The organism is Azospirillum oleiclasticum, from assembly GCF_013423485.1.
Taxonomy (GTDB): domain Bacteria; phylum Pseudomonadota; class Alphaproteobacteria; order Azospirillales; family Azospirillaceae; genus Azospirillum; species Azospirillum oleiclasticum.
The window spans coordinates 56,982-113,597 of sequence record NZ_JABFFR010000035.1 but is presented as its reverse complement, the minus strand read 5'-3'; the positions used below and the strand labels follow the sequence as shown (position 1 = coordinate 113,597).

Genomic DNA, 56,616 nt, shown 5'->3' with positions numbered 1-56,616 from the left:
CGGCAGCTTCCTGGCCTTCTTCGAACGGCCCATCGCGCTGACCCTGTTCGCGCTGACCGCGGCCATCTTCCTGTGGCCGCTGGTGCAGAGGCTGCGCGGCAAGGGCCGAGGCAAGGCGGCGGAGCGCGTCCCCGACGCCTGACGCCCGTCACGCAAGGCCGCGCAGCCGCGATGCGATGGTCTGCGCGGCCATCAGGATGCGGGGACCGAGCTCCTGCTCCAGCCGTGCGCGGGTGAGGATGGAGGCCAGCCCGCCGATGCTGAACACGTAGATGTCCTGGGTCACCGGATCGCGCAGGCCGGTGGCGATGGCGTTGTGCTCCGGCCGCCATTCGCCGATGGAGGCGGCGTAGCCGCACTGCGCCGCCCGCGCCAACGCCGCATCGACCGCGGTGCGCTGGGCCGGCCACGCCGTGCCATGGCGGGCGGCCAACGCGTCGAACACGGCCTTGCGCTCGTCGGCGCTGGCGGCCATCAGCCAGGCGCGGCCGGGGGCGGTCAGGTGGATCGGCACGCGCGATCCCATCTGCAGGTTCAGCATGATCGCCTGCGGCCGCCGCACCAGCTCCACGAACATCATGTCGAGCCCGTCGCGCACGCTGAGCGCGGAAGCGAACTCCCCGGACGACGCCAGCTCGTCCAGGAAGGGGCGCGCGATCTCCGCGATGCCGGAGCGGCCGAGCGTGGCGTAGCCGAGCGTCAGCACCTCGCTCGACAGCGCGTATTTGCCCACCTCCGGCACGAAACGCAGATAACCCAGCTCGGTCAGGGTCTGGGCGAGGCGCGAGGCGGTCGCCTTGGGCAGGCCGGCGCGGCGCGCGATCTCCTGCGTGCCCAACACCCGGTCCTCCGCCCGGAAGGAGCGCAGGATCGACAGGCCGCGGGCCAGCGCGTTGACGAAAGGCCGCCCGTCCGAGAAGGCCAGCGGCTCCTCCGTCCCCTGCCGGGGGCGACCGCGTTTGCGCCCTTCGGGTGCTGGCCTGTCGTTGCCGTGCTCGTCCATCGTCGGGCGATCTCCCGGTTGCATCCATCACCTCTGTCTTCACCACGGACGGCGCCCGCAGTCAAATGTCGTGAAACAACAGTTCCATCGTACGGGATTATGTTTCATAATACGCTTATTCCAATGGGAGGAGGATGGAGCGGTGAAGACCAACGAAGCGGTGCTGCGGACGCTCATCGACGGCGGGATCCGGCGCGGATTCACGCTGCCGGGGCTGGGGATCACATGGTCCCTGCGCGCGTTCCACGAGCGCCGCGACGAGTTCGACGTGGTGCTGGCGCGCTCGGAGCAGAGCGCCTCGGTGATGGCGCAGGTGGCGGGCAAGCTGACGGGCCGTCCCGGCCTGTTCATGGGCCAGGGGCCCTTCGCATCGACCACAGGCGCCTTCGGCATCCTGGAGGCGTATTTCTCAGGCACCCCGATGGTCGTGCTGACGGACACCTCCTGCTACGACGGGTTCGGGCAGCATGGCGTCTATCAGACCATGACCGGCGACTATGGCGCCGGCGACGTGTTCGCGGTCATGAAGACCATGACCAAGTTCGCCACCTACGCCACGGCGCCGGAGGAGGCGGTGTACGGAATGCAGCTCGCGCTGAAGCACGCCGTGACGCCGCGCCCCGGCCCGGCCGCCGTGGTGATGAAGTCCAACATCATCCAGAAGGAGTTGCCGGAGACGCCGCGCGCCCGCCTCTACCCCACCGCCGGCTATCTGGAGACGACGCCGTCCCGCCCGGATTCGGTGGCCGTCGCGCGGTTGGCCGGGCTGATCGGCGACGCGACGTGCCCGGTGATCATCGCAGGCAACGGCGTCTACATGTCCCGCGCCGGGAAGGCACTCCAGGCCTTCGCCCAGGCCAACGGCATCGCCGTGGCCTCCAGCTACCACGGCAAGGGCACCATCGACGAGACCAGCGATGTCGCCGTCGGGATGATGGGCACCTGGGGATCGCGCACCGCCAACCGCATGGTGAAGGCGGCCGACCTCGTGGTCGTGCTGGGCTGCAGCCTCGGCGCCGAATACACCCGCTTCCGCGACGCGGAGATGATCCGGCCCGGCGACCAGACGATCGTGCAGGTCGATCTCGACCCGCGCAACGCCGGCTGGGTGGTGCCGGTCGACCTCGCCATCACCGGCGACGTGGCCGACGTGCTGGAGATGCTGGCCGCCACCACCATTCCCAACGACCGCCGCGCCGACCGGCTGAAGGCCATCGCCGCCATCCGGGAGGAGAACGGCTACGGCGTGATCCCGACCTTCGCGACCCGGCCGGGCACCGTGCATTACGCCGACATCATCCGCGCCCTGGAAGGCTTCCTGACGCCCGACGACCTGCTGACGCTGGACGCCGGCACCAACCGCATCTGGGCCACCACGTCCCTGCGGCTGCGCACGCCGGGGCAGCTCGTGGCGCCCGGCGGCATCGGCGGCATGGGCTGGAGCACGCCGGCCGCGACCGGCACCAAGATCACCTGCCCGGAGCGGCGGGTGACCGGGGTGATCGGCGACGGCGGCTTCGCCATGACCATGGACGCGGTCGCCACGGCGGCGGAGCGCGGGCTGGACGTGGTCTATCTGGTCGCCAACAACGCCGGGCTGGGCATGGTGCGCGACAACCTGGGCAACCAGCGCATCGCGGTCGATTTCATGGACCACGACTTCGCCAAGGTGGCGGAGGGGCTGGGCGGGCGCGGCCTGACCATCACCCACGCCGACCAGCTCCGCGATGCGCTGGAGGAGGCGCACCGCCTGGGCGGCCCCGTGGTCATCGACGCCAAGGTCGATCCGGCCGCCAGCCACCGCGACTGCTCCGACTACTGACCTTGCGGGAACGCCGGCCGGGGACGCGCCCCGGCCGGCACCGTCACAGCAGCACGCGGGCGCCGTCCCACAACAGCTTCACGCCCAGCGCCACCAGCAGCGCGTAGATGACCGTGTAGAAGCTCTTCCCGTCGATGCGGCGGACCAGGTAAACGCCGGCGCGGGTGGACAGGACGGCCAGCGGCATCAGCACCGCGGCGGTCAGCATCGCCTCGCTGCCGAATTGCCCGAGGGCCGCGTAGGCCGGGACCTTGATCCAGTTGACGGCCGTGAAGAACACCACGCCGGTGCCGATGAAGACGTCGCGAGGCAGCCGCTGCGGCATGACATAGACCTGGAAGGGCGGCCCGCCGGCGTGCGCGATCATGCTGGTGAAGCCCGACACGATGCCCCAGAACCAGCCCGCCGCCGTGCCGCCGCGCTCGGTCGTGGCCGGAGTCGGCCCCCGCTCCACCACCAGCCGGCGCAGCCCGAAGACGATCGAGATCACGCCGATGATCACCTCCACCACCGTGGCCGAAACCCGGGCCGCCAGCAGATAGCCGACGACGATGCCGACCGTCGCGGAAGGGATGAGGATGGCGAGGTTGCGGCGGTCCCAGCTGCGGCGGTAGGACCACACGGCGACCGCGTCCTGGATGATCAGGATCGGCAGCATGATCGCCGCCGCCTGGACCGGATCGACGGCCATCGCCAGCAGCGGCATCGCCAGCATGCCGATCCCGGACAGTCCGCCCTTGGCGAGCCCGACCAGGATGACCGCGGGAATGGCGGCCAGGTAGAACACGGGATCGGTGATCATCGGGTGTCGCGGGTCCACGGGGCGGGCGGTGCCGGAGAGGACACCAGCCGCCCCGCCCGCGCAAGTGGGCGCTGCGACGCCCAGCCATGCCCGGCGGGAAGACCGCCGGCGCTACCGCCAGACCGGAACGACGACCGGCTTTCCCACGCCGCCGCGGTCGAGGAAGCGGCGCAGCAGCGGTGCCATCTCCACCAGCCCGTGCACCGACGGGGCGTCCGGCGTCAGGCGCCCATCCGCCAGCATCGCGCCCAGCCGGTCGAGCAGGGCACCGTTGCCGGCGGGATCGGACAGCAGGAAGCCGGCCCAATCGACACCGACGACGCTCGCCCGCTTCAGCAGCGGCAGGTTCAGCGGCAACCGCGGGATCTCGCCCGAGGCGAAGCCGACGACGAGGTGACGGCCGCCGGGGTTGAGGCTGCGGAAGGCCGGCTCCGTCACCGCCCCGCCCACCGTGTCGAGCACCACGTCGATCCCGCCGCCGAGCGCGTCGCGCAGCGCCGCCCGCCAGTCGGGTGCGGTGTAGTCGATCACCATGTCGGCACCGCGCCGCCGGCAGCGGTCGCGCTTTTCGGGCGTGGACGCCGCCGCCGCGACGCGCGCACCCAGCGCCTTCGCCACGTCGATGGCGGCGGACCCGACCGCCCCGGCCGCGCCCAGCACCAGCACCGTCTCCCCCGCCCGCACACGGCCCAGCACCTCCAGGGCGTAAAGGCTGGTGGCGTAGGCCGACAGCAACCCGCCCGCCGCGGCCGGCTCCATGTCCGGCGGAACGACGAGGCAGTGGTCGGCCTTCGCCACCGCCCGTTCCGCCAGCGCGCCGCCGAAGGCGAGGGCGGCGACGCGGGTGCCCAGAAGCGCCGGGTCACCCCCCTCCCCCACCGCCACGACCCGGCCGGCGTGCTCGCGGCCGGGGATGAAGGGGAGCGGCGGCCTCTCCTGGTAACGTCCGGCCAGCAGCAGGGCGTCGAAGAAGCCCAGCCCCACCGCCTCGACCTGGATCAGCACCTCGCCGGGGCCGGGGGCGGGCTCGGCGACCTCCCTTACCGCCAGATCGGGCGGATCGCCGAAGGCGTGGCAGAGCAGCGCCTTCATTCCAGCCGGCCGATGATGTTGACGCTGGCGACGTTGGATACCGGCGCCCCGCCGAGATTGTGCGTCAGCCCCAGCCGCAGGCCGGGGAGCTGGCGCTTGCCGGCGCGGCCCTGGAGCTGGAGATACAGCTCGTAGAGCATGCGGATGCCCGACGCGCCGATGGGGTGGCCGAAGCATTTGAGCCCGCCGTCGATCTGGCAGGGCACGGCGCCGTCATGGTCGTAGCGCCCGTCCAGCACATCGCGGATCGCCCGCCCCTCCGTGGAGAAGCCCAGATCCTCCATGGTCACCAGCTCCGTGATGGAGAAGCAGTCGTGCACCTCGATGGCGCCGACCTCCGCCGCCGGATCCCGCACCCCGGCCTCCCGGAAGGCGCGTGCCGCGGCGATGCGCGTGTTGGCGACGGTGGTGCCGTCCCACGTGTCGTGCGACATCTCGGCTCCGTCGCTGGCGGCGATCTGCATGGCCTTGATGGTGACGACCATGGATTTGCCCAGCGATGCCGCGATCTCCGGCGTGGTCACGATGGCGCAGGCGGCACCGTCGCTGACGCCGCAGCAGTCGAAGACGCCCAGCGGCTCGGCCACCAGCGGGGCGGCCAGCACCTGCTCCTCGGTGACGGCGCGGCGCAGGTGCGCCTTCTCGTTCAGCGCGCCGTTGCGGTGGCTCTTGACGGAGACGTGGGCCATCGCCCGCTTCAGGTCGCGGGGATCGGCCCGGTGCTTGGCGGCGTAGGCGCTTGCGAGCTGCGCGAACAGCCCCGGCGCCGACATGCTGGGCATCCACAGATCGTTGAAGGATCCGCGGGTGCGCACGGGAAGGCCGCCATAGCCGGTGTCCTTCAGCTTCTCCACCCCCATGGCGAGCGCGATGTCGCAGGCCCCGGCGGCGACGGCGTAGGCGGCACCCCGCACCGCCTCCGACCCCGAGGCGCAGAGGTTCTCCACCCGCGTCACCGGGATGTTGGGAAGGCGCAGCGCCGTCGCCAGCGGGATCGCCGACTTGCCGACCCCGATCTCCTCGTAGGAGGTGCCGAGCCACGCGGCACCGATGTCGGTCTTGGAGACGCCGGCGTCGGCCAGCGCCTCGGTGAACGCCTCGACCATCAGGTCCTCGGCGCTGTCGCCCCAGCGTTCGCCGAAGCGGCTGCACCCCATGCCGATGATCGCGACCTTGTCCTTGATGCCCGTCGCCATGGCTCATTCCCCCCGTGTGGCCGGAACGGCCTTCCAGAAATAGCGGCGGAAGCCGCGGATGCGGTCCTGGTCCTTGATGCGGAAGACCAGCCGGGCCTCGGCCCCGACGGCGAGCGGCACGCGCTCCCACTCCGTGAACTCCGCCAGTAGGCGCCCGCCGCCCTCGAACTCCACCATGCCGTATTCAACGGGCGGGTCGGGGTGATAGGCCAGCGCGTCGCGGGTGAAGGACACCACCCGCGCCGGCCGGTCGGCCAGCCGGTAGGGCTCCATCCGGTCGATGGCGCCGCAGTCGCGGTTGACGCAGACCCGCTCGGGCGGGAACTGCACGGTGCCGCAGGCGGTGCAGCGCCCGGCGTGAAGGCCGGTCACCGCCGCGTGGCTGCGGTAGGCGACGGAGTGCGCGGTCTTCAGGTCGGCTTCCGCACGGATGCCGGTCTCCAGCTCCACATTCCCCTCGAAGGCGAGGAAGCGCAGATAGTTGTCATCCTCCCACCCGCCGGCCAGCGCCTCGGAGATGGTGGCCGCAGGCCGGCGGTCGCGGATGGCGTCGGTCACCTCGAACAGAAGCGCGTCGAAGCCCTGGCCGAAGCCCGTCACAAGGATGCGCTCGCCGGGCTCGGCGTCCTCCAGGCAGCGGGCCAGCAGCAGCAGCGGGTGCGCGGCACCGGCGTGGCCGCAGCCGTCGGCCAGCGTGTCGACCACGCGGTCGGGCGCCAGCCCGCAGGCTTTGGCAATGCGTTGGGCGTCACCGGCGGAAGCCGCCGGCACGATGACCCGCGCCACCTCGGCCGCGGCCACGCCGGCGCTTTCCAGCAGGACGCGGACGACGGGCGGCGCCTGCCGCACCACGCCCTCGTCGCGCGCCCAGCGCTCCTCCCAGCGGTAATCATGGTCGGAGCCGGCGGCGCGGTAGTGGTCGACGAGGTCTTCGCTCTCGCTCCGCCAAGCCAGCAGCCGGGCGATGACGCCCTCGCGGCCCAGCGTCACCGCGGCGGCGGCGTGGCCGAAGGCCAGCTCGTCGGCGCTCGCCGGCTTGGCACGGCGGGTGTCGGCGGCGGCGACCACCGCGGTGGCACCGGCGGGAAGGCCGCCATCCAGCAGCCCGGCGAGCAGCGCGCCCGTGCCGGCGCGCAGCGAGCCGGCAAGGTCCAGCGTGCGCACCGGCCCCGGCACGCCGCAGGCCTCCGCCACCAGCGTGGCGTTCTGGCGGTCGGCGAAGGGAAGCGTGGTGGAGGCGAGCCAGAGGGCTGAGACGCGCGCCGGATCGGCGCCCCCCAGCGCACCACGCACGGCGGCAACCGCCATGGTCACGCTGTCCTCGTCCCAGCCGGCCTGGGCGCGCCGGCCGCGGGCGCCGCCCGACAGGGCCGGGTTGAACCACGCGTGCGCCCCGGCGATGGTCTTGCGGGCGATGCGGCGGCGCGGGATCCAGGCGCCGCAGCCGGTGATGCCAACCGGCGGCGGGGTGGTGTCGGAAGCCATGGTGCCGTCGCTCCTCACACCGGGTCCCAGCCGAACACGTCGCTGGAGCGGTCCAGCGGGTAGAACATCGCCCGCATCGCCGGGATGGCGTGGCTGGCGATGTGGTGCGGGGTCCAGCCGCCCTCGCGCTGCATGCCGCGCAGCGGGCGCGACTGCCCCATCAGGAAGATCTCGTGGTTGCGGGACGCGAAGATCTGCCCGGTCACCTCGGCGGTGGCGTCGGACAGCAGGCTGACGGTGAGCGGGGCGATCTTGTCGGGCGACATCTGCTTCATGCGCTCCACCCGCTCCCGCTCGGCCGGGGTGTCGCCGGGGATGGTGGCGACCAGCCGCGTCCAGGCGAAGGGGCAGATGCAGTTGGAGCGGACGTTGAAGCGCTGCATGTCGAGCGCGATCGACTTGGACAGCGCGGTGACGCCCAGCTTGGCCGCCGAGTAATGCGCCTGCCCGAAGTTGCCGATGAGGGCGGAGGCCGAGGTCATGTGCACGAAGGCGCCGCCGTTCTGTCCCCGGAAATGCGGGGCCGCCGCGCGCGACACGTTGAAGGGGCCGGTCAGGTTGACCGCGACGACCGCGTCCCAGTCCTCCGGCGCCAGCTTGTGGAAGATGGCGTCGCGCAGGATGCCGGCGTTGTTGACCACCCCGTCGATGCGCCCGAAGCAATCCAGCGCCTGCTGCACCATGCGCTCCGCCCCGGCGTAGCTGGCGACCGAGTCCGCGTTGGCGACCGCCTCGCCGCCGGATGCCCGGATCTCGGCCGCCACCTCCTCGCCGGGCGTGGTGTCCTGCCCCTCGCCGGTGCCGCTGGCGCCGACGTCGTTGACCACCACCTTGGCGCCATGGGCCGCGGCCAGCAGCGCGATGCCGCGGCCGATGCCGCGCCCTGCCCCGGTGACGAGGACGACCTTGCCGTCGAGCACGCGGTCGGGGTTGTAGGATTCCGTCATGGCGCTTCCCTCACTGGCGGCGCAACGGCGAGGCGCCGTCGCGGATCATGTGCTTGGCGATGATGAGCTGCTGGATCTGCGAGGTGCCCTCGTAGATCCGCAGCACGCGGACGTCGCGGTAGAGCTGTTCGATGGGGTAGTCGCGCATGTAGCCGGCCCCGCCGAAGACCTGCAGCGCCCGGTCGGCGACGTGGCCCACCATCTCGGTCGCGAAGAGCTTGCAGCAGGACGCCTCCTTGCCGCAGGGCAGGCCGGCGTCGAGGCGACGCGCCGCCTCGATCACCATGCTGCGGGCGGCGAAGGCCTCCGCCTCGCTGTCGGCCAGCATGGCCTGGACGAGCTGGTGCTCGGCGATGGGCTTGCCGAAGGTGCGGCGCTGGGTGGCGTAGGCCAATGCCTCGTCGATCAGCCGCTGCGCCATGCCGACCGCCGACGCGGCGATGCCGATGCGGCCGCGCTCCAGCGCCGACATGGCGATCCTGAAGCCCTCCCCCTCCTCGCCCAGCCGGGCATCGGCGGGGATGCGGCAGCCGTCGAGGATCACGTCGGCGGTGTGCGAGCCGGCCAGCCCCAGCTTGCGGTCGGTGGGCCCGACCGACAGGCCGGGCGTGCCGCGCTCGACCAGGAAGGCGGACAGGCCGCGGTGGTCGGTGCTGGCCGGGTCGGTGCGGGCGATCACCGTGAAGACGCCCGCGTGCGGGGCGTTGGTGATGTAGCGCTTGGTACCGTCCAGCACATAGGAGTCGCCATCCCGTCGCGCCCGTGTGCGGATGGAGGCGGCGTCGGAGCCGAAATCCGGCTCGGTCAGGCAGAAGGCGGCGATGCGCTCGCCGCTGGCGAGAGCCGGCAGGTGCCGGCGCCTGTGCTCCTCGCTGCCAAATTTCAGGATGCCGAAGGAGCCGACCCCGTTGTTGATGCCCAGCACCGAGCGGAAGGACAGGCTGGCCCGGCAGAGGACGAACAGAAGCTCGACCTCCTCCTCCATGGTCAGGCCGAGGCCGCCCCACTCCTCCGGCAGCGCCATGCCGAACAGGCCGAGCCGGGCCATGGCGTCGATCAGGTGGCGGGGGACCGCGCCCTCCTCGGCGACGGTCGGCTCCGCGGGGATCAGCTCCTCCGCCACGAAGCGGGACAGCTCGTCGAGGATCTGGCGGCGGGTGTCCTGGTCAAGCATCGGCGCTGCTCCCGGTGTCGGCGGCCACCGGCTTGGCGGTGCGCACCTGGCCGTTGTTGAGGACGATCACGTCCCGCTCCACGGCGCGGGTGCGGAAGCGGATGTCGTCCACCCCCTCGATCCACATCTCCGTGCGCAGCGTCTCGCCGGGATAGACCGGGGCGGTGAAGCGCGCGCGGATGGCGCGGATGGCGTCGGGGTCGTAGCCGCAGCAGGCGGCGAGCACCGCGTGGCCGGCAACGCCGAAGGTGCAAAGCCCGTGCAGGATCGGCCGCTCGAAGCCGGCGCCCTTGGCGATCGCCGGTTCGGCGTGCAGGGGGTTGTAGTCACCCGACAGCCGGTAGATCAGCGCCGCCTGCGGCAGGGTGGGCAGGTCGTGGACGCGATCGGGCGCGCGGCCGGGCACCGCCGCCGGCACCGGCACAGGCCCGGACGGCCCGCCGAAGCCGCCGTCGCCGCGGCAGAAGGAGGTCATGGACACCGTGCAGAGGAGATTGCCGTCGGCATCCTCCACCCGGCGCTCCTGGAACAGCAGGGCGCCCTTGGACGCGCCCTTGTCCACCACGTTGGTGACGCGGGTGCGCCCCACCAGCACCCCCTCCACGGGCAACGGCCGGTGGATCTCCACCGCCTGCTCGGCGTGCAGCAGCCGCACCCAGTCCAGCCCCAGCGCCGGGTCGCGCTGCCAGAAGCCGGGATAGGCCAGCACCGCCGCCATGGTCGGCAGGGGCCGCAGATCCTTCTCGTAGACGAAGCGCAACTGCCGCTCGTCGGTGGGGTCGGCGCCCAGCCCGACACCCAGCGCGTAGAGGATGCAGTCCTTGGGGGTGAGCGTCTGCCGCCCCTCGGGGACGGGCCAGCTCATCAGGCGATCGAGGTCGATGGCCATGGGGTCTCTTCGTGTCCTCCCGGCGTCTCCCGCCCACCGGCCATTCACGTATAAAATCCGTGCTTGGACCAATGAAACGGTCTAACATACTGATTTATCATATGTTCATTGAACCACTTGACGACAAACATACTACCGAGTACGTTGAATGCAAGCGGAATTCGAATGTGTTCGGGAGGAGCGACGCGTGGAGACGACCCGCAGGGGACCGGGCCGCAAGGCCGTGCCGACGGTTTGGGAGCCGGCGCTGGACGCCGAGGCACGGCGCTGGCAGACGGTCGCGCAGCGGCTGACCGAAGAGTTCTTCGCCCCGAACGCCGCGGCGGTGGACGCCGCCCAGCGCTACCCGACCGAGAATGTCGAGCGGCTGGCCGCCGCCGGCATCGACCGGCTGTTCCTGCCGAAACCCTTTGGCGAGGGGGCCTCGCTGACCGCGCTGTCGGCGGTGATCGAGGCGATCGCCACCGGCTGCTCCTCGACCTCCGGAATCGTGGCCACGCTCCAGCTCGGCGCCAACCCGGTGATCTTCGCCGGGACGGAGCGGCAGAAGACCGACTACCTCACCCACGGCGACGGCCGGCTGAAGAGCGTGTCCTTCGCGCTCAGCGAGCGCGACGCGGGCTCGGACCCGGCTAGCATGACCACGTCGGCGGTGCGCGAGGGGAACGGCTGGCGCGTGCGCGGGGAGAAATGCTGGATCGGCGGCGGCGGGGTGGCCGACACCTATGTGGTCTTCGCCCAGACGGTGCCGGGCAGCGGCCATCGCGGCATCGCCGCCTTCCTCGTGCACGCCACCCAGCCCGGCGTGACCGCGGTGGGGTTCGAGGACAAGATGGGCATGCGCGGCACCGTCAACGCCCGGCTCGCCTTCGACACGCTGGTCGCCGAGGACGCGGTGCTGGCCGCACCGGGGGCTGCCTTCGCCCTCGCCATCGCGGCGCTGAAGGTCGGGCGCATCTCGGTGGCCGCGCAGTCCTGCGGCATCGCGCTGGCCGCCTACCGCGCGGCGGCGCGCCACGCCACCACGCGCAGCGCCTTCGGCCGACCGATCATCGATCATCAGGGCGTCGGCTTCCAGCTCGCCGACCTCGCGTCCCGGCTCTCGGCGGGCCGCATGATGACCTACGCCGCCGCCGCCGCCTTCGACGCGGGCGAGGACGTGACGGTCATCGGCGCCCAGGCCAAGCTGTTCTGCAGCGAGATGGCGCACGAGGCGGTCGACATCGGCGTGCAGGTCTTCGGCGGCGCCGGCTTCGTCAAGCCGAACGTCGTGGAGCGGCTCTACCGCGACCAGCGGGCGACGGAAATCTACGAGGGCACGTCGGAGATCCAGCGCCTCGTCATCGCCCGGGCCATCAAGGCGGAGCACGCGCCCGACGCCGACGCTGATAGGATGCCGGCCGACCGCCCAACCGGAATGATGGCCGCCCAATGACCACCGCCACCGACGCCGCCACGGACACCGCCGCCATCCTCGACGGCGACCGCGCCCGCACCGAGATCCTCGACGCCGCGGCCAAGGCCTTCATGCGCAAGGGCTACGCCGCGGCCAGCATCGACGACGTGGCGGAGGTGCTGGGCTGCACCAAGGGGCGCATCTACCACCACTACCGCAGCAAGGCCGACCTGTTCTTCGACGTGCACAAGCGCGGCATGGCGATGGACCTCGCCGCGGTGCGCGGCTGTGCGAAGGAGGGGCAGGCCCCGCTCGACCGGCTGTTCGACATGGCGGTCGCCCATCTGCTGGTGATCATGAACGAGCTGGCCTACCAGCGCGTCGCCGTGCAGGGGCTGGAGATGCACCTCGCTGGCCAGACGACGCCGGAGCAGCGCAGCACGCTGCGCGAGATCCTGGCTCTGCGCGACGAGTACGAGGGGCTGTTCGCCGCCGAGATCGCGCGCGCGGTCGAGGCCGGCGCCATCCCGGCGCAGGAGGTCGGGCTGGTGGTGAAGCCGTTCCTGGGGGCGCTGAACTGGACGACCATCTGGTACCGCCAGCGGCGCAACCAGTCCCAGGCGGAGCGGCGCCGCATCGCCGAACAGATCGCGCGCTTCGCGCTGCGTGGGTTGGGAACGACGCCATGACGACCACAAACCTGCCGGTGTGGGACTCCTGCGAGACCTGGTCGCGCGACCGCATCACCGCGCACCAGACCGACCGGCTGGCCACCCAGCTCCAACGGCTCGGCCGCGACAGCGCCTTCTACCGCAAGCGCTTCGAGGAGGTTGGGTTCGACCCGCGCGGTTTCCGCAGCCCGGAGGATCTGCGCGCCCTGCCCTTCACGAAGAAGACGGATTACGTGGGCAGCGTCGCCGACAGCCCACCCTGGGGTGAATTCCTGGCTGTGCCGCGGGAGACGGTCGCCCGCGTCCATTTCTCGTCCGGCACCACGGCGGCCCCCGTGCCGCAGTTCTGGACGGCGCGCGACCTGGAGCGCTGGGCCGATCTCTACGCCCGCTACGCGCACGCGCAGGGCATCGGGCCGGGCGACATCTTCCAGTGCCTGTTCACCTACACCTGGTTCGTCGGCGGGCTGGGGGCCACGGCGGGCTTCCAGCGGCTGGGCGCCACGGTGATCCCGGCCGGCAGCCAGGAGACCGAGCGGCAGATCCGCACCATCGCCGCCTTCGGCACCACGGTGCTGTGCGGCACGCCGTCCTTCATGGTGCATCTGGGCGCGGTGGCGCGGGAGATGGGCTACGACCCCGCCGCCTCCACCGTGCGCGCCATCATCGTCGGCGGCGAACCGGGCGGGGCGGTGCCGGCGACGCGGCGGCGCATCGAGGAGCTGTGGGGTGCCCGCTGCTGCGACGCCTACGGCAGCCTGGAGTTCCAACCCATCGGCTTCGACTGCCCGGCCCAGACCGGCCCGCATCTGGCCGAGGATTTCGCCTACGCGGAGATCGTCGACGCCGTGACCGGCGAACCGGTGGAGGACGGCACGCCCGGCGTGCTGGTGCTGACCCATCTGGACAAGGAGGCGGGGCCGCTGGTGCGCTGGTGGACCGGCGACGTGTTGTGCCGCGACAGCCGCCCCTGCGCCTGCGGCCGCACCCACGCCCGACTGATCGGCGGGGTGCGCGGCCGCGCCGACGACATGCTGGTGGTGCGCGGCATCAACCTGTTCCCCTCGGCGGTGGAGGAGGTGGTGCGCAGCACCGCCGGCCTGACCGACGAGTACCGCATCGTCGTGGACTCCACCGTCCGCAACCCCGACACCGGCCTGCTCGACGCCATCCGGCTCCAGGTGGAGCCGCTGTCCGCGGCCGACGCGGCCAGGGTCGCGGCGGAACTGGCGGCGGCGGTCAAGGATCGGCTGCGCGTGCGTGCGGTGGTGGAGACGGTGCCCGCCGGCTCTCTGCCCCGCGCCCAGCACAAGGCCAAGCGGCTGGTGGTGGAGCCATGACCGCCGCATCCCCGTCCGTCACCGTGGACCTGGCCGAGGGCGTGGCGGTGGTCGCGCTGAACGAGCCGGAGACCCGCAACGCCCTGACCCCGTCGCTGCGCGACGCTCTGATGGACGCGCTGTCGGAGCTGGTGGCGTCGGCCGACTGCCGCATCATTGTGCTGACCGGTACGGGGGCCGCCTTCTGCGCCGGCGGCGACCTCAACAGCCTGCCCGACCACGACCCGCTGGCGATCCGCCGGCGGCTGGCGCGCTCGCACGAGCTGCTGCGCCTGATCGTCGCCGGGCCGAAGCCGGTGATCGCCGCGGTCAACGGTGCGGCCTTCGGCGCCGGGTTGTCGCTGGCCGCCGCCTGCGACGTGGTGCTGGCCTCCCCCGCCGCCCGCTTCGGCGCGGTGTTCGGCAAGGTCGGGCTGATGGGCGACATGGGCCTGCTGTGGTCGCTGCCGCAGCGGATCGGCACGGCGGCGACGCGGCGCCTGCTGTTCACGTCAGCCATCATCGACGCCGAGGCAGCGCTGGGGTTGGGGCTGGTCGACCGCTGCGTTCGGGACGACGCTCTGCTGGAGGAGGCGCGGGCACTCGCGGGCGAACTGGCGGAGGCCCCACCGGTGGCGGTCGCCGCAACCAAGGCGGTGCTCGCCCGCGGCCCCGCCCCGCTCGACCAAATACTCGCCGCCGAACTCGACCACCAGACGCTGCTGTTCAGCACCGACGACTTCGTCGAGGGGCGCGCCGCGTTCAAGGAACGAAGACGGGCCCGGTTCACCGGACACTGACCGCCGGGTATTTTTTATTGCGAAGCTCCGCCATGATATTGGCGGAGCCGCCGTCGTGTTGAACGATTACTTCTACAACTTCTATAATTTCTTCTTGGTCCTTAAAATATTCGTTGACGATAGAAGCAAACACGACCACATTCATTGTGCGCACTGATGATCAGTGTTCACATATATGAACAGGAAGGGTTCGTTGTGGTCAAGTCGGCGGAACGGGTGCTGGACGTGCTCGAGATGCTGTCGCTCGATCAGGAGCGCGGCCTGCGGCTGACCGACATCGCCGACATGCTGGGCATCCCCAAAAGCAGCGCCACCATGCTGATGAAGACGTTGGACGCGCGCTGCTACGCCACCCGCGGGCCGGACGGGCGCTACCGGCTGCACGCGCTGTTCCAGCACGCGTCGGGCTGGGTCGGGGGCTTGCACGCGCGGCTGCTGCATGTGGCGCGCCCGGTGATGGCGGCGCTGGTGGAGCGCACAGGCGAGACGTGCTTCCTCGGCACCCTCAGCCCCGACCTCCAGGTCCGCGTGCTGCACAAGGTCGTCAGCCCCAAGGAGGTGCGCTACGACACCGACGACCGGCCGCTGCGCCCGGCCTACTGCACCTCCATCGGCCGCGTGCAGCTCGCCTTCCTGCCGGCAGGCCGCATCGAGGAATATCTGCGCGAGACGCGGCTGGAACGCTTCACCGAGAACACCCTGACCACGCCGGAGGCGCTGCGGGCCGACCTCGCCGCCATACGCGACCAGGGTTTCGCGGAATCGATCGACACGCGCGAGGTGGGTGCGTCCGGCGTGTCGGCGCCGATCCTCGGGCGTGACGGCGCGGTGGTCGCCGGCCTGAACCTCAGCGCCGTCACCCAGCGCTTCCTCAGCCAGCACGACGCCATGCGCGCCGCGGTCACCGAGGCCGCGGACGCCATTTCCAGCCATTTCGGCTCGCCGGACGCCGCACGGCGCCCGGCCGGGGCCAAGGCCACGACCATGCCGGCCGCCGCCCTGCCGGGGCCGGTCTGATCAAGGGACAACACACCGGGGCGCCATGAAGAGCGCCACCGCCAACCCATCGGGAGGGACAAGGATGAAGTCGACATGGATGGCCGGCGCCGCGATCGTCGCGGGGCTCGGCGCGCTCGCGGCCCCCGCCTCGGCCGCCGGCCGGCAGGCGGTCACCATCGCCATCGGCACCAACGTGCTGGACACTTCGCAGGCCAACAACACCTCCGTCCCCATCGCCACCAAGTGCTGGGAGAAGGAAGGGCTGGACGTGACCATCCAGCCGACCAACTCGTCGGCCGCGACGCAGGCGGTGCTGGCGGGCCAGGCGCAGTTCGTGCTGATGGGACCGGGCCGCGCGGTGATCGCCCGCTCGCAGGGCGCACCGCTCAAGGCCGTGTACCTGAACATGCGCAAGAACTTCCAGTTCCCGGTGGTGCAGGAGTCGAGCCCGATCAGGTCCATCCAGGACTTCAAGGGCAAGACCATGGGCGTCGTCTCCTACGGCGCGCAGCTCGTCGCCATCATCAAGGGGATGATCGCGGAAGCCGGCATGGACCCGCAGAAGGACATCACCATCGTCGAGACCGGCGTCGGGGCGCAGGCGGTGGCGGCGCTGACCTCCGGCCGCGTCGATGTCTGGGGCACCTGGGACAGCCAGATCGCCACCGCCGAGAACATGGGCCTGAAGCTGCGCCGCTTCACCTCGCCCTACGCCGAGAAGCTGAAGTTCGGCAGCTCCTACTTCGTGCGCGACGACTACATCCAGTCGCACCCGGACGTGATCGCCAAGCTGCTGCGCTGCGTCGCCAAGGGCACGGTCATGTCGCTGGAGAACCCGGCCGGCACCGTGCGCACGCACTGGAAGGTCTACCCCGCGACCAAGGGCAGCGGCGTGTCCGACGACGAGGCGTTCCGCCAGGGCATGCACATCCTGAAGGTCCGCGCCGAGTTCCTGGAGCTGGAGAAGGGCGAGAAGTGGGGCGAGTTCCCCGAGCAGGCGATCGTCGACATGGTCGATTTCATGAAGGCGACCGGCGAGCTGAAGGGCGACGTCAACCCGAAGGATCTCTACACGAACCAGTTCGTGCAGGCGATCAACGACTTCGACGCCGACGCCGTGAGGCGTGAAGCCAAGGCGCTGGACTGACCGGCGCCGTTCCCTTCGACACAGGTTCCAGCAGGAGACCCGAGATGCCGCATCCCGGAGCGGTGGTGCGCACCCTTCTGACCCAGGACGGCACGACGCCCGTGCCGGGGTGCCACGACGCCTTCGGCGCCATGCTGATCGCCGAGGCCGGTTTCCCGGCCGTCTACATGTCCGGCTTCTCGGTCTCGGCCAGCGTCGGCAAGCCCGACGTGGGCATCCTGACGATGACCCAGATGGTCGCCCGCGCCGCGGAGATCGCCGCGGCGACCGGCCTTCCGGTCATCGCCGACGCCGACACCGGCTATGGCGGCCCCGCCAACATCGCGGAGTGCGTGCGCGCCTTCGAGGCGGCGGGCGTGGCCGCCATCCATCTGGAAGACCAGATCATGCCCAAGCGCTGCGGCGCCATGCCGGGCAAGGCGCTGGTCCCGCCCGACGAGATGGCGCTGCGGCTGGCCGCCGCCCGCAAGGCACGCCGGTCGGCGGATTTCCTGATCATCGGCCGCACCGACGCCATGACCCTGCACGGGCTGGACGAGTGCGTGCGGCGGGCGAAGGCGATGGAGGCGGCCGGGGCCCACGCCGTGATGGTGCCGTCGCTGACCACCCACGAGGAGTTCACCGCCGTCACCGCGGCGGTCTCCGTCCCGGTGATCCACCTGCCGGCGGAGACCATCCGCCCGCTGCATTCCCTGAAGGAGCTGGAGGCCGCCGGCGTAGCGATGGCGATCTACGCGCTGTCGCTGATCCAAATCTCGGCCGCCGCCCAAAGCCGCCTGCTGCGCGAGCTGATGGAGACCGGCACGACCGCGCACGCCGTGCCGGACATGACCCCCTTCGCGTCGCTCAACCGGCTGCTCGGCGTGGACGCGCTGACGGCCTTCGAGCGCTCGCTGACCGCGGAGACCTGAGCCTCCCATGTTTCCAAGCACGCCCGCCACCATGGCCGAGAAGATCCTGGCCCGCACCAGCGGCCGCGAACGGGTCGAGCCCGGCGAGATCGTCTGGGCCACGCCCGACCTCGTGACCACGCCCGAGGTGTCGTTCCCCGCCTACGTCGCCCGGCTGCGGCAGAACGGCATCCACCGCTTCGCCAAGCCGGAGCGGGTGGTGGTCGCCATCGACCACGAGGTTCCCGTCCATTCCAAGGAGGGGGCGGAGCGCAACCGCCGCACCCGCCTGCTGGCGCGCGAGACCGGCGTCGGCCACCTGTTCGACGGGGAGGGGATCACCCACCCGCTGGTGGTCGAGCGCGGGCTGGTGCGCCCGCTCGACTTCGTGGCGGCGGCCGACACCCACACGCCGTCGCTGGGGGGCGTCGGCGCGCTGGGCGTACCCTTCAGCATCGAGCTGACCATGATCCTGGCGCTCGGGCGCATCTGGGTGAAGGTGCCGGAGACGGTGCGGGTGGAGATCACCGGCCGCTGCCCGCCCGGCGTCACCGCCCGCGACCTCGTGCTCGCCACCATGGCCGAGGTCGATGCCGACCTCGCCAACTACCGCGTCATCGAGTTCGGCGGCGCGGCGGTCGAGGCGCTGACCGTGCCCGAGCGCATGACGCTCTGCGGCCTGTGCATCGACATGGGTGCCAAGTCCGCGGTCGCGGAGGTGGACGAGCGCTGCGCCGCCTTCCTGGCCGCGCGCGGCGTGTTCGGGGTGGAGCCGGTGCGCGCCGACCCCGGCTGCCGCTACGCCGCGGTGGTCACCATCGACGCCTCCTCGCTCACCCCGCGGGTCTCCGTCCCGCCCAACCCCACCCATGTGCGGGCGGTGTCGGAGCTGGCGGACACCGCCATCCAGCACGCCTACATCGGCTCCTGCGCGTCCGGCACGCTGGCCGAGCTGACCGCCGCCGCGGATCTGTTGAACGGGCGCACGGTGCATCCGGACGTGCAGATGCTGGTCATCCCGGCGACGAAGCGGATCTACCAGCAGGCCATGGAAACCGGGGTGCTGGCCCGCCTGTCCGCCGCCGGGGCCATGATCGCCCCGCCGACCTGCGGCCCCTGCTTCGGCGGGCTGGCGCAGCTCGCCGCGGGGGAGGCGCGCATCAGCACCAGCACCCGCAACGACCCGGGCCGCATGGGCAGCCGCGACGCCATCATCTATCTGGGCAGCGCGCTGACCGTGACCGCGTCCGCCATCGCCGGCCGCATCGCCGACCCGCGCGACTATCTGCCCGCACACACCAGGGAGACGGCGCCATGACGGCCGGGTTCCAGGGCCGCTGCTGGCGCTTCGGCGACGATCTCGCCAGCGACCAGCTCATCCCGCCGCAGCATGTGTTCGAGTACGACCCGGCCGTGCTGCGCCGCCACCTGCTGGCGGAGGTCCGGCCCGAGTTGCCGGAGCGGGCGAAGCCCGGCGACGTGCTGGTCACCGGCCGCAATTTCGCCAACGGCAGCCATCACAGCCACCCCTTCCTCGCCATGAAGGAGATGGGCGTCGGGCTGATCTGCCAGACGGTGTCGCGCGGGCCGTTCCGGCTGGCGGTGTTCGTCGGCGTGCCGCTTCTGGTGGCCGGGCCGGAGGTCATCGCCGAACTGAACGACGGCGACGCGCTGCAGGTGGACTTTGCCGCCGGGCGCATCGCCAACGAGACCACGGGGCGGGAATTCCAGGTGGAGCCGCTGTCGCCCTTTCTCCAGGACATCGTCGCCGCGGGGGGCGGGCTGAACCACGCCCGCGCCCTGCTGGAGGCGGAGGGATCAGCCCATGCAGAGCGCTAGAATGACCGCGGTCGCCACGAACCCGGGACGGGAGCCGAGCGGGGACCGGCCGGCGAAGCCGCCCGCCATCCGCATCGACGGCCTTGAGAAGATCTACGAGACCATCGACGGCGAGCGCATCCAGGCGATGGGCCCCATCTCCCTCGACATCGCGGAGGGGGAGTTCGTCACCATCGTCGGCCCGTCCGGCTGCGGGAAATCGACGCTGCTGCGCATGCTGGCGGGGCTGATCGACCGCACGAGCGGCGACATCCGCATCCGCGGCGCGTCGCTGACGGGGCCGCAGGCCGACATCGGCATGGTGTTCCAGAGCCCGGTCCTGCTGCCCTGGAAGAACACCCTGGCCAACGTGATGTTGCCGGCGGCGGTGCTGGGGCTGGATCAAGCGAGGAGCCGGGCGCGGGCGGAGATGCTGCTCGACATGGTCGGGCTCGGCGCCTTCAAGGAAAAGTATCCGGGGGAGCTGTCCGGCGGCATGCAGCAGCGCGTCGCCATCGCGCGCGCCCTGCTGCACGAGCCGGGCATCCTGCTAATGGACGAGCCGTTCGGCGCGCTCGACGCCATGACCCGCGAGACCATGAACATGGAGCTCCGCCGGATCTGGCGGAATTCGGGCACCACCATCGTGTTCGTCACCCACTCCATCCCGGAGGCGGTGTTCCTGGGGTCCCGCGTGCTGGTGCTGTCGCCGCGCCCCGGCCGCGTCGCCGACCTCGTGGAGGTGGAGCTGCCGGAGGATCGCGACCTCGACAGCATGGGCAGCGACCGCTTCGGCCAGATCACCCGCCGCATCCGCGCCCAGTTCAAAGCCAGGGGGGGCATCGAATGACCACGCGCACCATGACCGGCGTCTCCACATCAGCCAAACCCCGCCGCCCGATCCGCCGCTTCCTGCGCGAGAAGCCGGAATGGATCCTGGTGCCCGGCCTGTTCGTCATCGCCGTCACGGTGTGGGAATCGGTCATCCGCGGTATGGGCGTGCCCACCTACATCTTCCCCGCACCCAGCGACATCGCCCGCGCGCTGATCGACCGGCTCGGCAGCGGCGTCTACATCGAACACGGGCTCTACACCCTGTCGGAAGCGATGATGGGATTTGTGCTGGCGGCGGTCGCCGGCATCGGGATCGGCAGCGTCATCGCGCAGTTCCGGCTGGTCGAGAAGACGCTCTACCCCTACCTGATCGCCATCCAGACGACGCCGAAGCTGGCGATCGCGCCGCTGTTCATCATGTGGTTCGGCTTCGGCATGACCTCCAAGGTCATCATCGCCGCCATCCTGTCCTTCTTCCCGATCCTGGTGAACGTGATCGCCGGCCTGCGCTCCACCGACGCGCAGCGGATCGAGCTGATGCGCTCGCTGCGAGCCACGCGCTGGCAGATCTTCTGGATGGTGCGGCTGCCGAGCGCCCTGCCGATGATCTTCGCCGGGCTCCAGGTGGCGGTGATCTTCAGCATCCTGGGCGCCATCGTCGGGGAGTTCGTCGGCTCCAACAAGGGGCTCGGCAACCTGATCCTGCAAATGAACTTCAACCTGGACACGCCGGGCGTCTTCGGGGCGCTGGTGTGCCTGTCGTCCATGGGCATCGTGCTGCACGTGATCATGCACCGCATCCAGCGGCGCCTGCTCTTCTGGGCCGACCAGACGAAATTCACCGGAGTGTGAGGAAACGCCACCCATGTCGGATGTCACCATCAGGAAACGGGCGAGCGCGCTGGGCGCCGAGGTGGTCGGGCTCGACCTGCGCGAGGAGCTGACCGAGGATGTCGTCCGCCGCCTGCGCGCGGCGTGGCTGGAGCACATCGTGCTGGTCTTCCGCGGCCAGGACCTGACCCACGAGCAGCACATCGCCTTCAGCCGCCGCTTCGGCGCGCTCGACGACCACGACAGCATCCCCAAGTTCCGCCACCCCGACCACGCGGAGATCCTGCTGGTCACCAACTTCGAGAACACCGGCAAGCGGCTGGCGGTCGGGCGGCAGTGGCATTCCGACCTGTCCACCACCACCCGCCCGGCCATGGGCTCGCTGCTCTACTGCCAGGAAGCCCCGTCGGCCGGCGGCGACACCATGTTCGCCAACATGTACCGGGCGTGGGAGACGCTGACCCCCGCCTTCCGTTCCATGCTGGAGGGTCGCTTCGCGCTGCACGACATGACGGTGGCGAAGGAGACGCGCTCCCGCCGCTCGGCGGAGGAGCTGGCCGACATCCGCCGCCGCAACCCGCCGGTGCTGCAACCCGTTGCCCGCGTGCACGACGAGACCGGCCGCCCCGCCCTCTACGTCGCCGAGATGACCAGCATGGTGCTGGAGGGCATGACGGAGGAGGAGAGCGCGCCGATCCTGCGCTTCCTCTACGAGCACTCCGTGGTGCCGGAGAATGTGTACCGCCACCGCTGGCAGCCGGGCGACCTGCTGATGTGGGACAACCGCTGCGCCATCCACATCGCGCTGGGCGACTATGGCGACGACGAGCGGCGCATGATGTACCGCACCACCCTGCTGGGCGCCCCGTCGGGCCGTCTGGCAGAAGCCGCCTGAGGCGCGGTCACCGGACAGGGACGAGAATCATGGGATTGTTGGACGGTAAGGTCGCCATCGTCACCGGGGCCGGCCAGGGGATCGGCCGCGCCATCGCGGAGGGGCTGGCGGCGGACGGTGCGCGCGTCGTCGTCAACGACATCGGCGTGTCGCTGACCGGCGAGCGCGAGAACGCGGCGATCGCCGAGGAGGTGGTGCTGGCCATCGCCGACCGGGGCGGCGAGGCGGCGGCCAACATGGACTCCATCGCGAGCTGGGAGGGTGCGACCCGGCTGGTGGAAACGGCGATGGACCGCTTCGGCCGCGTCGATCTGGTGGTCAACAACGCCGGCATCCTGCGCGACGCCATCTTCCACAAGCTGGAGCCGGAGCAGTGGCGCGCCGTGCTGGCCGTCCATCTCGACGGCAGCTACCACGTGTCCCGTGCCGCGGCACCGGTGATGCGCCAGCAGGGGACGGGCTCCTTCGTCTTCATGACCTCCACCGCCGGGCTGATCGGCAATTTCGGGCAGGCCAACTACATGGCCGCAAAGATGGGGATGGTCGGGCTGATGCGCGCCATCGCCATGGACATGCAGCGCTTCAACGTGCGGGCCAACTGCATCGCGCCCTTCGCCTGGAGCCGCATGATCAGCTCCATCCCCGTGGAGACGGAGGCGGACAAGGCCCGCGTCGCCAAGCTCCAGCGCATGACGCCCGACAAGATCGCACCGCTGGTGGGCTTCCTGGGGTCCGACCGGGCGAAGGACGTGTCGGGCCAGATCTTCACGGTGCGCAACAACGAGATCTTCCTGATGAGTCAGCCGCGCCCCATCCGTTCCATCCACCGGAGCGACGGCTGGACCGCGGAGACCATCGCCGACCTGCTGCCCGGCGCCATGGCGCCGTCCTTCGCGCCGCTGGAGCGGTCGACCAGCGTCTTCTCCTGGGATCCGATCTGACCGGGGGGCCGGCCGTCAGGTGGCGGCCGGCGACCGCGGCAGCAGAAGCAGCAGGGCCAGCAGCCCGAGTGCCGTGGAGACGCACAGAACGACCGCCGTCGGCAGGGCCGTGGCCGTGTGCCAGAGCCCGACCACCAGCGTGCACAGCGCGCCGAAGCTCATCTGGAGGCAGCCGTAGAGGCTGGAGGCGCTGCCGACGGCGCGGGTGTCGGCGCTCATGACGCCGAGCACCGCGTTCGGAGCCGCCAGCCCGCCGCCGATGGCGAAGACCACCACCGGCGCCACCAGGGACGCCGGGTTGAGATGTCCCGTCACGTCCACCAGCAGCAACGTCAGCGACGCCGCCAGGGAAATCCCGCAGCCGGCCAGCGCCGCCGCGCGCGTGTCCATCCGCTGCGCCACGCGGTGGGCGAGGATGGAGCCGATCGAGAAGCCCAGCGCCACGAGCAGGTAATAGAATCCGATCTCGACCGCCGGCCGGTGCAGCACATCCACGATCAGGAACGGCGAGGCCGTGAAGAAGGCGTAGCTGCTGACCGTGCAGCTCGCCCCGCCGATGGTGTAGGCGATGAAGGTCCGCCGGCGCAAAAGCCGCCCATAGCCGGCGAACATCGACCGCACCCCCTGCCCCACCCCGCGCGCGGTGTTGGTTTCCGGCAGGAGGGCGAGAACCACGACCAGGAGCACCGCCCCCGCCCCGGCGGTCAGGAAGAAGATCGCGCGCCAGCCCAGCCAGACGCTGACGGCGGCACCGACCGCGGGGGCCAGCGCCGGGGCCAGCGACATCGCCAGGGTAAGGCGGGCGAGGCTCTGCGTGGCGTCGGCGCCGTCGGAGCGGTCGCGCACCATGGCGCGGCCGATCACCAGCCCGCCGCAGGCGCCCAGCGCCTGCACCACCCGCGCCGCGATCAGCCCATCGACGCGGGGCGCCAGCGCCGCGCCGGCCGCCCCGGCCACGAACAGGACGAGCGCCGCCAGGATCATCGGCCGCCGCCCGAAACGGTCGGACAACGGACCGTAGAAGAGCTGCCCGAATCCCAGCCCCACGAGGTACATGGTGATGGTGAGCTGGATGACCGCCGGCGTCGCCGCAAGCTCCGTCGCCGCCGCGGGCAGGGCGGGAACGAAGACATGCAGCGACAGCGTGCCGAGCACGGTGACCGCGATCAGAAGTCCGGTCCGCGGGCCGGACGCGGGGAGCGGCATCGTCACCGGGTCGGTCGCACCACGATTCCGGAACCCGCGGCGACGCGGCCGGCCGCCGTCGCCGCTTCGAAACCGACCGCGACGACGAGGCGCCCCTCCTCCTCCCGCACCTCGTCCACACGGCCCTCCACGGTGACCCGGTCGCCCGGACGGACGGGGATCAGGAAGCGCGCGGACAGGTCGCGGACGACGGCGCCGGGACCCGCCCAGTCCGTCACCGCCTGGGCCGCGAAGCCCATGGTCAGCATGCCGTGCGCGATCACCCCGCCCAGCCCCGCCTCCTGCGCGTAGGGCAGATCGTAGTGGATGCGGTTGAAGTCGCCCGAGGCGCCGGCGTACATGACGAGCTGCACCGTGGTCACGGGGTCCTTCACCAGCGTGAAGCGGTCCCCGACCGCGGGGCGCGCGTTCATGGCTGGCCCCGCGCTCATCGCTGAAGCGTGCTGTCGAAGGATTCCGACAGCTCCGCCTGCCCCACGATCTGCGCCGTGCGGTCGTGGCCGGCGTGCAGCACGTGGGTTTCCAGATCGCGCAGGTAGCGGCTGAGCGGGAACTCGTCGAACAGCGCGGTGGAGCCGGCCGCGTGGATGATCTTGTGCGACAGCTCGAACGCCACATGGGCCGCCGTGGACTTTGCGGCCATCGACAGCAGCTCCGCCTCCACCACGCCCTTGGTCTTCCAGGAGGCGATGGCCTCGTGGAACAGCGACTGGGCGGCGGCGAGCGCGATCTTCATCTCGCCGGTGCGGAGCTGGATCAGCGGATCCTTGCCGCGCCCCTTCTTCACGATGTAGTCGAGATACCACGCGTACATGCCCTCGGTGGTGCCGAGATAATTGGCCGCGAAGCCCAGATGGAAGCGACCCTGCCAGCGGCCCCTGGGGTAGGAGCCGGGTTCGCCCAGCACATTCTCGTCGGGAATGAACACGTCGTCCAGTGTGATGACGGGGCTGGGGGCGGCGCGCATGCCGTTCGGGCGGTACCAGTCGTTGTCGATGGTCACGCCCTTCATGTCGGGCTCGACGATCAGCATCAGGTGGTTGTCGAGGTAGTTCTCCACCCCTTCCACCGCCGCGAAGATGATGGCGAAGCCGATCGCCGGGCCGTTGGTGGCGTAGTTCTTCTCGCCGCGCAGGATCCAGCCGCCCTCCACGCGCCGCGCCGTGGTGTTCAGCATGTACATGTGCTTGCGTTTGGCTTCGCTGCCGACGAAGCTGCCGAGAAAGGGCCGCTCGAACATCGGCCTCAGGAACTTCTCGTGCTGGCGCGGCGTACCGAGGCTGTGGATGGCCCAGGCGGTGTGGTTGTGCACCTGATAGCAATGGGCGGTGCCGCTGCACCCGCGGGCGATGACGCGCAGCGCCTGCAGGTAGGTCGCGGGGTCGTCGGTCTCCAGGTTGCTGCCCTTGCCGCCCATGCTCTTGGGCAGGGTGGTGGTGAGCCAGCCGCGCCGGAACAGCGCGTCGATGTTCTCCACCGGCATGGAGCAGTCTCGGTCGTACTCGGGGCCGCGCGGCCGGAACTCCTCGACCGCGAGGCGGGCGAGTTCCTGCATGTCGTCGGCTTCGAGAGCCGTAACCGGGTCGATCATAGGGTATCCTCCCAGGAATTTTGTCGTTACCGGCGCGTTTCCGGGCCGCCGCTCACATAGATGATCTGTCCGTTCACGAAGGACGCCGCCTCGCTGGCGAGGAAGGCGATGGTGGCCGCCACGTCCTGCGGCACGCCGACCCGGCCGACCGCGATGTTCTTGGCGCGCTGGGCCTTGTAGTCGTCCGGCTCGAAGCCCAGCCGGCGGGCGGTCTGCTGCGTCATCTCCGTGTCGATGAAACCGGGCGCGACGGCGTTGACGGTGATGCCGAAACGGCCCAGCTCCAGCGCCAGCGTGCGGGTGAAGCCCTGGAGCCCCGCCTTCGCCGTGGAGTAGTTGAGCTGCCCGCGGTTGCCGAGAGCGGAGGTGGAGGAGACGTTGACGATGCGGCCGTACTTCTGCGGCACCATCACCCGCTGGGCGGCGCGGGCGCACAGGAAGGCGCCGCGCAGATGGACGGAGATCACCCGGTCCCAGTCGTCGTCGCTCATCTTGTGGATGAGGTTGTCGCGGGTCAGGCCGGCGTTGTTGACGAGGATGTCGAGGCGCCCCAACTCGCGCACCACGGTGTCGACCATCCCGTCGACATCCTCGGTGCGGCTGACGTCGCAGGCGACGCCCAGGGCGCGGCGCCCGTGGCGCTCCGCGATCGTGGCGGCGGTGGCGCGCGCCGCGTCGCCGTCGAGGTCGCAGACGACCACGTCGGCACCGCCTTCCGCCATGTGGTCCAGCGTGGCGGCACCGATCCCGCGCACCGACCCGGTCACGAGCGCGACGCGGCCTTCGAATGGCTTGGTCACTCTTTCCTCCTCCCCTCCGCCGCAGGGTCCTGGCCGCCGCGGGGCAATCCGATAATCAGATACCAGCACAATCAGCGCACAATGTCATCATCATGTTTGAGCAATTGCGCCGATGCGGTCCGTGCGAAGCGGGTTCAAACCGACTCGCACGCCGCCACCGTCACGCCGTAGCGCTCCAGCGCGGCGGCGTCCTGACCGTGGCTGGTCAGCAGCGTTGCCCGGCCGATGCCCAGTTCCGTCAGGATCTGCGCGGCGATGCCCAGGTCGCGCGGGTTGCTGCCGCTGTCGTGGCGGCGGAGCTCGCGCTCGCGCAGATGTTCGGACGGGCTGGAGTTGTGCGCCTCGCGGATCAGGACGACGACGCCCCGACCCTCCCGCTCCATGCGCGTCATGGCGGCGTGGAGCTGGCCGCCGCGGGCGTAGTCGCGGTCGCCCAGGATGTCGTCGAGCAGGTTGACCGAATGCACGCGCACCGGCACCGCGTCCGCTCCACCCGGAGCACCCTTCACCAGCGCCACATGCTCCACGCCGTCGACGATGTTCCGGTAGACGATCAGGTGGAAACGGCCGCCGTGGCGGCTGTCCAGATCGCGTTCGACCACCCGGCGCACCAGCGTTTCCGTCCGGCGGCGGTGGGTGACGAGATCGGCGACGCCGGCCATCCGCAGCCCCAGCCGGCGCGCCAGCGCCGCCAGCTCCTCCGGCTCCGCGACCGCCCCGCCGTCCCCCATCACCGTGCAGACGACGCCGCAGGGACCGAGACCGGCGAGGGCCGCCAGATCCACCGCGGCCTCGGCTTGGCCGGGATGGGCGAGCACCCCGCCGTCGCGCGCCACCAGCGGGAAGACATGGCCCGGCGTGACGATGTCGGCCGGGTCGGCAGCGGGGTCGATGGCGACGGCGATGGTGCGGGCGCGGTCCTCCGCCGAAATGCCGGTCGACACGCCGTGCCGCGCCTCGATGGACACGGCGAACACCGTGTCCTGCCGGGATGCGTTCCGCCGCGGCATCAGCGGCAGGCCGAGCCGGGCCACCCGCTCGGCGGTCAGGGCAAGGCAGACGAGGCCACGCCCGTGCCGGGCCATCAGGTTGACGACCTCCGGCGTCGCCCGCGCCGCGGCGGCCACGAGCGCCCCGTCGAAGGCGCCTCCCCCTTCGTTGACGAGGATCGCCATGCGTCCCGCGGCAAGGTCGCAGAGCACGTCGGCGATGGGGGACAGGGGCGGCTGCGGGGCCGGGCGGGCGGGAGCGAGCGTGTCGGACACGGGGAAACACCTCCTGCTACAGCGACGAGCCGACATCCGGCCCCGCCGGGTCGCGGCCGAGGCGCCGCCGGGCGTCCTCGCGCAGGCGGAACTTCTGCACCTTGCCGGTGCCGGCGGTGAGGGGAAGCTCGTCCACGAAGAAGACGTGGCGGGGGATCTTGTAGGAGGCGAGCTGCGTGCGCAGGAAGGCGACCAGCTCCGCCTCGTCGGCGTCTGCGCCCTCGCTGCGGATCACATAGGCGATGCCGATGTCGCCCTGGTCGCTGTCGGGAATGCCGACGACAGCCGTCTCCGCCACTGCCGGGTGGCGGGCGAGCGCCATTTCGATCTCCGACGGCGACACGTTGAAGCCGCGGGTCTTGTAGCCGTCGCCCAGTCGCCCCTTGAAGACCAGCCGCCCGTCCTCGGTGAAGGCGCCGAGATCGCCGGTGCGGAACCAGCCGTCGCCGTGCATCACGCGCGCCGTCTCCTCCGGCTTCTTGTAATAGCCGGCCATGACGCAATAGCCTCGCACCCAGATTTCACCGGACTGGCCGGCCGGCAGCGTCTCGTAGCTGACGGGATCGACCACGCGCAGTTCCACCCCCGGCATGGGACGGCCCTGGGTGGTGAAGCGCGCCTCCTGCGGATCGTCCCAGCGGTTGCGGGAGACGACAGTGGTCGTCTCGGTCATCCCGTAGCCGGTCATCACCCCCGGCACCCCCATCCGCGTCGCCACGAGGTCGAGCACGCCGCGGTCGGCGCTCAGCACGAAGGCGATGCGCAGGGAGGAGAGGTCGTAGCGGTCGAGGTCCGGCAACGCGCAGATCTGGTGGATCATCGGCGGCAGCAGATGCGCCGCGGTGCAGCGCTCCCGCTGCACGGTGTCCAGGAAGTCGCGCGGCTCGAACTGCTCGCCCAGCACCACACGGCCGCCGCGGACCCAGAACTGGTTGACGCCGTTCATCGTCGCCATCGACCCGAAGAGCGGGATCGACATGTAGAGGCAGTCGTCCGGGCCGAGGTCGATGGGAATGCCGATGTCCCACCCCTTGCGCCACAGGCAATGGGTGATCATCGCCCCCTTCGGCAGCGCCGTGGTGCCGGAGCTGTAGGCGATCAGGGCCGGCCGGTCGGGGTCCGTCTCCATCGGCGGCACCAGCAGGCCCTCCGGCAGCGGTGCCGACCAGTCGGTGGCGCCGGGATAGCCGTCGCCCGGCGGGTCGCAGCAGAGGACATGGCGCAATTCCGGAAGCGACTCGCTCGTTCCCGCCGTCCGATCGGACAGCCAGGGACAGAGGGCGCCGAGATCGGCCAGGAAGTCGCGGTGCCCGTCGGGGCCCGGCACCAGCACGGCGCGGCTGTCGGACTGGGCGAGCTGGTAGGCCATCTCCGGCTGCTTCAGCCGCGTGTTCAGCATCACCGTGACCAGCCCCATCTGCGAGGCGCCCAGCCAATAGACGATGTGTTCCGGCCGGTTGGGCAGCCACAGCGCGATCTTGTCGCCGGGCCGCAGGCCGAGGGCCGCGAAGCGCACCGACGCACGGTCGGCCAATTCCTTCAGGTCGCGGAAGGTGAATCGCCGGTCGCGGAACACCAGCGCCTCGCGGGGGCCGTAGCGCTCCGCCAGCAACTCCAGGCTCTGCGCGTAGGTCTTCCCGACAAACTCGTTCACCGCCTGGACCTCCCTAGGATGTTGTGCTGTATTGTCTTTCGCCGGTCACCGCGGGTTTCCTGCCGGGAAACCGGCGATTGGTCCGGGCCGGCGGCGGGGAAGCTGCCGCCGGGCTGATCGGGGCGGTCACCTAATCCGGCTTGGTGCTTCAACGGACAGCCGATCTTGTGCTATTATTTTCCGATACAATCTACCTGTCAATGTCCGCAATCGCATCGGTGCAATCCCGCAGAAGGTGACCATGACCACTGAGACGATGTGGGTCCCCGACATCACCCGGATCGACGGCCCCCGCTACCTCGCGGTGGCCGCCGCCATCGCCAAGGCCATCGACAGCGGCGAGCTGGCGCCGGGCGCGCAGCTTCCGCCGCAGCGCGATCTGGCCGACCGGCTGGGCGTCACCGTCGGCACGGTCAGCCGCGCCTACGCGCTGGTCAAGAAGCGCCGGCTGGTCAGCGGCGAGGTGGGGCGCGGCACCTTCGTGGAGGGCGTGCGCCGGCCTGCCGCGGCGGAAGCCGCCAACGCCGACAAGACGCCGCGGGCGGTCGATTTCGCCTGCTTCCGGTCGCCGGTGGAGGGGCTGTCCGACCTGCTGGCGAAGGCCTTAATGCAGGTCGGCGAGCGGTCGGCGCTGCTGCCGCTCCACAAATACCCGCCGGGTGCCGGCTTCATGAGCCACCGCACCGCGGGCGCCGCCTGGATCCGCCGCTCGGGCCTGAACGTCGGGCCGGAGAACGTGCTGGTGTGCGGCGGGGCGCAGCAGGCCATCGCCGTGGCGATGCTGACCTTCGTCGGGCCCGGCGACATCCTGCTGACGGAGCGGGTGACCTATTCCGGAACGCGGTCGCTGGCGACGCTGCACGGGATCAGGCTCCAGGGCGTGGCGATGGACGACGACGGGATGCTGCCCGACGCGCTGGAGGAGGCGTGCCGCGCCACCGGCGCGCGGGTGGTCTATCTCCAGAGCCGGCTGCACAACCCCACCGGCATCACCATGCCGGCGGAGCGGCAGCGGCAGATCGTGGCGGTCGCCCGCCGTCTCGACCTCATCCTGGTCGAGGACGACGCGGTGGCCAGCGCCTCCACCGCCCTGCCGGAGCCGCTGGCGGCCCTGGCGCCGGAGCGAACCTGCTACATCACCAGCGTGTCGAAGAGCATCAGCCCGCTGCTGCGGCTGGGCTACATCGCGGTGCCGCCGCATCTGTTCGAGCGGCTGGCCGCCACCTACCACACCATGGCGCTGTCGGAATCACCGGTGGTGGCGGAGGTGATGGCGCTGATGATGAGCAACGGCTGGGCCGACGACATCGCCCGGCGCTATCTGGAGGAGATGGAGCAGCGCCATGCGCTGGCCCGCTCCCTGCTGCCCGGTGTGCCGATGCGGTCCAACCCGGCGGCCTTCTTCCTGTGGCTGACCCTGCCCGCGCACTGGTCGGTGGACGAGTTCGTGCCGGCGGCGGAGCGGGAGGGGCTGGTGCTGGCCTCCGCGGTGAACTTCACGGTGGACCGCGACCGGCCGGTGCACGCCGTGCGCGTCTCCCTCAACCCCAGCACCAGCCAGGAGGTGCTGCGCCGGGGCCTGACCACCCTGGCCGGCCTGCTGGCCGCCCGGCCCTACCCGAAGACGCCGGTGATCTGACGCCCGCCACCCGTACGCCCCCGTCGCCGGGAACGTACGGGCCGGGCGGCGGTCACGCGTCGTGCCGGCCGACCACGACCACGCTGCACACGTTCTGGTGCGGCGCGCCGCCCAGATTGTGGGTCAGGCCGAAGACGGGGTCGGCCACCTGCCGGGGACCGGCGCGGCCTTGGAGCTGGAGGTACAGCTCGTACAGCATGCGCAGGCCCGACGCGCCGATCGGGTGCCCGAAGCATTTCAGCCCGCCATCGATCTGGCAGGGCAGCCCGCCGGTGGAATCGAAGAAGCCGTCCAGCACGTCGGTCACCGCCCCGCCTTCGGGCGAGAGGTGCAGGTCCTCCATGGTCACCAGCTCGGTGATGGAGAAGCAGTCGTGCACCTCCGCCAGGCTGATCTGCGACCGCGGGTCGGTGATGCCCGCCTCCTTGTAGGCGCGGCTGCTGGCGATCCGGGCGGTCTTGAAATAGCTGCCGTCCCAGGAGTTGTGACCGGCCTCCACCCCGTTGGAGACGGAGAGCTGCATCGCCTTCACGGTGATGAAGTCCTTGCGGCCCATGCCGCGGGCGATCTCCGGCGTGGTGACGATGGCGCAGGCCGCCCCGTCGCTGACCCCGCAGCAGTCGAACAGCCCCAGCGGCTCGGCCACCATCGGGGCCTGGAGCACGGTGTCGAGCGTGATCGGCTTGCGCAGATGGGCCTTGGGGTTCTTGGCACCGTTGTCGTGGCTCTTGATCGACACGTGCGCCATGGCGCGCTTCAGATCCTCCGGCGCGATGCCGTGCTTGGCGCGGTAAGCGGCGGCGAGCTGGGCGAAGGATCCCGGGGCCGAGTAGTTGGCCCACCACATGGAGTTCAGCGCACCGCGGCTGCGCTGCGGAAGCCCGCCGTAGCCGGTGTCCTTCAGCTTCTCCACCCCCAGCGCCAGCGCGATGTCGCAGGCCCCGGCGGCGACCGCGTACACCGCCCCGCGCAGCGCTTCCGACCCGCTGGCGCAGAAATTCTCAACCCGCGTCACCGGGATGTAGGGGAGCCGCAGGCCGAAGGCGAGCGGGATGCCGCCCTTGCCCACGTGGATCTCCTCGATGGCGGTGGCGAGCCACGCCGCCTCGATGTCCTTGGTTTCCAGACCCGAATCACGCAGGCATTCGGTGTACGCCTCGACCATCAGGTCGTCGGCGTCGGCGTCCCACCGTTCCCCGAACTTGGAGCAGCCCATGCCGACGATGGCGACGCGATCCCTGATTCCGCTGGCCATGCTCATGCCTCCCCAGTGGGTGCGGGGGTCGCTTTCCAGAAGTAGCGCCTGAATCCGCGGTTGTCGTCGTAGTCCTTCACCCGGAACATCATGCGCATGGGCATGCCCACGGCGACGCTGCCGGGCTCCACATCGGTGAAGTTCGCCAGGAACCGGCCGCCCTCCGCGAACTCCACCATCCCGTAATGGGCCGGCGGATCGGGGGAGTAGGTCAGGTGGTCGGCCGACCAGGTGAGGATGCGCGCGGCGCTGTCGGCGAAGCGGTGGTCCTCCTGCGTGTGGAAGGCGCCGCAGTCCGGGTTCACGCAGACGTTGGTCTTCGGGAACTGGCAGGTGCCGCAGGCCGTGCAGCGCCCGCCCACCAGCCCGGTCAGCATGCGGCGGCGGCGGTAGAGCTGGGTCAGGGCGGTCTGGTTGTCCAGCTCCGCCCGCATGCCCTTGTCGCGCTCGACGAGGCCGTTGAAGGCCAGGAACTTGGCGTAGTTCGTCTCGGTCCTGCCGCGCGCCAGATGGCCGCGGATGCCGAGCGGGCGCGGCGCGTCGGCCAGCGCCGCGGCCAGCGCTTCGGTGGTGCGGAAGACCAGCGCGTCGCAGCCCTGGCCGAAGCCGGCCACCAGGATCCATTGGCCGGGCGTCGCCCGCTCGAGCGCGTCCACCAGCATGACCAGCGCGTGGGCCGCTCCGGTGTCGCCGCAGGTGGCGTGCAGCGTGTCGCGCACCGCGGGTTCCGGAATGCCCAGCGCCTTCGCCATCGAACGGCCGACCCGGCCGCCGGGGTTGGGCAGGATGAAGTGATCGATGTCCGCGGGGGCGAGGCCGGCCGCCTCCAGCGCCGGGCGGACGGCTGATGGGACCAGCTTCATGTAGCCCTCGTCCCGGATCCAGCGCTCCTCCCACACATAGTCGAACTCGCGGGTCTGGCCGCGGTAATGGTCGACGAAGTCCACGGCGGTGGAATGGCTGGCCCGCAGTTCCGCGACCACGCCCTCCGTGCCCAGCAGCAGGGCGGCGGCGCCGTCGCCGAAGGCCAGCTCCTGGCCGCCGGCGGCCTTGCTGCGCCGGTTCTCCGACGCGACGAACAGGGTGCTTCCGCCGCCGGCCGGCAGCGCCTTCAGCGCTGCGACCAGCCCGGAGGTGCCGGCGCGCTGGGAGGAGGTGACGTCCAGCGTCTCGATCTCCGGTCCGAGATCCAGCGCCTCCACCACGATGCCGGCGTTCTGCCGGTCGGCGAAGGGCAAGGAGGTGGAGGCGAGGTGCAGCGCCCCGATGCGGCCCCGCGACCCGCCCAGCGCGTCGCGCGCGGCCTCCACCGCCATGGTCACGCTGTCCTCGTCCCAGTTGCACATGGAGCGCTCGCCCTTGCCCTGGCTGCGCAGTCCGGGGGCGGCCCAGCCGTTCGTCTCCACCACGGCGCGGCGGCTGAGGCGGAGACGCGGTATGTACCCGCCATATGCGGTGATGCCGATCATGTCACGTGCCCTGCTCTGTTGCCGTTCCGCCGGCGCTTGGATCGGGGGCGCGGTGGGCGGCGGCGAGCTCCACCTCCCAGGCCAGATAGGCCCGCATGCCCTCGACGCCCTTGTGATAGGGCGGGTCCACCACATCGCCGGCGTCGTCCATGCCGGCGGGAAGGCCATGCTCCACCGGGTGGCCGCCATCGGCCCAGGCGGCGGTCCCCTCGCGCAGCGCGGTCGCGTTGCGGAAGCCCCGCTGCCGCAGCGTGGCGGCGGCCAGCAGCGCCTGATCGGGGTCGCGCGCGGTCACCACCAGCGGCGTATCGTCCGGCCCGATTCCGCTCGCGCGCGCTTCCAGCCAGCCGCGCGGTATCCAGCGCGCGCCCGGCAGATGCGCCTCGGCGTAGTGCCGGCTGGTGCCCACATCCAACAGGACGGGCGCCAGCCGGTCCCGCAACAGGACGGCCAGCGCGTCGGCGCCGATCTGCGGCACGGCGATGCGCGCCTCGCACAGCAGCGGCGACGGTGTGCGCCCGCGCCCGGTCTCCAGCGGCAAGCCCGCCGCCGTCCAGGCCGGCAGCCCGCCGGCCAGCACCGACACCCGCGCGAAGCCCATCCGGACAAACCACCAGGCGGTCAGCCACGCCCGCGCGTCGCCCTCGTCGATGAAGACGACCGGGGCGCCAGGCACGGCGACGAAAACGTCGGTGCGCTGCACCGCCTGGCCGCCCGGCAGCGCCACGCTGCCGGTGATGTGCCCCCGCCTGTACGCGTCCAGCGGGCGCACGTCGAACGCGTACATGAACGCGCGGTCGCGGTCGGCGAGCAGCGCGCGCAGGTCGGCCGGATCGACGGCGCGCACGCCGGCCTCCTCCGCCAGACGGCGGGCAACGGCGACGACCTGCGTGACGGAATCCGCGCCGGCCGGCGGCAGCACCCGGTCGGCCCCCGTCTCCAGCGCGTGGCCGGCGAGGCGCCAGCCCATGGTGCCGTTCTCCAGCGCTTCCACCGGGCCGAAGCCAAGGCGGCGCAGCGTGGCCGTGCCGATGATGCTGCGCGTGCGTCCGGCGCAGTTGACCACCACGGCGTCGTAGCGCCGGGCCAGCTCCTCCGCGTGCAGCGCGATGTCGAAGCTGGGGGCACTGTGGCCGCCGGGGATGCAGCCCTGCCGGTGCTCCTCCGGCGTGCGCACGTCGCAGATCACGATGCGCTCGCCGGCCGCCATGCGCGCGCGCAGTCGGTCGGCGGTGGTGTAGGGAATGCCCTCCTCGGCCAGGACCCGCTCGCCGAAGGCCTTGCTCGGCACGTTGGAGCCGGTCGCGACCGGGTGGCCGGCTGCGCGCCACGCGGTGATTCCGCCCGCCAGCCGACGGACATCGGCATAGCCCAGCGCACGCAGCGTTTCCGCCGCCAGATCCGCCCGCCCGTCATCGCCGTCGTAGAGCACGATCCCGACGGAACGGGTGGGGAGCAGGTCGGCGGCGCGCGCCTCGATCTGGCGCCGCGGCAGGGCGGTGGCGCCGGGGATGTGCCCGGCGTCGGCCTCCCCAGCCTCCCGCACGTCGAGCAGCGCCCAGTCGCGCCGTGGCCAGCCATCCACCAGCCGCCCGGCCAACGCCTGGACCGACAGCGCGGTCACGCGCCGCCCCCGCGTGCCGCGCGATAGATGGTGGTGCGGCGGTGAACGAAGACCGGCCGCCCCTCCGGATCGCTGCCGCGCACCTCCTGCACCAGCAGCTCGACCGGGCCGCTGCGCCAGTCCTTGTCGACCACCTCCACGAAATGCACGCGGCAATCGAAGCGGTCGCCGGCCAGGATGGGACGCTCGTAGTGGAAGGCCTGCTCGCCGGCCAGGATGCGGCGGCGGTCCAGGTGACGCGTCCACACCGGCTCCTCCGGCGCGCGGAAGCTGGCCGGGAAGGTGGGCGGGGCGATGATGCCGGGGAAACCGGCGGCGCGTGCCGCATCGGCGTCGACATACACCGGGTTGGGATCGCCGATGGCCTCCGCGAAGCGGCGGATGGCGCCCTTCTCCACCTCGACCACATAGGGATCGCTGACGGAGCCGATCAGGGAGCGGTCGATCTCCATGGCGGTCACCGGCTCTTCTTCCACTGGCTGAGCGGGCGGTCGAGGATCACCGAGGCGATCATGTTCTTGTGGATCTGCAGCGTGCCGCCGTAGATCGAGCCGCCGCGCACCTCCGCGTAGCGGTGGGCCAGCGGGTATTCCTTGGTATAGCCGTTGGCGCCGTGGATCTGGATGGCGTCGTCGCAGATCTCCTTGGCCGCCTGGGCCGTGTAGACCTTGGCGATCGAGGTTTCGAACGGCACCGGCAGCCCGTGCTCTCCGGCCCCGGCGGCGGCGCGGTAGGTGAGGAGCTGGGCCGCCTCCAGCTTCACCCGCATGTCCGCCAGCATCCACTGGATGCCCTGGAAATCGCTGATCTCGCGGTTGAACTGGCGCCGCGTCTTGGAATACTCCACCGCCATGCCGTAGGAAGCCTGGGCGGAGCCCAGCATGCGGGCGATGCTGCCCAGCCGCTCGGCGTTGTAGACGCTGATCAGCCGGCCGAAGGCGTTGCCGTCGGCGAGGATGTTCTCGCGCGGGACGCGGCAGTCGTCGAAATACAGCTCGAACAGCAGCTCGTCGGCCATGTTCAGCGTGCCGCGGCTGTGGCTGAAGCCGGGGGCGTCGTGCGGCACGATCACCGCGCCGATGTCCTTGGGCGAGCCGCTGTCGCCGAAGCGGCAATACACCACGGTGAAGTGGTTGTGATTGACGAAGCTGACGAACTGTTTCTTGCCGTTGATCACCACATGGTCGCCGTCGATGCGGGCGCTGGTGCGCAGCGCGGTGGCGGCGGAGCCCGCCTCCGGCTCGGTGATGCCGATGCCGATGCCGATCTCCCCCTGGCAGACACGGCCGACGAAGCGCCGCTTCTGCTCGTCCGTCCCCAGCTCGACGATGGCGCCGACGGCACCGGTGGAGGAGCGGTGGGACAAAGCGCCCAGCGTCGAGGAGCAGGCCTGGAGGTTCTGGATCAGCAGCACCGTGTCGAGCAGCGACAGCCCCACCCCGCCCAACGGTTCCGGCAGGTTGAGGCCGAGCAGCCCATGGTCCGCCATCTCCCGCCGCAGCCGGGCGATGCCTTCGCCGCTGTCGTCCTTGCACAGCTCGTGCAGCTTGCGCCGGTGGATGTCGTGCACCGAGTCCACGAGCTGCCGCTGCTGCTCGGTCAGTTGGAAGTTCATGGCGTTCCCTGCCCCGCAATGCGCAATCTGCGCTCATTGTTGCTTGATCAATCGCATCAATCAAGCCAAACTTCCAGCATCGTCGCTGTTACACTCCGGCGCGCCACGCCGGAGCACCGGAGGAGCAAGCATGGCCGCCATCGATCAGGACCAGTTCAAGCGCGGCATGCGTCTGCTCGCGGCCGGCGTGACGGTGATCACCACCGTGCGCGACGGCGTTCCGCATGGGCTGGTCGCCACCGCCGTCTGTTCGGTCTGCGCCGAACCGCCGACGCTGCTCGCCTGCGTGAACCGCGGTTCCACCGCCCATGATCCGATCAGCGACAGCGGGCGCTTTTGCGTCAATGTGCTCGAACAGCGCCAGCTCGACGCCGCCCGCCGCTTCGTGTCGGCGCCGCGCGGGGAGCGGTTCGGCGCCTTCTCGCTGTCCACCCTCGTCACCGGGGCGCCGGTGCTGGACGGGGCGCTGGTCAGCTTCGACTGCGAGGTGGCGGAGGTGGCGTCGGCCGGAACGCACACGGTGTTCTTCGGCCGCATCGTTGCCGTGCGCGTGTCCGACCCGCTGGCGCCCCTGCTCTACTTCAACGGCGGCTACGCGACGACCGCGCCCCTGCCGATCGAAATGCCCTCGCCCTGAGCGGCGGCGTTCCGGCCACATGGCCCCCACCCGCCCGTTGGCGCGGGCGGGTGGGGGCAGCCCCTACGTCCGCAGCCGCAGCAACGCCTGCCCCTGCAACACGGGCATGCCCTCCTCCACCAGGATTTCGGTGACGGTGCCGTCGGCCGGGGCGTTCATGGCGATCTCCATCTTCATGGATTCCAGCACCAGCAGCAGATCGCCGCCCGCCACCCGGGCCCCCGGCGTGGTGTCGATGGTGAAGACCACGCCCGCCACCTCGGACGTCACATCCAGTTCCGCCATACCTGGGTTCCCTTCCCTGTCCTCGTGTTTCGACTCACGCCGGCCGGGCGGCCAGCAGACCTGTATGGATGTCGCCCGCCAGCACCCGCGCATCCTCGGTCAGCGCGAGCAGGGCCGGAATGTTGGTGCTGATGCCCCGCACCGCGAAGGCCGCCAGCGCCTCGCGCAGCCGGCCGATGGCGACCGAGCGCGTCTCGCCCCACGCGATGACCTTGGCGATCATCGGGTCGTAATAGGGCGTGACCGTACCGCCCTCCGCATAACCGGTCTCCACCCGCACATGCTCCATCACCGGCGGGCGGAACAGGTCGAGCGGGCCGGGGCTGGGCAGGAAGCGGACAGGGTCCTCGGCGTAGACACGGGCCTCGATCGCGTGTCCATGGAGCCGCACACTGTCCGGCAGCACCGACCCGATCCGCTCCCCGGCGGCCAGCCGGATCTGCGACGCGACGATGTCGACGCCGGTCACCGCCTCCGTCACCGCGTGCTCGACCTGGAGTCGGGTGTTCATCTCGATGAACTGGTAATGCCCCGTGGCCGATCGCAGCATTTCGACCGTGCCGATGTTGTTGTACCCCAGCCGGGCGAGCGCCCGCACCGACGTGTCGGCCATCGCCTCCAGCTCCGCCCGTCCGATGCCGGGGGCCGCGGCTTCCTCCAGCACCTTCTGGTGCCGGCGCTGGACCGAGCAGTCGCGCTCGAACAGGTGGCGCACGGCGCCGTGGTTGTCGGCCATGATCTGGAACTCGATGTGGCGTGGCGCCACCAGCAGCCGCTCCAGATAGACGTCGGCGTTGCCGAAGCCGCGCTGCGCCATGGAGCGCGCGCGGACCAGGGCCTTGAGCAGTTCGGCGTCGTCCGCCGCCGGCAGCATGCCGACCCCGCCGCCGCCGGCCGCCGGCTTCACCAGCACCGGATAGCCGATGCGCCGGGCCGCCGCCAGGGCCTCGCCGTCGTCGGCCGGCAGCACGGCGGAGCCGGAGCCGACGGGAATGCCGGCCTCCGCCATCATCGCCCGCGCGCGGGTCTTGTGGCCCATGGCGTCGAGCCACCGCGGATCCGGACCGATGAAGGCGATGCCATGGCGGATCAGCAGCTCCGCGAAACCCGCATTCTCCGACAGGAAGCCGTAGCCGGGATGCACCGCGTCCGCCGCCGTCTCGCGCGCCACGGCCAGGATCGCGTCGGCGTTCAGGTAGCTGGCACGGGGCGGGGCGGGGCCGATGCACACGGCCCGGCCGGCCTCGGCCAGGTAGGGGGCGTCGCGGTCGGCTTCCGAATAGACCGCCACGGATTGGATCCCCAGCGCGTTCAGCGCCCGGATGATCCGTGCCGCGGCGGCGCCCCGGTTCGCGACCAGCACTCTGTTGAACATTCGCCGCCTCCCACTCGCGGGCATCGATCCCGGTCTGGGGCGGAGTATATTGTCCCATAGAGAAACGGTGCAACTCATATCAAATGGCTTGACGCACTATATATCAATGCACCAATCTTCCCTCACCGACACCCGACGCGCCGCTCCCGACGCCAGCGGGCCGACGGTCGAGCCAGCCCCAACAAGGCCCGTCATGGACGAACAACTCCTTTTGGAACTGAGGACGAGACGCAGCGAGGCGCGCGCCATGGGCGGGCCGGAGCGGCTGGAGAAGCTGCGCGCCGGCGGCAAGTTGAACGCGCGCGAGCGGCTGGACCTGCTGCTCGACCCCGGTTCCTTCACCGAGATCGGTGTGCTCGCGCGCAGCCAACATCCGGACCTGCGCGACCGCACACCCGCCGATGGGCTGGTCGCGGGATACGGCACCATCGACGGCCGCACCGTCTATGTGACGTCGGAGGACGCCTCGGTCCTCGCCGGCACCCGCGGCCGGGTGGCCGAGGCGAAGACCGTGCGCATCCGCGAGCTGGCCTTCCAGCACAAGAAGCCCTTCATCGCGCTGATGGAGGCGGGTGCGGGGCGCTTCCAGGAGAACAACGGCGCCATCGCCGCCGGCATCGGCAACCGGTTCCGCGAGCATTTCCGCCTGTCGGGGCGTGTGCCCCAGGTTGCCGCGGTGATGGGCGCCTGCTTCGGCGGCCCGGCCTTCACCGCGGCGCAGTCGGATTGCACCGTGCTGGTCAAGGGCACCGGCTTCATCGGCATGTCCGGCCCGCCGGTGGTGAAGGTCGGCATCGGCCAGGACGTCACCAACGACGAGCTGGGCGGTGCGGACGTCAGCGGGCGGCTGACCGGTCAGGCCGACCATGTGGCCGAGGACGACGCCGACTGCCTGCGCTTCATCCGCGAGTTCCTGTCCTTCTTCCCGTCGAACTGCTTCGAGGCGCCGCCGCGGGCGGAGCCGGTGCCGGCGGCCGTGGACACGCCGGAGGGGCGGAGCCGCATCCGCGCGATCGTCTCCGAGAACCACCGCCGCGCCTACGACATGCGCGAGGTGATCGCGCTGCTGGTCGACGGCGGCCACAGTTTCCCCTACCGCCCTCTCTACGGCCCCAGCCTGATCACCACCTGGGCGCGGATGGGCGGCCAGCCGGTCGGCATCATCGCCAGCAACCCCATGCAGATGGCCGGCGTCATCGACGAGAAGGCGGCGCAGAAGGTCCGCAAGTTCGTGGACATCTGCGACGCCTTCCACATTCCGCTGGTGTTCCTGACCGACTGCCCCGGCTTCCTGGTCGGGCCGGACATGGAGCGGCACCGCATGGTGTCGCTGGCGTCGCGCCTGCTGAATTCGGTCATCGCGGCGTCGGTGCCGAAGGTGACGGTGATCCTGCGCAAGGCGATCGGGCTCGCCTATCTGGCGCTGGGCGGCAAGACCATGAGCCCCGACGCCATCGTCGCCTGGCCAACCGCGCGCTTCGACGTGATGGGGCCGGCGGCCGGGGTGGAGCTGGTCTATGGCCGCGAGATCGCGGCATCCCCCGACCCCAAGGCCCGCCGCGCCGAGCTTCTGCGCGAGGCGGACGAGGCGGCAAGCGCCTATCTGGCCGCCGAGATGGCGCTGATCGACGACGTGATCGACCCGGCGGAGACCCGCGCGGTGATCCTCGGCGCGCTCGCCCGCTGCCGCGACCGGTCGCCGCCCGGCTTCAAGCACCGCATCGACCCGTGACAGAAACCACGGACAGGGAGACCGCCGTGTCGAACGTGGAGAGCTGGGATCTCGAAACCGACGTGGTCGTCGTCGGCTATGGCGCCGCCGGTGCGGTCGCCGCCATCGAGGCGCGCGACGCCGGGGCCGAGGTCCTGCTGATCGAGAAGATGCCCTTCCCCGGCGGCCTGTCCATCGTGTCGGCCGGCGGCATCCGCATCGGCTTCGACCGCGATCAGGTCCTCGCCTATCTCAAGGCGACCTGCGGCGGGCGCACGCCCGACGACCTGCTGGAGGTGCTGGCCGACGGCATGGTGGAGGTGCCGGACTACATCCGCCGCCTCGCCGCCGTCAACGGGGCCGAGGTGCGGGTGACGCCGGCGCTCGGCAACTACCCGCTGCCCGGCTACGAGGCGCTCGGCTACTGCGACATCGGCACCGTGCCGGCGCTGGAGGGGGCCGCCGGGCACCACGCGGTGCGCGGCATCAAGGCCGGGACGCGGTTGTTCAAGGTGCTGGAGGACAATGTGGAGGCGCGCGGCATCCGCGTGCTTTACCGGACGGCGGCGGATCGTCTGCTGACCGGCCCGGACGGCGCCGTCACCGGCCTGCGCGCCACGGTGGACGGAACCATGCGGCGCATCCGCGCCCGCCGGGGTGTGGTGCTCGCCTGCGGCGGCTTCGAGGCGAACGAGGAGATGAAGCGCCAGTATTTCCAGGCGCAGCCGGTGCTGGCCGGCTCCTTCCGCGGCAACACCGGCGACGGCATCGCGATGGCCCAGGCGGTGGGCGCCGACCTCTGGCATATGTGGCACTATCACGGCCCCTATGGCCTGCGCCACACCGACCCCGACTACCCCTTCGCCTTCTATCTGAAGGCCATCCCGATGTGGACGCCGGGGCGTTTGGACCGGCTGTCGAGCCTGGGCATGACCGATCCGGCCGGCGCGCCGGTGTCGCAGAAGGCGCTGGCGCGCATGGCCTGGATCCTGGTGGACCAGGGCGGCCGGCGCTTCATGGACGAATACCCGCCCTACCCCGGCGACACCGGCGTCCGTCCCTTCGACCAGTTCGACCCCAAGACCCAGCGCTTCCCGCGCATCCCGGCCTTCATGGTCTTCGACGAGGATGGGCGGCGGCTCTACCCGATGGGCCGCCCGGTGCACAACGACGCCGACGCGCGCTACGAGTGGAGCGCCGACAACCTGCGCGAGGTCGAGAACGGCATCTTCGAACGGGCGGACAGCCTGGAGGACCTCGCCGGCCTGATGGGGGTGCCGGCGCACGAGTTGGTGGGCACGGTGGAGCGCTGGAACCGCGCGGTCGCCGAGGGGCACGACGAGGAGTGGGGGCGCCAGCCCTCCACCATGCTGCCCATCGCCAGCCCACCCTTCTATTTCGGCCGCGTCTACCCGGTGGTCATCAACACCCAGGGCGGCCCGCGCCACAACGTTCGGCAGGAGGTGGTGGACCCCTTTGGCGACCCGATCCCGCGGCTGTTCGCCGCCGGGGAGCTGGGGAGCCTGTTCGGCCACCTGTATCTCAGCGGTGGCAATCTTGCGGAATGCGTCGTCGGCGGGCGGATCGCCGGCCGCAACGCGGCGGGAATGCCGTCTTGAGCGGGCCGGTCCTCCTGACGTCCGACGCGGATGGGGTGCGCACCCTCTTCCTCAACCGGCCGCAAGCGCTGAACGCGCTGGACCGCGCGCTGATGGAGGCTCTGACCACGGCGCTGGACGACGCCGACGCCGATCCGGCGGTCGGCGCGGTGCTGCTGACCGGCAACGGCACGTCCTTCTGCGCCGGGGCCGATATCAAGGAGCATGGCGGGCTGACCAGCACCGATCTGGTGCGTGAGCACGCTGGCCGCACCGCGGCGCTCTACCGGCGCCTCGCGCGCATGCGCACACCGACGGTGGCGGCGGTGCACGGCTACGCACTGGGTGGCGGCTGCGGTCTGGCGCTGGCCTGCGATCTGGTGGTCTGCGACGAGGGCGCGGTGCTGGGATACCCGGAGATCGGGCGCGGGGTATTGCCGGCGCTGGTGCTGCCGCGGCTCGTGCAGCTCGCGGGGGAAGCGGTGGCCTTCGATCTGCTGGCGACCGGCCGGCGGGTCACCGCGATGGAGGCGCTGGCGCTCCGCATGGTGTCAACCGTCCCCGCGGGCAATGTGCCGGCGGTCGCCCTGGACCGGGCGCGGCGGCTGGCCGGCCTCGATCCCGACCTTGTCGGCCGGCTACGCGCCCTGCTGCGCGACTGCGCCGGGCTCCCGTTGGAGGGTGCGCTGGACATAGCCAGGCAAGCCAACGAGGCCAGCCGGATCGCACGGCTGATGGGCACATTTTCGAAGATTGTACCCACGAATAAAGATTCATCTGCATAACTTTGTATTGATAACTGATTGTCCGCTGCTACACTCAATCATCCGGAGCGGCCGCCGGAACCCGGAACAAAAGAACGGCCGGATCCAAGGGAGGATCGACGCATGAACGCTGCCGAGCGCGCGCTCGACCTGTTGTCGCGCAGCCTCATGGTGCTGGCCTCACTTGCCATCCTCGGCATGATGGTGCAGGTGGTGATCGACGTCGCCTTGCGGAACATCTGGCACTCCACCCTGGCGGGGACGGAGGAGGTGGTGTCCGCGTATTACATGATCGGCTGCGCCTTCCTGCCGCTGGCCTGGGTGCAGCGTGAGCGCGGTCACGTGATCATCGAACTGTTCACCTCCTGGCTGCCGGAACGCTCGACGGCCTTTCTCGACGGGGTGGTGATGGCGGTCGTGGGGGCCGGCCTGCTCGTCTTCACGGTGGCGACCTTCGACAAGGCGCTCGCCATGACCGCCGACAACGAGATCATGATCGGCACCATCGACGTGACGGTGTGGCCCAGCCGCTGGATGCTCCCGATCGGCATCGGCGCGATGGCGCTCTGCATGATCCTCCAGTCGGTCCAGGAGTTCGGGCGCGCCTTCGGCCTTCTCCCCCCGCGTCCTCGTCCGGCGGCCCTCGCCGAGGACATCGAACCGATCTGACGCCGGCATCGCGATCCCAGGAGCGTCCATGTCTTCCCTTTCGATCGGAATCGCCGGCATCGCGGCGCTGCTGGGCCTGCTGGCCCTGCGCGTGCCGATCGGCTTCGCCCTCGGCAGCGTGTCGGTGGTCGGCATTCTGCTGATCCGCGGCCCGGACGCGGCTCTGAGCGTGCTGGCGAACCAGCCCTACACCTTCATCGCCCACTGGTCGCTGTCGGCGGTGCCGATGTTCCTGCTGATGGGCAACGTCGCCTTCCACGCCGGGCTGACGCGCACACTGTACAAGGCGGCCCGCTTGTGGCTCAGCGGCCTGCCCGGCGGGCTGGCGGTGGCGAGCACGGCGGCCTGCGGCATGTTCGCGGCGGCGTCGGGGTCCAGCGTCGCCACCGCCTCGGCCATGGGACGCATCGCCATCCCGGAGATGCTGCGCTACCGCTACGACCCCGGTCTCGCCACCGGCTCGGTCGCGGTCGCGGGCACGCTGGGGTCGCTGATCCCGCCCAGCATCCTGATGGTGATCTACGCCATCTTCGCCGAGGTCTCGGTCAGCAAGGCGCTGATCGCCGGCGTCATCCCCGGCATCCTGTCCGGCGTGATGTTCGCCCTGCTCATCATAGTCCGCTGCAAGCTGAACCCCAATCTGGCACCGATGGTGCGGGACCAGGTGACCTGGCACGAGCGCTTCGTCGTGCTCGCCAGCGTGTGGCCGCTGCCGGTGCTGATCCTGGGCGTGATCGGCGGCATCTATTCGGGCATCGTGACCTCCACCGAGGCTGCGTCGCTGGGTGCCTTCCTGGCCTTCGTCATCGCCGCCTGCCAGCGGCGGCTGACCTGGAAAGTGCTGGTCGATTCCGTGGCCGATTCCCTGAAGGGTACGGCGTCCATCTTCTTCATCGCGCTGGGCGGCATCCTGCTGTCGCGCTTCATGGCCTTCAGCGGTCTGCCGAACCATCTGGCCGAGGTGATCTCCGGTCTGGCGATCGACCCGCTGTTGCTGGTGATCGTCACCTCCGCCATCTTCATCTTCCTGGGCATGTTCCTGGACTCGCTGGGCCTGATGCTGCTGGTGATCCCGGTCGTCATGCCGGCCTTCGAGGCGGTCGGCACCGACCTGATCTGGTTCGGCGTGCTGGTCATCAAGTATCTGGAGATCGGGCTGGTCACGCCGCCGGTCGGCCTGAACGTCTATGTGATCAAGAGCGTCGTCGGCGACCGCATCCCGCTGGAGACCATCTTCAAGGGTGTGGGGTGGTTCATCGTGGCCGACATCGTGACGCTGGCCCTGCTGATCACCTTTCCCGAAATCTCGCTGTTCCTGCCGCGACTGATGGACTGACGCCCGTCACGACCGGCCATTCCGCAGACCATAAGACAAGGGAGGAAGCCATGACACCCAAGAGCCTGAGCCTCATCGCGGCGTCCGCAGCACTCGCCTGCCTCGCCGGCACAGCCTCGGCGGACCCGGTCAAGATCGTCTACGCCAATTATCTCAATCCGAAGCACAGCACGAACCCGCTGCTGGTCGAGTATTTCAACCGGGTCCAGAAGGACAGCGGCGGCACGGTGACCTTCGAGTACCACTTCGCCAGCTCGTTGCTGACCGGCAAGGACATCCCCGGCGGGGTGCGCGACGGCATCGCCGACAGCGGCTATTTCGTCGGCGCCTATGTCCCGTCGGAAATGCCGGTGGACAATTACCTCGGCGATTTCAGCCTGATCAGCGAGGATCCGCTGGTGATGACCGGTGTCAACAACGAGCTGGTCCTCTTCAACTGCGAGCAGTGCACGGACGAGTACGAGAAGAAGTTCAAGACCAAGTTCCTCGCCACCTACGCGCTCACCCCCTACGTCTACCATTGCAAGACGGAGGTGCGGACGCTCGACGACATGAAGGGCAAGAAGGTGCGCGGCCTCGCCGGCTATGCGGATCTCGCCCGCGCGATGGGAGCCATCCCGGTGAACGTCAACGCCGACGAGGCCTACGAGGCGCTCGACCGTGGCACGATCGATTGCGCCCTGCATTCGATCACCGCGCAGAAGACCCGCTCCTACGGTGAAGCGGCAAAATACATCATCACCGATTCCCTCGGCGGCTTCTTCGGTGCGTCGCTGTTCAATCTCCGCCTTGAGAAATGGAACAAGCTGACCAAGGACCAGCGCGACGCCATCGTCAAGAACATTCCCGAGCTGGTCACCAAGTCGATCTACACCTACATCAAGGAGGATGAGGACGTCGTCGCCGAGTACACCAAGCGCGGCAACAAGTTCTACAACGCGGCGCCCGACCTTGGGAAGTTCTTCGTGGAGTTCCGGGAAAGCTACCTGTCGAAGGCGATCGCGCGGGGCAAGGAGCGCAAGGTGCGCGACCCCGAAAAGATCGCCGACGAGTTGCAGCGCCTGAAGACCAAGTGGACCAAGCTGCTCGCCGACAACGGCCGCGATCCGGAGACCTTCCAGAAGCTGCTGTGGCAGGAGATCTACAGCAAGATCAAGACCTGATCCGCCATCCGGCAGCGGACGCGCAAAGCCCCGTTCCCGCCCTTCGACCGGCGGGGGCGGGGCTTTCCGTTGGCGGCCCCGGAGCCGCGTCCTGTGACCGGAAAGGAACAAAGCGGGAAGATTCCACAGGCTTGGACGGCCGTTGGGCGCTTGGTCACGACGTTACCGCTTGTGTTGTACCGCAACGATCGGCACACACTATATCTGGACGCCGACACATCGTCGTGATGTGCCGGACGGGTGCCGTTAGCCGTATCTTCACGTCTGTGGATCACAGTCAGCCCATGCCGAACGTCGATCGCTCACACACCCGCCCGCGCCGTATGCTGGGGCTGGCCGCCGGCCTGCTCGGCGGACTCCTGTCCCTGCCGGTGGACGCCGCGACCGCCCGCGACCTGGTCGCGGGATGGGCGGCACGGCTCGACCAGCGCGCGAGCGAGTTGGAGAAGGCGCCGCGGGTGAAGGCCACGCTGGTGGGCGCCGGCATGGTGCTGAAGAAGGGCGATGGCGGCATGGTCGATGCCGTGGTGCCAGGCCCCGTGCAACCGCCAGCGGACGCGCCGTCCGCCCCGGTCGCTCTGCCGGATCCGGCGGACGCCGCCCTGTGGGCCCTCGCCGGGATCGCGCCGCCGCCCGTCGATGTGTCGATCCCGACGCTGACCCTGCCGGTGCGGGCGCGCAGCGCCGACCGTGTCGGCCGGTTGGCGGCGCGGCTGGTGGAGCTGGGCCATCTGGCGCCCGACCGCTGGACCGACAGTTTCGATGACGAGCTGGAAGCCGCCGTCCGCTCCTTCCAGACGGCCGAGGGGCTGATGCCGGACGGCAAGGTGGGCGAGGCGACGCGCCAGGCGCTCGACCGGACCCCGGCGCAGGCCGCCGCTCTCATGCGCAACGCGGTGGCCTCGCTGAAATCCTTCCAGGCGACCGTGCCCGACCGTGTGATCCTGGTGAATCTGCCGAGCCAGACCGTCACCTACATCGACCGCGGCGCGCTGGTCTTCACGATGCGCGCGGTGGTCGGCCGGCCGTCGCGTCAGACGCCGCTGATCCAGGACAAGGTCACCAGCGTGACCATCAATCCCACCTGGACCGTGCCGCCGACGGTGCTGACCGAGGACAAGCTGCCCAACCTGCGCAAGAAGGGGAACAGCGGCATCAAGAACGCCGTCGTCTATCTGGACGGCAAGGAGGTGGTGCCGGAGCGGGTGAACTGGTGGTCGGTCACCCCCGACCGCATCCGCATCGTTCAGCAGCCGGGCGACGACAACGCGCTGGGCCGTTTCCGCTTCAACCTGACCAACGGTGACGGCATCTTCCTGCACGGCACCAACGACCCGAGGCTGTTCGATCGCGACATGCGGGCGGCGAGTTCCGGCTGCGTCCGGCTTGCCGATGCCCGCGGCGTCGCGGAGACGTTGCTGCGCCCCGCCAGCGTGGACAAGGCCGCCATCGACGCGCAGCTCGACAGCGGCAAGACCCGCACCATCGCGCTGCCCGCGGCGGTGCCGGTGCGCTTCGTCTATTGGACGGCGACGGTGGAGCCGCAGGGCACCGTGCGCGTGCATCCCGGCATTTATGAGGACGCGCCGGGCGTGGCCGAAGCCGCACCCGTCAAGCGGGTCCCGCCGAAGCCGCCAACGCGCCCGGTGCAGGCCGGCGCGTCCCGTCAGGCGAAGGAGACCGGCACCATCCAGCAGGTCGCGCGCACCCGCACCTGAACACTGCCCGGTGCTTCCGGTGTCACGACGCCGGCAGCGCCAGCCTCAACAACATCTCGACCAGACCGCTTTCGCCGACGGCCAGGGCGGCGGCACCGGGCGTCATCCAGGCGCGCTCGCGCTGGTCCTTCTCCGGCCAGTCGGCGAGCTCCTCCTCGACGCGCAGAAGGTAGACCGTCACATCACAGGTCACCGCTTTGCTGGACGTCAGGCGCTTGCTGTAGCGGTAGGAGCCGTAGGGCGGCTTCACCACCGTACCGGTCACCCCGGCCTCCTCGAACGCCTCCCGCGCCGCCATGCGGTCGGGCTTGGTGTCCTTCTCGACCCACCCCTTGGGCACGATCCAGCGACGCGTCTCGCGCGAGGTGATCAGCAGCACCTCGGTACGTCCATTGACCACACGAAAGGGAAGGGCGGCGCATTGGCGCAGTGGCTTGGATGTGCTCATGTCATGCCATTGATCGGATTCGCGCAAAAACGAGCCGGACCTCACGCAACACTCGCCCTCCTCGCCTAGACCAATATCCTAACATCGGTGCGAATAACCCTCTATTCAAATCAACAATTGTTACTATGCCGAAATGCATTGTCCGCAAGATCATAGCCGCCGGCGGGCGGTCGCGTCCCCGCCTTCGACCAGAACGTTCGGCGGAACGGGGTGAGTGCCCTGCTCCAGCACGTCGCGCAATTCGGATGCGGAGACCACACCCGCCGACGGCGCCGTCCCGCCTCCGTCGCCGGCCAGCTCGCCGCGCACCGCCGACAGGGTGCCGGGTGGAACGACGTTCAACCTTTCCGCCTCCTCGGCCATGGCGGCGCTGTCGGCGGCGAGCAGCATGCGGCTCCCGGCACGGGTGACGGCAGCCGCCAGTTCCTCGATCTCCCGCTCGCGCCCGCCGCCCTTGGACACGTTGCGGATGAGCACGGCCAGCACGCGGCCGGGATGCTCCTCGACGATCTGCCGGTACACCTCCGGATCATGCTGGCCGCTGTCGCCGATCAGGATGAAGGGAAGATCGTCGTAGAGGTCCAGCATATGGCGGATCAGTGCCTGCTTGTGGTCCTCCGCCCGGCGGGGAAAGGGCCGGCGCCAGGACAGCCCCCATTCCCGCAGGAACATGATCGGCCCGACCGGCACGCCGTGCATGTGGAAGAACTTGTCCAACACATCGTACAGCCCCCAGGGCGCCCGCGAGACGTAGAGAAGCGGGTTGCCCTGGTCGCCGGTGGCACCGGCGTGCAGCGCGCGGTAGAGCGGGGCGACGCCGGGGAACGCCGTGCGGCTGGCGGCGTCCTCCACGAACAGGCGCCAGAGCATGCGCAGCGTGTTGGCGACCCCGGTGTGCACGATGGTGTCGTCGATGTCGCTGATCACCACGAAACGGGCACGGTCGGGTGGGATGTAGACGGCACCGCGGGCGCTCACCGGCGGCTCCGCCTCCAGCCGGATGTGCAGCGCGTGCCAGTCACGGTCGGACGGGGGAGCGTCCCGCAAGGGGATCTGCAATCGGAAATAGCCGTCACGGTCGGTCGCGACCGTGTGTTCCGTCCCGTACAGCCGCGCCGTCACGCGGGCGCCGGCGACGGACCGGCGGGCGATCCGCCGCGCGATGTCGCGGAGATGACGGGCGATGCGTTCCCGCCGGGGGTCGGGATGGGGTGTCGATTGGCGGAACACGCGCCCGATCACGAACGCCTCCCGCCGCGAGCCGTAGCCACGGTAGGGCTGGATCACGATGCCATCCCGGCCCTGGGCCGTGCGCACAGGGCGCGCGACCAGATCGAGCACTCCGGCCACCGCCCGCATCCAGCTTCCCAGCCCACGCCTCACGCCCATGCCCGCCGCTCCTGTGAACCGAAAGCCACCCGCTTTCGTACGAATGGTCTCGGAAGCACAACGTCGCGCGCGCGGCACCGGGTCCGGATCGGCTAGGCGTTTGGGCCGGACATAGGCGCACAAGCCGGCTGGAAAAACGAAATTGCATTCATATTGTTTAAAATGCCATTTATCGCGATGGCGATGCCCGAAGACCGCAGCGATCCGGGGGAGCATTTGCACGCTGGCCACCGAACGGACGATCCATCACAGCCATGGTCGGGCGTGGTCGCCCTTCTGATCGAGGAGGATTCCCTGGTCCGGGCGGCCATGTGCCTCGTCCTGACGAGCTGGGGGGTCCGCATCCTCGACGTGCCGAGCCTGCTGGTCGCGGAACGGGCGGTCGCCGGCGCCGGGGTGGTTCCCGGCATCGTGCTGACCGCGCTCAACGTCGGCGGTGCGGCGGACAACAACGATGCGTTCGAGCTGTTGCCACCGATCCTGGAGCGCATCGGTTTCACCGGACCGGTGATCGTGACCACCGGCGACACCAGCCCCGAACGGAGCGGGCGCATCGCCGCGCTGGGCTGGACGCGGCTGGTGAAACCCTTTCGCCCGGACGAGTTGCGGGCGGTGCTTGCGGAGTGCCTGCCAGCGCCGGGCGGCGGGTGATGATCCCGGCCGGGGTCAGTCCGCCAGATGCCCGAGCGGCAGGGCGGTGTTGTAGCGCACCTGTTTCAGAGCGAAGCTGGATTTGATGCTCGCCACCCCGGGTACCCGCGTCAGATGGTCCTTCAGGAACCGCTCGTAGGCGGCGAGGTCGGGCACGACGACGCGCAGCAGGTAATCCGCCTCCCCCGTCATCAAGTAGCATTCCAGCACCTCCGGCCAGCGGACGACCGCCGCCTCGAAGGCGTCCAGCCGCTCCTCCACCTGCCGTTCGAGCGTGACGCTGACGAAGACGCTGACGGACAGGTCCACCGCCGCGGGATCGACCAGCGCCACATAGTTGCGGATGACGCCCGTCTCCTCCAGCGCCTTGACCCGGCGCAGGCACGGCGAGGGCGACAGGCCGACGCGCTGCGACAGGTCGCTGTTGGCCATACGCCCGTCCTGCTGGAGCAGGGCGAGGATGTTGCGGTCGATGCGGTCGAGATCGGGTTTTGGCATTGAATACCACTTGGAGGCTGATTTTGGCAGATCATACCAATTTCGGACGCATATGCGACGATGTTCGCAAGCACCTGCCGGACCGCCGATGTTAAAGTGGATTGTTCGTTTCTGAAACCATAGGACGGTTCCCATGAGCACCGGCACGACCCCTCCCCTCCCCGCCCCCATCGCCCCCGAGGCGCTGGCCTGTCTGCGGGAGCTTGAGCGGAAGGTGCTCTGGCTGGCCGCCTGGACCATCCACAACGCCAACCACGTACGGCCCAACAACGACGGGCTGAAGGTCGGCGGGCATCAGGCGTCGTCGGCGTCCATGGCGACCATCATGACGGCGCTCTACTTCGCGTCTCTGCGCCCGCAGGACCGGGTGGCGGTGAAGCCGCACGCCAGCCCCGTGTTCCACGCCATCCAATATCTGCTGGGCAACCAGACGAGGGAGAAGCTGGAAGCCTTCCGCGGCTTCAAGGGCGCGCAGTCCTACCCCTCGCGCACCAAGGACGTGGACGATGTGGATTTCTCGACCGGCTCGGTGGGGCTGGGGGTGGCGCAGACGCTCTTCGCCTCGCTGGTGCAGGATTATGTGCGCGCCCATGGCTGGGGCCAGCAGCTCCCCGAGGGCCGCATGGTGGCGCTGGTCGGCGACGCCGAGATGGACGAGGGCAACATCTTCGAGGCGTTGCTGGAGGGCTGGAAGCACGGGCTGCGCAACACCTGGTGGATCGTCGACTACAACCGCCAGAGCCTGGACGCGGTGATCCGCGAAGGGCTGTGGGAGCGGCTGGAGGGGATGTTCCGCAACTTCGGCTGGGACGTGGTCATCCTCAAGCACGGGGAGCTGATGAAGGCGGCTTTCCGGGAGCCTGGGGGCGAGGCGCTGCGCGACTGGATCGACCGCTGCCCCAACCAGCTCTACTCCGCCCTGACCTTCCAGGGCGGGGCCGCGTGGCGCAAGCGGCTGCTGGACGATTTGGGCGACCAGGGGCCGGTGACGCGGCTGATCGAGTCCCGCAGCGACGAGGAGCTGGCCCGGCTGATGGGCAACCTCGGTGGGCACGATCTGCCGTCCTTGTTGGCCGCCTTCGAGGAGGCGGGCCGGCACGACCGCCCCGTCTGCTTCATCGCCTACACGGTGAAGGGCTTCGGGCTGCCGCTGGCCGGGCACAAGGACAACCATTCCGGCCTGCTGACACCGGCGCAGATGGACGCCTTCCGCACCGCGCAGGGCATCCGTCCCGGCCAGGAGTGGACGCCCTTCGAGGGGCTGGCCCTGCCGGAGGCCACGCTGCGCGGCTTCCTGGAGCGCGTGCCCTTCAACGCCAGGGGGCGCCGCCGCTACACCGCCCCCGCTGTGCCGGTGCCGGACACGCTGGCGGTGCCGGCGCAGAAGGCGCTGTCCACCCAGGCCGGTTTCGGCCTGATCCTGAACGAGATCGGGCGGGAAAAGAGCGAACTGGCCCAGCGCATCGTCACCACCGCACCGGACGTGACGGTTTCCACCAACCTGGGCGCCTGGGTGAACCGGCGCGGCCTGTTCGCCAAGCAGGTGGTGGCCGACCTGTTCAAGAGCGAGCGCATCCCGTCCACCTACAGTTGGGAGTTCTCGCCCAAGGGCCAGCACATCGAACTCGGCATCGCGGAATCCAACCTGTTCACCCTGCTGTCGGCGCTGGGTCTGTCGCATGCGGTGTTCGGGGAACGGCTGCTGCCGGTCGGCACGCTCTACGACCCCTTCATCTACCGCGGGGCCGACGCGCTGAACTACGCCTGCTACCAGGACGCCCGCTTCCTGCTGGTCGCCACCCCCTCCGGCATCACGCTGGCGCCGGAAGGCGGGGCGCACCAGTCCATCGGCACGCCGCTGGTCGGCATGGCGCAGGACGGGCTGGCCTATTTCGAGCCGGCCTTCGTGGACGAGCTGGCGGTGGTCATGCGCTGGGCCTTCGACTACATGCAGCGCGACGGCGAGGGCGCGCCCGACGAGCGCAACTGGCTGCGCGACGAGACCGGCGGCTCGGTCTATCTGCGCCTGTCCTCCCGCACGCTGGAGCAGCCGTCCCGGACCATGACCGACGAGCTGCGGCGCGACGTGATCGACGGCGCCTACTGGATGCGCCGGCCGGGGCCGAACGCGCAGGTGGTGGTGGCCTACACCGGGGCCATCGCGCCGGAGGCGATCGAGGCGGTCGGGCTGCTGGGCGAGGACCGGCGCGATGTCGGGCTGCTCGCCGTCACCTCCGCCGACCGCCTTCAGGCCGGCTGGAGTGCCGCGCAGCGGGCGCGCGAGCGCGGGCTGGTCCACGCCATGAGCCACATCGAACGGCTGCTGGCCGGGGTGCCGCCGCATTGCGCGCTGGTGACGGTGCTGGACGGCCACCCGGCGACGCTGGGCTGGCTGGGCTCCGTCCACGGCCACCGCACGCGCGCTCTGGGGGTGGAGCATTTCGGCCAGACCGGCAGCCTCGCCGACCTGTACCGCCACCACGGCATCGACGCCCAATCCATCGCCCGCGCCGCCCAGGCGGCCTCACCGGGGCGACCGGTGCGGCACCTGCGGGCGGCGGGGTGATGCGGCAGCCTCTCCCCTTACGCCCCGTACTCCGTCGGCCGTACGCCGCGGGGGCGGGCGAAGGGGGAGAGGTCGCGTTTCAGGAAGCGGCCGTGGCCGGGGGTGCCGACCACCTCGCCCTTGTGGACGACCTTAGTGCCGCGCACCAGCACCGTCTCCGGCCAGCCGATGACCTCGAACCCCTCGTAGGGGGTGTAGTCGGCGCCGTGATGCATGATGTCCTGGGTGATGGTGACCTTCTTCTCCGGATCCCAGATCACGATGTCGGCGTCGGCGCCCACCGCGATGCTGCCCTTGCGCGGCGCCAGCCCGTAGAGGCGGGCGTGGTTGGTGGAGGTCATCGCCACGAACTCCTGCAGGGTGATGCGGCCCTTGCCCACCCCTTCGGAGAACAGGATGGGCATCCGCACCTCGACACCCGGAATGCCGTTCGGCACCCATTTGAAGGCGGTGCGCTCGCCGTGCCGCTTCTTGCCGGCCGGCGTGTCGAAGCGGAACGGGCAGTGGTCGGAGGAGAAGACCTGGAAGACGCCGGTCTGCAAACCGTTCCAGCACGCCTTCTGGCTTTCCAGATCGCGCGGCGGCGGGCTGCACACGTATTTGGCGCCCTCCATGTTCAGGCCCTTCAGGTCGTCGGCCGTCAGCGTCAGATACTGGGTGCAGGTCTCGCCATAGACCTTCAGGCCGCGGCTCTGCGCCCAGCGGATCTGCTCGATGGCATCGGCGGAGGAGACGTGCACGATCATGATCGGCACATCGACGATCTCCGCGAAGGAGATGGCGCGGTGCGTCGCCTCCCGCTCCACCGGAATGGGGCGCGATTCGGCGTGGTGGTAGGGATCGGTGCGGCCGGCGCGCTCCAGCCTTTCGGTCAGGAACTTGATGGCGTCGTAGCCCTCGGCGTGGACCATCACCAGCGCGCCCTCGTTGCGCGCCACGTCGAAGGTCTCCAGCAGCTCGCGGTCGTTCAGCTTCAGGTCGTCGTAGGTCATGAAGACCTTGAACGAGGTGTAGCCGTCCTGCACCAGCGCCGGCAGCTCCTGCCCCAGAACGCTCTCGCTGGGGTCGGAGACGATGAGGTGGAAGCCGTAGTCGATCAGGCACTTGCCCTCGGCCTTGGCGTGGTAGTCCTGGACCGCCGCACGCAGCGAGCCGCCCTTCACCTGAAGCGCGAAGGGGATCACCGTGGTGTTGCCGCCGCAGGCCGCCGACACCGTGCCGGACCGGAAATCGTCGGCCATGACGGTGTCGTCGCCGCTGTACTGGTCGATGTGGACGTGGCTGTCGATGCCGCCCGGCATCACCAGCCGCCCGCCGGCGTCCAGCGTCGGCGCACCGGGGTCCAGGCGCTCGGCCAGCGCCACGATGCGCCCGTCCTTGATCCCGACCTCGCACTTGGTCGTGTCGGAGGCGGTCACCACCGTGCCGTTGCGGATCACCAGATCGAATTCAGCCATGGTCTGTCCTGGTCCTCTCTGCCCGGATTTGCATACGCTCTGTATACGCGAAAGCCCGCGGCTCCGTCAGCGGCCGCCTTCAACGACCTGTGGGGTTGCGGCCGCTGAGGATCGCCATCGCCTCGTCCTGTAGGTTGCGCAGGTGGCGCAGCATCAGCCGCCGCGCCTCCTTCGCGTTGCCGGCCGCGAAGGCGTCGAGGATCGCCAGATGCTCCTCCCCGTCCGCCTTGACGCGGCGGAAGGGGCTCGACACCTCGAACAGCCGGCTGTTGATGCGCACCTGCGTGATCAGCCGGGCCAGCACCGCGTTGCCGCTGTGGTCGGCGAACAGCATGTGCAGCCGGTCGTCCAGCGCCCAGTGCCGGCTTTCCTGCTCCTGCGCCACCATCATGCGCGCGATGTCGGCGCGAAGGCTGTCGATGACGGCGGTTTCGACCCGGCCGTCGGCCAGGGTGATCGCCTCCCCCTCCAGCAGCTCGCGCACCTTCATGCTCTGGAAGAACTCCGTCGCATCGACCTTGCGGACGACGTAGGAGCGGGTGCCGCTGCGCTGGAGCAGCCCTTCCCCGGCCAGCCGGCCCAGCGCCTCGCGCATCGGCGTGCGCGAGATCTGCAGCTCGTCGGCCAGACGCCCTTCCACCACGACCGCCCCGCCCGGCAGGCGCCGGTGCAGGATCATGTCGTACAGCCGGTCGTAGGCCAGCGCCGACAGGTTGCGGTCGCGGACGGGATCGGCCGCGCCCTCGGAGAGGGTGCCGTCGGGGTCGGCGTCGTTCGGAGCGCCGGGGGGGATGCCGCCGTCTCTGCTCACAGCAGTCCGGCGGTGGTGAGGGCGGAACGGAGCATGGCGACCTCATGGTCGGGCAGCGGCCCGATGGGTGGACGCATCACGTCATGACGCAACTTTCCAACCATCTTCAAGCAGCATTTCAACCGAGCCGTCGCCAGCCCGCCGGGCGCCGTGCCGTAGATGGCACGGGCCAGCGGCTGGATGACCGAATGATGGCCGCGCGCCCGCTCCAGATCGCCGGCCAGCACCGCCCGCTCCAGCCCGACGATGGCGTCCGGCACCAGCACGGCGAGGCTGACGAGGCTGCCCTCGCTGCCCACCACGAAGCAGGTCAGCAGATGCTCGTCGCCCGACGCCATGACCGAGACCTGCGGCGCCACCGCCTTGACCAGCCGCCGGTTCGCCTCGTAGGCCGCGGCCTCCCAGCTTCCCTCCTTGATGCCGACGACGCCGGGGATTTGCACCAGACGGGCCAGCGCATCGTGGGTGTAG

53 protein-coding genes (2 of these 53 running past the window's edge) are annotated in these 56,616 nt (G+C 70.3%); 26 read left to right on the top strand and 27 right to left on the bottom strand.

The features are described 5' to 3' along the window. Positions 1 to 142: the 3' portion of a tripartite tricarboxylate transporter permease gene (locus HL658_RS28810; protein ID WP_180285743.1), read on the top strand. It extends 1,367 nt beyond the left edge of the window; the window shows 142 of its 1,509 coding nt (coding positions 1,368-1,509); its start codon lies off the left edge, out of view; its stop codon occupies positions 140 to 142. A gap of 6 nt (positions 143 to 148) precedes the next feature. On the opposite strand, the gene HL658_RS28805 is transcribed toward HL658_RS28810, so the two are convergent. After that, positions 149 to 1,003 (bottom strand): IclR family transcriptional regulator, encoded by an 855-nt coding sequence (locus tag HL658_RS28805; protein ID WP_180285744.1) that lies wholly within the window; start codon positions 1,001 to 1,003, stop codon positions 149 to 151. 142 nt (positions 1,004 to 1,145) lie between these two features. Between HL658_RS28805 and HL658_RS28800 the strand changes: the two genes are divergently transcribed. Next, the gene (locus HL658_RS28800; protein WP_180285745.1) at positions 1,146 to 2,825 is read left to right on the top strand and encodes a thiamine pyrophosphate-dependent enzyme; all 1,680 of its coding nucleotides are present in this window, start codon (positions 1,146 to 1,148) and stop codon (positions 2,823 to 2,825) included. A 43-nt stretch (positions 2,826 to 2,868) separates the two neighbouring features. Here the strand turns inward: HL658_RS28800 and HL658_RS28795 are convergent, their stop codons facing one another. The 7 genes from HL658_RS28795 to HL658_RS28765 form a co-directional block, all read right to left on the bottom strand. Continuing rightward, positions 2,869 to 3,627, bottom strand: coding sequence for a sulfite exporter TauE/SafE family protein (locus HL658_RS28795; RefSeq protein ID WP_180285746.1), 759 nt, complete (start codon positions 3,625 to 3,627; stop codon positions 2,869 to 2,871). Positions 3,628 to 3,738: 111 nt separating this feature from the next. Next, positions 3,739 to 4,719, bottom strand: a complete 981-nt coding sequence (locus tag HL658_RS28790; protein ID WP_180285747.1) for an NADPH:quinone oxidoreductase family protein — start codon at positions 4,717 to 4,719, stop codon at positions 3,739 to 3,741. Then, a complete protein-coding gene (locus HL658_RS28785; RefSeq protein ID WP_180285748.1) occupies positions 4,716 to 5,915 on the bottom strand; it encodes an acetyl-CoA acetyltransferase in 1,200 nt (399 codons plus the stop codon). The genes HL658_RS28790 and HL658_RS28785 overlap by 4 nt, the downstream gene beginning before the upstream one ends. 3 nt (positions 5,916 to 5,918) lie before the next feature. After that, on the bottom strand, positions 5,919 to 7,400 hold the full coding sequence (locus HL658_RS28780; RefSeq protein WP_180285749.1) for a 3-oxoacyl-[acyl-carrier-protein] synthase III C-terminal domain-containing protein: 1,482 nt from the start codon (positions 7,398 to 7,400) through the stop codon (positions 5,919 to 5,921). Positions 7,401 to 7,414: 14 nt separating this feature from the next. After that, on the bottom strand, positions 7,415 to 8,347 hold the full coding sequence (locus tag HL658_RS28775) for an SDR family NAD(P)-dependent oxidoreductase (RefSeq protein ID WP_180285750.1): 933 nt from the start codon (positions 8,345 to 8,347) through the stop codon (positions 7,415 to 7,417). Between the two features lie 10 nt (positions 8,348 to 8,357). Next, positions 8,358 to 9,521: an acyl-CoA dehydrogenase family protein gene (locus HL658_RS28770; RefSeq protein WP_180285751.1), complete on the bottom strand. Its 1,164-nt coding sequence runs from the start codon at positions 9,519 to 9,521 to the stop codon at positions 8,358 to 8,360. Beyond that, on the bottom strand, positions 9,514 to 10,410 hold the full coding sequence (locus HL658_RS28765) for a MaoC/PaaZ C-terminal domain-containing protein (RefSeq protein ID WP_180285752.1): 897 nt from the start codon (positions 10,408 to 10,410) through the stop codon (positions 9,514 to 9,516). Before HL658_RS28765 ends, HL658_RS28770 begins: the two co-directional genes overlap by 8 nt. A 187-nt stretch (positions 10,411 to 10,597) precedes the next feature. On the opposite strand from HL658_RS28765, the gene HL658_RS28760 reads away from it, so the two are divergent. The 13 genes from HL658_RS28760 to HL658_RS28700 all read left to right on the top strand — a co-directional run bounded on the left by HL658_RS28760 (position 10,598) and on the right by HL658_RS28700 (position 22,951). Further along, entirely contained in the window at positions 10,598 to 11,845 is a 1,248-nt protein-coding gene (locus tag HL658_RS28760) for an acyl-CoA dehydrogenase family protein (protein ID WP_211109882.1), read from the top strand. Further along, a complete protein-coding gene (locus tag HL658_RS28755) occupies positions 11,842 to 12,495 on the top strand; it encodes a TetR/AcrR family transcriptional regulator (protein WP_180285753.1) in 654 nt (217 codons plus the stop codon). Before HL658_RS28760 ends, HL658_RS28755 begins: the two co-directional genes overlap by 4 nt. Next, entirely contained in the window at positions 12,492 to 13,817 is a 1,326-nt protein-coding gene (locus HL658_RS28750) for a phenylacetate--CoA ligase family protein (protein ID WP_180285754.1), read from the top strand. The genes HL658_RS28755 and HL658_RS28750 overlap by 4 nt, the downstream gene beginning before the upstream one ends. Then, positions 13,814 to 14,596, top strand: coding sequence for an enoyl-CoA hydratase/isomerase family protein (locus tag HL658_RS28745; protein WP_180285755.1), 783 nt, complete (start codon positions 13,814 to 13,816; stop codon positions 14,594 to 14,596). Before HL658_RS28750 ends, HL658_RS28745 begins: the two co-directional genes overlap by 4 nt. 195 nt (positions 14,597 to 14,791) lie before the next feature. Then, a complete protein-coding gene (locus HL658_RS28740) occupies positions 14,792 to 15,613 on the top strand; it encodes an IclR family transcriptional regulator domain-containing protein (protein WP_180285756.1) in 822 nt (273 codons plus the stop codon). 64 nt (positions 15,614 to 15,677) lie between these two features. Continuing rightward, positions 15,678 to 16,742, top strand: coding sequence for an ABC transporter substrate-binding protein (locus tag HL658_RS28735; protein ID WP_180285757.1), 1,065 nt, complete (start codon positions 15,678 to 15,680; stop codon positions 16,740 to 16,742). Between the two features lie 44 nt (positions 16,743 to 16,786). After that, on the top strand, positions 16,787 to 17,653 hold the full coding sequence (locus HL658_RS28730; protein ID WP_180285758.1) for an isocitrate lyase/PEP mutase family protein: 867 nt from the start codon (positions 16,787 to 16,789) through the stop codon (positions 17,651 to 17,653). 7 nt (positions 17,654 to 17,660) lie between these two features. Beyond that, on the top strand, positions 17,661 to 18,950 hold the full coding sequence (locus HL658_RS28725; RefSeq protein ID WP_180285759.1) for a 3-isopropylmalate dehydratase large subunit: 1,290 nt from the start codon (positions 17,661 to 17,663) through the stop codon (positions 18,948 to 18,950). Next, a complete protein-coding gene (locus HL658_RS28720) occupies positions 18,947 to 19,471 on the top strand; it encodes a LeuD/DmdB family oxidoreductase small subunit (RefSeq protein WP_180285760.1) in 525 nt (174 codons plus the stop codon). The genes HL658_RS28725 and HL658_RS28720 overlap by 4 nt, the downstream gene beginning before the upstream one ends. Next, a complete protein-coding gene (locus HL658_RS28715; protein WP_246337997.1) occupies positions 19,458 to 20,300 on the top strand; it encodes an ABC transporter ATP-binding protein in 843 nt (280 codons plus the stop codon). Before HL658_RS28720 ends, HL658_RS28715 begins: the two co-directional genes overlap by 14 nt. Further along, the gene (locus HL658_RS28710; RefSeq protein ID WP_211109881.1) at positions 20,297 to 21,136 is read left to right on the top strand and encodes an ABC transporter permease; all 840 of its coding nucleotides are present in this window, start codon (positions 20,297 to 20,299) and stop codon (positions 21,134 to 21,136) included. The genes HL658_RS28715 and HL658_RS28710 overlap by 4 nt, the downstream gene beginning before the upstream one ends. Positions 21,137 to 21,149: 13 nt before the next feature. Beyond that, positions 21,150 to 22,010, top strand: a complete 861-nt coding sequence (locus tag HL658_RS28705) for a TauD/TfdA dioxygenase family protein (protein ID WP_180285761.1) — start codon at positions 21,150 to 21,152, stop codon at positions 22,008 to 22,010. Positions 22,011 to 22,039: 29 nt separating this feature from the next. After that, positions 22,040 to 22,951: an SDR family NAD(P)-dependent oxidoreductase gene (locus HL658_RS28700; RefSeq protein WP_180285762.1), complete on the top strand. Its 912-nt coding sequence runs from the start codon at positions 22,040 to 22,042 to the stop codon at positions 22,949 to 22,951. A gap of 15 nt (positions 22,952 to 22,966) precedes the next feature. Here the strand turns inward: HL658_RS28700 and HL658_RS28695 are convergent, their stop codons facing one another. The 6 genes from HL658_RS28695 to HL658_RS28670 form a co-directional block, all read right to left on the bottom strand. Beyond that, a complete protein-coding gene (locus HL658_RS28695; RefSeq protein ID WP_180285790.1) occupies positions 22,967 to 24,157 on the bottom strand; it encodes a multidrug effflux MFS transporter in 1,191 nt (396 codons plus the stop codon). Positions 24,158 to 24,159: 2 nt separating this feature from the next. Continuing rightward, positions 24,160 to 24,570 (bottom strand): MaoC/PaaZ C-terminal domain-containing protein, encoded by a 411-nt coding sequence (locus tag HL658_RS28690; protein WP_211109879.1) that lies wholly within the window; start codon positions 24,568 to 24,570, stop codon positions 24,160 to 24,162. A 14-nt stretch (positions 24,571 to 24,584) separates the two neighbouring features. Beyond that, on the bottom strand, positions 24,585 to 25,748 hold the full coding sequence (locus tag HL658_RS28685; protein WP_180285764.1) for an acyl-CoA dehydrogenase family protein: 1,164 nt from the start codon (positions 25,746 to 25,748) through the stop codon (positions 24,585 to 24,587). 26 nt (positions 25,749 to 25,774) lie between these two features. Continuing rightward, positions 25,775 to 26,548: a 3-oxoacyl-ACP reductase FabG gene (fabG, locus tag HL658_RS28680; RefSeq protein WP_180285765.1), complete on the bottom strand. Its 774-nt coding sequence runs from the start codon at positions 26,546 to 26,548 to the stop codon at positions 25,775 to 25,777. Positions 26,549 to 26,682: 134 nt separating this feature from the next. After that, on the bottom strand, positions 26,683 to 27,813 hold the full coding sequence (locus HL658_RS28675) for a 3,4-dihydroxy-2-butanone-4-phosphate synthase (RefSeq protein WP_343055378.1): 1,131 nt from the start codon (positions 27,811 to 27,813) through the stop codon (positions 26,683 to 26,685). A 16-nt stretch (positions 27,814 to 27,829) separates the two neighbouring features. Beyond that, positions 27,830 to 29,467, bottom strand: coding sequence for an AMP-binding protein (locus tag HL658_RS28670; RefSeq protein ID WP_180285767.1), 1,638 nt, complete (start codon positions 29,465 to 29,467; stop codon positions 27,830 to 27,832). 241 nt (positions 29,468 to 29,708) lie between these two features. Between HL658_RS28670 and HL658_RS28665 the strand changes: the two genes are divergently transcribed. After that, complete coding sequence (locus HL658_RS28665; protein WP_180285768.1) at positions 29,709 to 31,106, top strand: aminotransferase-like domain-containing protein; 1,398 nt, start codon at positions 29,709 to 29,711, stop codon at positions 31,104 to 31,106. A gap of 52 nt (positions 31,107 to 31,158) precedes the next feature. Here the strand turns inward: HL658_RS28665 and HL658_RS28660 are convergent, their stop codons facing one another. The 5 genes from HL658_RS28660 to HL658_RS28640 are packed head-to-tail and all read right to left on the bottom strand — an operon-like array spanning position 31,159 to position 37,069. Next, positions 31,159 to 32,361 carry an acetyl-CoA acetyltransferase gene (locus tag HL658_RS28660; protein ID WP_180285769.1) on the bottom strand — a complete coding sequence of 401 codons (1,203 nt, stop codon included), beginning with the start codon at positions 32,359 to 32,361 and terminating at the stop codon, positions 31,159 to 31,161. 2 nt (positions 32,362 to 32,363) lie between these two features. Further along, positions 32,364 to 33,830 carry a hydroxymethylglutaryl-CoA synthase family protein gene (locus tag HL658_RS28655; RefSeq protein WP_180285770.1) on the bottom strand — a complete coding sequence of 489 codons (1,467 nt, stop codon included), beginning with the start codon at positions 33,828 to 33,830 and terminating at the stop codon, positions 32,364 to 32,366. 1 nt (position 33,831) lies between these two features. Beyond that, on the bottom strand, positions 33,832 to 35,454 hold the full coding sequence (locus tag HL658_RS28650) for a rhodanese-like domain-containing protein (RefSeq protein WP_180285771.1): 1,623 nt from the start codon (positions 35,452 to 35,454) through the stop codon (positions 33,832 to 33,834). After that, positions 35,451 to 35,906 (bottom strand): MaoC family dehydratase N-terminal domain-containing protein, encoded by a 456-nt coding sequence (locus tag HL658_RS28645; protein ID WP_180285791.1) that lies wholly within the window; start codon positions 35,904 to 35,906, stop codon positions 35,451 to 35,453. Before HL658_RS28645 ends, HL658_RS28650 begins: the two co-directional genes overlap by 4 nt. A 5-nt stretch (positions 35,907 to 35,911) precedes the next feature. After that, positions 35,912 to 37,069, bottom strand: coding sequence for an acyl-CoA dehydrogenase family protein (locus HL658_RS28640; RefSeq protein ID WP_180285772.1), 1,158 nt, complete (start codon positions 37,067 to 37,069; stop codon positions 35,912 to 35,914). A 130-nt stretch (positions 37,070 to 37,199) separates the two neighbouring features. On the opposite strand from HL658_RS28640, the gene HL658_RS28635 reads away from it, so the two are divergent. Further along, positions 37,200 to 37,706 carry a flavin reductase family protein gene (locus HL658_RS28635; protein ID WP_180285773.1) on the top strand — a complete coding sequence of 169 codons (507 nt, stop codon included), beginning with the start codon at positions 37,200 to 37,202 and terminating at the stop codon, positions 37,704 to 37,706. A gap of 63 nt (positions 37,707 to 37,769) precedes the next feature. Here HL658_RS28635 and HL658_RS28630 read toward each other — a convergent pair whose 3' ends face one another. Further along, positions 37,770 to 37,991 carry an acyl-CoA carboxylase biotin carboxyl carrier protein subunit gene (locus HL658_RS28630; RefSeq protein WP_180285774.1) on the bottom strand — a complete coding sequence of 74 codons (222 nt, stop codon included), beginning with the start codon at positions 37,989 to 37,991 and terminating at the stop codon, positions 37,770 to 37,772. Between the two features lie 34 nt (positions 37,992 to 38,025). Further along, entirely contained in the window at positions 38,026 to 39,366 is a 1,341-nt protein-coding gene (locus HL658_RS28625) for an acetyl-CoA carboxylase biotin carboxylase subunit (protein WP_180285775.1), read from the bottom strand. A gap of 193 nt (positions 39,367 to 39,559) precedes the next feature. Here HL658_RS28625 and HL658_RS28620 point away from each other — a divergent pair, with 193 nt between their 5' ends. From HL658_RS28620 to HL658_RS28590, 7 genes are all read left to right on the top strand, one after another. Then, complete coding sequence (locus HL658_RS28620; protein ID WP_180285776.1) at positions 39,560 to 41,098, top strand: acyl-CoA carboxylase subunit beta; 1,539 nt, start codon at positions 39,560 to 39,562, stop codon at positions 41,096 to 41,098. Positions 41,099 to 41,124: 26 nt separating this feature from the next. Further along, positions 41,125 to 42,696, top strand: a complete 1,572-nt coding sequence (locus tag HL658_RS28615) for an FAD-dependent oxidoreductase (protein ID WP_180285777.1) — start codon at positions 41,125 to 41,127, stop codon at positions 42,694 to 42,696. Further along, positions 42,693 to 43,460, top strand: a complete 768-nt coding sequence (locus tag HL658_RS28610) for an enoyl-CoA hydratase/isomerase family protein (RefSeq protein WP_180285778.1) — start codon at positions 42,693 to 42,695, stop codon at positions 43,458 to 43,460. The genes HL658_RS28615 and HL658_RS28610 overlap by 4 nt, the downstream gene beginning before the upstream one ends. A 102-nt stretch (positions 43,461 to 43,562) precedes the next feature. Further along, positions 43,563 to 44,108 carry a TRAP transporter small permease gene (locus HL658_RS28605; RefSeq protein WP_180285779.1) on the top strand — a complete coding sequence of 182 codons (546 nt, stop codon included), beginning with the start codon at positions 43,563 to 43,565 and terminating at the stop codon, positions 44,106 to 44,108. A 28-nt stretch (positions 44,109 to 44,136) separates the two neighbouring features. Next, a complete protein-coding gene (locus HL658_RS28600) occupies positions 44,137 to 45,444 on the top strand; it encodes a TRAP transporter large permease (RefSeq protein WP_180285780.1) in 1,308 nt (435 codons plus the stop codon). A 50-nt stretch (positions 45,445 to 45,494) separates the two neighbouring features. Continuing rightward, the gene (locus HL658_RS28595) at positions 45,495 to 46,607 is read left to right on the top strand and encodes a C4-dicarboxylate TRAP transporter substrate-binding protein (protein ID WP_180285781.1); all 1,113 of its coding nucleotides are present in this window, start codon (positions 45,495 to 45,497) and stop codon (positions 46,605 to 46,607) included. Positions 46,608 to 46,891: 284 nt separating this feature from the next. Beyond that, complete coding sequence (locus HL658_RS28590; RefSeq protein ID WP_180285782.1) at positions 46,892 to 48,325, top strand: L,D-transpeptidase family protein; 1,434 nt, start codon at positions 46,892 to 46,894, stop codon at positions 48,323 to 48,325. A 22-nt stretch (positions 48,326 to 48,347) separates the two neighbouring features. Here HL658_RS28590 and HL658_RS28585 read toward each other — a convergent pair whose 3' ends face one another. After that, on the bottom strand, positions 48,348 to 48,773 hold the full coding sequence (locus tag HL658_RS28585) for an NUDIX hydrolase (protein WP_180285783.1): 426 nt from the start codon (positions 48,771 to 48,773) through the stop codon (positions 48,348 to 48,350). A 150-nt stretch (positions 48,774 to 48,923) separates the two neighbouring features. After that, entirely contained in the window at positions 48,924 to 50,162 is a 1,239-nt protein-coding gene (locus HL658_RS28580) for an App1 family protein phosphatidate phosphatase (protein WP_211109877.1), read from the bottom strand. Positions 50,163 to 50,426: 264 nt separating this feature from the next. On the opposite strand from HL658_RS28580, the gene HL658_RS28575 reads away from it, so the two are divergent. After that, on the top strand, positions 50,427 to 50,813 hold the full coding sequence (locus tag HL658_RS28575) for a response regulator (protein WP_180285784.1): 387 nt from the start codon (positions 50,427 to 50,429) through the stop codon (positions 50,811 to 50,813). A gap of 15 nt (positions 50,814 to 50,828) precedes the next feature. Here the strand turns inward: HL658_RS28575 and HL658_RS28570 are convergent, their stop codons facing one another. Continuing rightward, positions 50,829 to 51,311 (bottom strand): Lrp/AsnC family transcriptional regulator, encoded by a 483-nt coding sequence (locus HL658_RS28570; RefSeq protein ID WP_180285785.1) that lies wholly within the window; start codon positions 51,309 to 51,311, stop codon positions 50,829 to 50,831. A 133-nt stretch (positions 51,312 to 51,444) separates the two neighbouring features. Here HL658_RS28570 and HL658_RS28565 point away from each other — a divergent pair, with 133 nt between their 5' ends. Next, a complete protein-coding gene (locus HL658_RS28565) occupies positions 51,445 to 53,877 on the top strand; it encodes a transketolase (RefSeq protein WP_180287686.1) in 2,433 nt (810 codons plus the stop codon). A 17-nt stretch (positions 53,878 to 53,894) separates the two neighbouring features. Here HL658_RS28565 and hydA read toward each other — a convergent pair whose 3' ends face one another. The 3 genes from hydA to HL658_RS28550 all read right to left on the bottom strand — a co-directional run. Further along, on the bottom strand, positions 53,895 to 55,334 hold the full coding sequence (hydA, locus tag HL658_RS28560) for a dihydropyrimidinase (protein WP_180285793.1): 1,440 nt from the start codon (positions 55,332 to 55,334) through the stop codon (positions 53,895 to 53,897). A gap of 79 nt (positions 55,335 to 55,413) precedes the next feature. After that, a complete protein-coding gene (locus HL658_RS28555; protein ID WP_343055377.1) occupies positions 55,414 to 56,145 on the bottom strand; it encodes a GntR family transcriptional regulator in 732 nt (243 codons plus the stop codon). Then, positions 56,142 to 56,616: the 3' portion of a dihydrodipicolinate synthase family protein gene (locus HL658_RS28550; protein ID WP_180285794.1), read on the bottom strand. The gene runs 458 nt beyond the window's last position; only the last 475 of its 933 coding nucleotides appear in the window; its start codon lies beyond the right edge, outside the window — the gene reads right to left on this strand; its stop codon occupies positions 56,142 to 56,144. Before HL658_RS28550 ends, HL658_RS28555 begins: the two co-directional genes overlap by 4 nt.

Coding starts and splice junctions, on each gene's coding strand:
- HL658_RS28805 (WP_180285744.1), bottom strand. CDS start 1,003: ATGGACGAGCACGGCAACGACAGGCCAGCACCCGAAGGGCGCAAACGC.
- HL658_RS28795 (WP_180285746.1), bottom strand. CDS start 3,627: ATGATCACCGATCCCGTGTTCTACCTGGCCGCCATTCCCGCGGTCATC.
- HL658_RS28790 (WP_180285747.1), bottom strand. CDS start 4,719: ATGAAGGCGCTGCTCTGCCACGCCTTCGGCGATCCGCCCGATCTGGCG.
- HL658_RS28785 (WP_180285748.1), bottom strand. CDS start 5,915: ATGGCGACGGGCATCAAGGACAAGGTCGCGATCATCGGCATGGGGTGC.
- HL658_RS28780 (WP_180285749.1), bottom strand. CDS start 7,400: ATGGCTTCCGACACCACCCCGCCGCCGGTTGGCATCACCGGCTGCGGC.
- HL658_RS28775 (WP_180285750.1), bottom strand. CDS start 8,347: ATGACGGAATCCTACAACCCCGACCGCGTGCTCGACGGCAAGGTCGTC.
- HL658_RS28770 (WP_180285751.1), bottom strand. CDS start 9,521: ATGCTTGACCAGGACACCCGCCGCCAGATCCTCGACGAGCTGTCCCGC.
- HL658_RS28765 (WP_180285752.1), bottom strand. CDS start 10,410: ATGGCCATCGACCTCGATCGCCTGATGAGCTGGCCCGTCCCCGAGGGG.
- HL658_RS28755 (WP_180285753.1), top strand. CDS start 11,842: ATGACCACCGCCACCGACGCCGCCACGGACACCGCCGCCATCCTCGAC.
- HL658_RS28750 (WP_180285754.1), top strand. CDS start 12,492: ATGACGACCACAAACCTGCCGGTGTGGGACTCCTGCGAGACCTGGTCG.
- HL658_RS28745 (WP_180285755.1), top strand. CDS start 13,814: ATGACCGCCGCATCCCCGTCCGTCACCGTGGACCTGGCCGAGGGCGTG.
- HL658_RS28735 (WP_180285757.1), top strand. CDS start 15,678: ATGAAGTCGACATGGATGGCCGGCGCCGCGATCGTCGCGGGGCTCGGC.
- HL658_RS28730 (WP_180285758.1), top strand. CDS start 16,787: ATGCCGCATCCCGGAGCGGTGGTGCGCACCCTTCTGACCCAGGACGGC.
- HL658_RS28725 (WP_180285759.1), top strand. CDS start 17,661: ATGTTTCCAAGCACGCCCGCCACCATGGCCGAGAAGATCCTGGCCCGC.
- HL658_RS28720 (WP_180285760.1), top strand. CDS start 18,947: ATGACGGCCGGGTTCCAGGGCCGCTGCTGGCGCTTCGGCGACGATCTC.
- HL658_RS28715 (WP_246337997.1), top strand. CDS start 19,458: ATGCAGAGCGCTAGAATGACCGCGGTCGCCACGAACCCGGGACGGGAG.
- HL658_RS28710 (WP_211109881.1), top strand. CDS start 20,297: ATGACCACGCGCACCATGACCGGCGTCTCCACATCAGCCAAACCCCGC.
- HL658_RS28705 (WP_180285761.1), top strand. CDS start 21,150: ATGTCGGATGTCACCATCAGGAAACGGGCGAGCGCGCTGGGCGCCGAG.
- HL658_RS28700 (WP_180285762.1), top strand. CDS start 22,040: ATGGGATTGTTGGACGGTAAGGTCGCCATCGTCACCGGGGCCGGCCAG.
- HL658_RS28695 (WP_180285790.1), bottom strand. CDS start 24,157: ATGCCGCTCCCCGCGTCCGGCCCGCGGACCGGACTTCTGATCGCGGTC.
- HL658_RS28690 (WP_211109879.1), bottom strand. CDS start 24,570: ATGAACGCGCGCCCCGCGGTCGGGGACCGCTTCACGCTGGTGAAGGAC.
- HL658_RS28685 (WP_180285764.1), bottom strand. CDS start 25,748: ATGATCGACCCGGTTACGGCTCTCGAAGCCGACGACATGCAGGAACTC.
- HL658_RS28665 (WP_180285768.1), top strand. CDS start 29,709: ATGACCACTGAGACGATGTGGGTCCCCGACATCACCCGGATCGACGGC.
- HL658_RS28660 (WP_180285769.1), bottom strand. CDS start 32,361: ATGGCCAGCGGAATCAGGGATCGCGTCGCCATCGTCGGCATGGGCTGC.
- HL658_RS28655 (WP_180285770.1), bottom strand. CDS start 33,830: ATGATCGGCATCACCGCATATGGCGGGTACATACCGCGTCTCCGCCTC.
- HL658_RS28645 (WP_180285791.1), bottom strand. CDS start 35,906: ATGGAGATCGACCGCTCCCTGATCGGCTCCGTCAGCGATCCCTATGTG.
- HL658_RS28640 (WP_180285772.1), bottom strand. CDS start 37,069: ATGAACTTCCAACTGACCGAGCAGCAGCGGCAGCTCGTGGACTCGGTG.
- HL658_RS28635 (WP_180285773.1), top strand. CDS start 37,200: ATGGCCGCCATCGATCAGGACCAGTTCAAGCGCGGCATGCGTCTGCTC.
- HL658_RS28630 (WP_180285774.1), bottom strand. CDS start 37,991: ATGGCGGAACTGGATGTGACGTCCGAGGTGGCGGGCGTGGTCTTCACC.
- HL658_RS28625 (WP_180285775.1), bottom strand. CDS start 39,366: ATGTTCAACAGAGTGCTGGTCGCGAACCGGGGCGCCGCCGCGGCACGG.
- HL658_RS28620 (WP_180285776.1), top strand. CDS start 39,560: ATGGACGAACAACTCCTTTTGGAACTGAGGACGAGACGCAGCGAGGCG.
- HL658_RS28605 (WP_180285779.1), top strand. CDS start 43,563: ATGAACGCTGCCGAGCGCGCGCTCGACCTGTTGTCGCGCAGCCTCATG.
- HL658_RS28600 (WP_180285780.1), top strand. CDS start 44,137: ATGTCTTCCCTTTCGATCGGAATCGCCGGCATCGCGGCGCTGCTGGGC.
- HL658_RS28595 (WP_180285781.1), top strand. CDS start 45,495: ATGACACCCAAGAGCCTGAGCCTCATCGCGGCGTCCGCAGCACTCGCC.
- HL658_RS28590 (WP_180285782.1), top strand. CDS start 46,892: ATGCCGAACGTCGATCGCTCACACACCCGCCCGCGCCGTATGCTGGGG.
- HL658_RS28585 (WP_180285783.1), bottom strand. CDS start 48,773: ATGAGCACATCCAAGCCACTGCGCCAATGCGCCGCCCTTCCCTTTCGT.
- HL658_RS28580 (WP_211109877.1), bottom strand. CDS start 50,162: ATGGGCGTGAGGCGTGGGCTGGGAAGCTGGATGCGGGCGGTGGCCGGA.
- HL658_RS28570 (WP_180285785.1), bottom strand. CDS start 51,311: ATGCCAAAACCCGATCTCGACCGCATCGACCGCAACATCCTCGCCCTG.
- HL658_RS28565 (WP_180287686.1), top strand. CDS start 51,445: ATGAGCACCGGCACGACCCCTCCCCTCCCCGCCCCCATCGCCCCCGAG.
- hydA (WP_180285793.1), bottom strand. CDS start 55,334: ATGGCTGAATTCGATCTGGTGATCCGCAACGGCACGGTGGTGACCGCC.